This is a genomic window from uncultured Mailhella sp. (genome assembly GCF_947631555.1).
Classification (GTDB): Bacteria; Desulfobacterota; Desulfovibrionia; order Desulfovibrionales; family Desulfovibrionaceae; genus Mailhella.
In genome coordinates this window covers 1-44,286 of record NZ_CANRLT010000013.1, presented here as the reverse complement: position 1 = coordinate 44,286, position 44,286 = coordinate 1, and the positions used below count along the sequence as shown (strand labels likewise).

Annotated in this window: 33 protein-coding genes and 3 pseudogenes; 13 read left to right on the top strand and 23 right to left on the bottom strand. The window is 54.0% G+C overall.

What is annotated here, in order from left to right; genetic code table 11:
• Positions 1-297 precede the first annotated feature (297 nt).
• The 9 genes and pseudogenes from Q0Z94_RS03285 to Q0Z94_RS03245 all read right to left on the bottom strand — a co-directional run bounded on the left by Q0Z94_RS03285 (position 298) and on the right by Q0Z94_RS03245 (position 5,695).
• The gene (locus tag Q0Z94_RS03285) at positions 298-588 is read right to left on the bottom strand and encodes a hypothetical protein (RefSeq protein ID WP_298067591.1); all 291 of its coding nucleotides are present in this window, start codon (positions 586-588) and stop codon (positions 298-300) included.
• 18 nt (positions 589-606) lie between these two features.
• Positions 607-1,056: an SsrA-binding protein SmpB gene (smpB, locus tag Q0Z94_RS03280; RefSeq protein ID WP_298067590.1), complete on the bottom strand. Its 450-nt coding sequence runs from the start codon at positions 1,054-1,056 to the stop codon at positions 607-609.
• A gap of 12 nt (positions 1,057-1,068) precedes the next feature.
• Positions 1,069-1,947: a 16S rRNA (cytidine(1402)-2'-O)-methyltransferase gene (gene rsmI / locus Q0Z94_RS03275; RefSeq protein WP_298067593.1), complete on the bottom strand. Its 879-nt coding sequence runs from the start codon at positions 1,945-1,947 to the stop codon at positions 1,069-1,071.
• Positions 1,948-2,005: 58 nt separating this feature from the next.
• Positions 2,006-2,335, bottom strand: a pseudogene (locus Q0Z94_RS03270) (YraN family protein); the annotation flags it as partial.
• Positions 2,329-3,003, bottom strand: a complete 675-nt coding sequence (locus tag Q0Z94_RS03265; protein WP_298067592.1) for a ribonuclease HII — start codon at positions 3,001-3,003, stop codon at positions 2,329-2,331. The pseudogene Q0Z94_RS03270 and the gene Q0Z94_RS03265, both read right to left, overlap by 7 nt.
• A gap of 168 nt (positions 3,004-3,171) precedes the next feature.
• Positions 3,172-3,519 (bottom strand): 50S ribosomal protein L19, encoded by a 348-nt coding sequence (gene rplS / locus Q0Z94_RS03260; RefSeq protein ID WP_298067589.1) that lies wholly within the window; start codon positions 3,517-3,519, stop codon positions 3,172-3,174.
• A gap of 28 nt (positions 3,520-3,547) precedes the next feature.
• Positions 3,548-4,864, bottom strand: a complete 1,317-nt coding sequence (gene trmD, locus Q0Z94_RS03255) for a tRNA (guanosine(37)-N1)-methyltransferase TrmD (protein WP_298067588.1) — start codon at positions 4,862-4,864, stop codon at positions 3,548-3,550.
• A gap of 4 nt (positions 4,865-4,868) precedes the next feature.
• Complete coding sequence (gene rimM / locus Q0Z94_RS03250) at positions 4,869-5,459, bottom strand: ribosome maturation factor RimM (protein ID WP_298067587.1); 591 nt, start codon at positions 5,457-5,459, stop codon at positions 4,869-4,871.
• The gene (locus Q0Z94_RS03245; protein WP_298067586.1) at positions 5,459-5,695 is read right to left on the bottom strand and encodes a KH domain-containing protein; all 237 of its coding nucleotides are present in this window, start codon (positions 5,693-5,695) and stop codon (positions 5,459-5,461) included. Before Q0Z94_RS03245 ends, rimM begins: the two co-directional genes overlap by 1 nt.
• A gap of 420 nt (positions 5,696-6,115) precedes the next feature.
• Between Q0Z94_RS03245 and Q0Z94_RS03240 the strand changes: the two genes are divergently transcribed.
• Positions 6,116-7,834 carry an FAD-dependent oxidoreductase gene (locus Q0Z94_RS03240; protein WP_298067585.1) on the top strand — a complete coding sequence of 573 codons (1,719 nt, stop codon included), beginning with the start codon at positions 6,116-6,118 and terminating at the stop codon, positions 7,832-7,834.
• 311 nt (positions 7,835-8,145) lie between these two features.
• Here Q0Z94_RS03240 and Q0Z94_RS03235 read toward each other — a convergent pair whose 3' ends face one another.
• From Q0Z94_RS03235 to Q0Z94_RS03200, 8 genes are all read right to left on the bottom strand, one after another.
• On the bottom strand, positions 8,146-9,558 hold the full coding sequence (locus Q0Z94_RS03235) for a DegQ family serine endoprotease (RefSeq protein ID WP_298067584.1): 1,413 nt from the start codon (positions 9,556-9,558) through the stop codon (positions 8,146-8,148).
• A gap of 95 nt (positions 9,559-9,653) precedes the next feature.
• On the bottom strand, positions 9,654-9,923 hold the full coding sequence (locus Q0Z94_RS03230; RefSeq protein ID WP_298067583.1) for a zinc ribbon domain-containing protein: 270 nt from the start codon (positions 9,921-9,923) through the stop codon (positions 9,654-9,656).
• Between the two features lie 314 nt (positions 9,924-10,237).
• The gene (locus Q0Z94_RS03225; RefSeq protein ID WP_298067582.1) at positions 10,238-10,993 is read right to left on the bottom strand and encodes a DUF169 domain-containing protein; all 756 of its coding nucleotides are present in this window, start codon (positions 10,991-10,993) and stop codon (positions 10,238-10,240) included.
• 55 nt (positions 10,994-11,048) lie between these two features.
• A complete protein-coding gene (locus Q0Z94_RS03220) occupies positions 11,049-11,513 on the bottom strand; it encodes an AsnC family transcriptional regulator (RefSeq protein WP_298067581.1) in 465 nt (154 codons plus the stop codon).
• An 11-nt stretch (positions 11,514-11,524) separates the two neighbouring features.
• On the bottom strand, positions 11,525-12,670 hold the full coding sequence (gene ahbD / locus Q0Z94_RS03215) for a heme b synthase (protein ID WP_298067580.1): 1,146 nt from the start codon (positions 12,668-12,670) through the stop codon (positions 11,525-11,527).
• A complete protein-coding gene (hemB, locus tag Q0Z94_RS03210) occupies positions 12,670-13,668 on the bottom strand; it encodes a porphobilinogen synthase (RefSeq protein WP_298067579.1) in 999 nt (332 codons plus the stop codon). The genes ahbD and hemB overlap by 1 nt, the downstream gene beginning before the upstream one ends.
• Positions 13,669-14,110: 442 nt before the next feature.
• Positions 14,111-15,295 (bottom strand): 12,18-didecarboxysiroheme deacetylase, encoded by a 1,185-nt coding sequence (gene ahbC / locus Q0Z94_RS03205; protein ID WP_298067578.1) that lies wholly within the window; start codon positions 15,293-15,295, stop codon positions 14,111-14,113.
• A 124-nt stretch (positions 15,296-15,419) separates the two neighbouring features.
• Entirely contained in the window at positions 15,420-16,460 is a 1,041-nt protein-coding gene (locus Q0Z94_RS03200) for a tRNA-specific 2-thiouridylase (protein ID WP_298067577.1), read from the bottom strand.
• A 119-nt stretch (positions 16,461-16,579) separates the two neighbouring features.
• Here Q0Z94_RS03200 and Q0Z94_RS03195 point away from each other — a divergent pair, with 119 nt between their 5' ends.
• A complete protein-coding gene (locus tag Q0Z94_RS03195) occupies positions 16,580-17,323 on the top strand; it encodes a DUF4851 domain-containing protein (RefSeq protein ID WP_298067576.1) in 744 nt (247 codons plus the stop codon).
• Positions 17,324-17,669: 346 nt separating this feature from the next.
• On the opposite strand, the gene Q0Z94_RS03190 is transcribed toward Q0Z94_RS03195, so the two are convergent.
• A complete protein-coding gene (locus tag Q0Z94_RS03190) occupies positions 17,670-18,008 on the bottom strand; it encodes a helix-turn-helix transcriptional regulator (RefSeq protein WP_298067575.1) in 339 nt (112 codons plus the stop codon).
• A 188-nt stretch (positions 18,009-18,196) separates the two neighbouring features.
• Between Q0Z94_RS03190 and tnpA the strand changes: the two genes are divergently transcribed.
• On the top strand, positions 18,197-18,655 hold the full coding sequence (gene tnpA, locus Q0Z94_RS03185; RefSeq protein ID WP_298067574.1) for an IS200/IS605 family transposase: 459 nt from the start codon (positions 18,197-18,199) through the stop codon (positions 18,653-18,655).
• A gap of 423 nt (positions 18,656-19,078) precedes the next feature.
• Here tnpA and Q0Z94_RS03180 read toward each other — a convergent pair.
• Positions 19,079-19,217 (bottom strand): annotated as a pseudogene (locus Q0Z94_RS03180) (transposase); the annotation flags it as partial.
• A gap of 489 nt (positions 19,218-19,706) precedes the next feature.
• Positions 19,707-20,459 (bottom strand): annotated as a pseudogene (locus Q0Z94_RS03175) (IS5 family transposase).
• 181 nt (positions 20,460-20,640) lie between these two features.
• Here Q0Z94_RS03175 and Q0Z94_RS03170 point away from each other — a divergent pair.
• The 10 genes from Q0Z94_RS03170 (at position 20,641) to Q0Z94_RS03125 (ending at position 41,450) form a co-directional block, all read left to right on the top strand.
• Positions 20,641-21,525, top strand: a complete 885-nt coding sequence (locus Q0Z94_RS03170; RefSeq protein WP_298067573.1) for a DUF4007 family protein — start codon at positions 20,641-20,643, stop codon at positions 21,523-21,525.
• A 2-nt stretch (positions 21,526-21,527) separates the two neighbouring features.
• Positions 21,528-24,893, top strand: coding sequence for a hypothetical protein (locus Q0Z94_RS03165; protein ID WP_298067572.1), 3,366 nt, complete (start codon positions 21,528-21,530; stop codon positions 24,891-24,893).
• On the top strand, positions 24,890-25,717 hold the full coding sequence (locus Q0Z94_RS03160) for a phosphoadenosine phosphosulfate reductase family protein (protein WP_298067571.1): 828 nt from the start codon (positions 24,890-24,892) through the stop codon (positions 25,715-25,717). Before Q0Z94_RS03165 ends, Q0Z94_RS03160 begins: the two co-directional genes overlap by 4 nt.
• Before the next feature lie 14 nt (positions 25,718-25,731).
• Entirely contained in the window at positions 25,732-26,853 is a 1,122-nt protein-coding gene (locus tag Q0Z94_RS03155) for a cysteine desulfurase family protein (RefSeq protein ID WP_298067570.1), read from the top strand.
• A gap of 1 nt (position 26,854) precedes the next feature.
• Positions 26,855-29,125: a hypothetical protein gene (locus Q0Z94_RS03150; protein WP_298067569.1), complete on the top strand. Its 2,271-nt coding sequence runs from the start codon at positions 26,855-26,857 to the stop codon at positions 29,123-29,125.
• Entirely contained in the window at positions 29,112-30,770 is a 1,659-nt protein-coding gene (locus Q0Z94_RS03145; protein WP_298067568.1) for a hypothetical protein, read from the top strand. The genes Q0Z94_RS03150 and Q0Z94_RS03145 overlap by 14 nt, the downstream gene beginning before the upstream one ends.
• On the top strand, positions 30,771-36,230 hold the full coding sequence (locus Q0Z94_RS03140) for a DUF87 domain-containing protein (protein WP_298067567.1): 5,460 nt from the start codon (positions 30,771-30,773) through the stop codon (positions 36,228-36,230).
• Positions 36,220-37,059 (top strand): DUF4007 family protein, encoded by an 840-nt coding sequence (locus tag Q0Z94_RS03135; RefSeq protein WP_298067566.1) that lies wholly within the window; start codon positions 36,220-36,222, stop codon positions 37,057-37,059. The genes Q0Z94_RS03140 and Q0Z94_RS03135 overlap by 11 nt, the downstream gene beginning before the upstream one ends.
• Before the next feature lie 132 nt (positions 37,060-37,191).
• Complete coding sequence (locus tag Q0Z94_RS03130; protein ID WP_298067565.1) at positions 37,192-38,151, top strand: hypothetical protein; 960 nt, start codon at positions 37,192-37,194, stop codon at positions 38,149-38,151.
• Between the two features lie 98 nt (positions 38,152-38,249).
• Positions 38,250-41,450 carry a hypothetical protein gene (locus Q0Z94_RS03125; RefSeq protein ID WP_298067564.1) on the top strand — a complete coding sequence of 1,067 codons (3,201 nt, stop codon included), beginning with the start codon at positions 38,250-38,252 and terminating at the stop codon, positions 41,448-41,450.
• Between the two features lie 478 nt (positions 41,451-41,928).
• On the opposite strand, the gene Q0Z94_RS03120 is transcribed toward Q0Z94_RS03125, so the two are convergent.
• From Q0Z94_RS03120 to Q0Z94_RS03110, 3 genes are all read right to left on the bottom strand, one after another.
• Entirely contained in the window at positions 41,929-42,198 is a 270-nt protein-coding gene (locus Q0Z94_RS03120) for a hypothetical protein (protein ID WP_298067563.1), read from the bottom strand.
• Between the two features lie 45 nt (positions 42,199-42,243).
• On the bottom strand, positions 42,244-42,744 hold the full coding sequence (locus Q0Z94_RS03115) for a hypothetical protein (protein ID WP_298067562.1): 501 nt from the start codon (positions 42,742-42,744) through the stop codon (positions 42,244-42,246).
• A 253-nt stretch (positions 42,745-42,997) separates the two neighbouring features.
• The coding region (locus Q0Z94_RS03110) for an ATP-binding protein (protein WP_298067561.1) at positions 42,998-44,286 on the bottom strand (1,289 nt) is incomplete at its 5' end.

Below are 44,286 nucleotides of genomic sequence, written 5' to 3'. Positions count from 1 at the left end.
GTTTCCCGCGTAAACTGGAATCCACATTCCTTACATTTATAACGTTGAACTCCAGCGACAAACCCATTTTTAACAAACGCCTCAGAACCACATTTCCGGCAATGCATCTCGGTACCCTCCGTTTTTTTTGAAGGATAGCATAATTTCAAACATTTGTCATTATAAAAGTCAGTGTCTCTTTTTTTGAAGGGGATGCCTTAGGTTTGACTTTTTTCTGTAATTCCATGAAATTCCAGATGTTTTCCTAGAAAATTCATTTCAGAAAACCGCTCTGTTTTTCTTGATGCTGTTCGTCTTTCAACGTGAGAGCAGAGACCTGTTGTCGGCAGTACCGCGCTGAAGAGGGCTTCCCGTGCGCAGGACGTTGCGTTTTGCACTTTTTTTAGAAGGGAAGAGGTCTTCAAAAAAAATCTGGGAAAATTTTGTTCGACACGAGATGAATCCGCAAAAAGGAGTCTTTTTCTCAAAAGTTGCTTTTTGCAGGGAGGTGCAATCCGTGTTGGTCGTTAGATATAACGCACTTTCCCGAGCAGAGGGAAAGGTATGCGTGGAAAGCTGAAAAACGAGTGGCTCAGGTCTTGCTTTCATGGGAGTGCGAGACTTCCCTCAGCCGCGCGCAAGTTCGCGCTCCGTGTCCCGAGCTTCGGCACGGCGTTTCAGCTCCTCACGCTGGTCGTGGAGCTTTCGGCCGCGAGCAAGTGCAATTTCGAGTTTCACCTTGCCGTGTTTGAAATACAGCTTGACTGGAACGACCGTGAGCCCCTTCTGTTCGATGCGGGTTTCCAGAAGATGGATTTCCCTCCGGTGCAGGAGCAGTTTTCTGCTGCGATCCGGCTCCTGAATGACATAGCCGCCGCGGGCATAGGGTGCAATGCGCATTCCCACAACCCAGGCCTCGCTTCCACGGCACTCCACAAAGCTGTCGCCGAAGCTCACCTGGCCTTCGCGCAGGCTTTTCACTTCCGGCCCGGTGAGAGCTATCCCGGCCTCGAAAAATTCGAGAAATTCGTAATATTGCCGGGCCTTACGATTTTCGATGCGCGGCGTGTCCGCCATAGTCTCTCTCCCTTACCTGTCCCCGGCATCTGTCCCAAAGGAACGAGTGCGCTTATCCGCTTTTTCCACTTGTATCCTTGGCAGGATAGAATAAATCTCGCCCGTCGTCCATCCATATACCCGCGTCTGAACCCGTCGGGCCACGGCGCGCGGCGTGCCGCCCAAAGGCTGTTCTTCGGCAATGACGGAAAGCACTTCTTCACGGCTGGAGCGCACTGTCCTTTCCAGAGGCCCGATGATGACAGTGACTTCTCCCAGAATTTCGCTCAGGTCGGGCACGGACTCCAGACGGAAACGGAGGTATTCCTCATGCGTCTTGGTCAGCTCGCGAGCCACGCAGACTTCGCGTGGGCCAAGCAGGGACAATGCGTGGGTCAGCGTGTCCTGGAGTCTGTCCTTGCGTTCGAAAAAAACCAGCGTGACCGGAACGTTTGCAAAGGGGGCGAGGGTGGCTTCCTGATCGGAGCGGCTGCGCGGCAGAAAGCCGAAAAACACGAAGGGCTGCGGGGGAATGCCGCTGCCCGCAAGTGCTGTCACCGGAGCGCATGGGCCAGGCACGACAGAGACCGGAAGCCCGGCTTCACGGCAGGCACGGATAAGCGTGTAGCCCGGATCTGCCAGCACGGGCATACCGGCATCGGAAATGAGAGCGAGATCCTGCCCCTGACGCAGCAGTGTCAGTACTGTGGAAAGTTTCTCCTTCTCATTGTGGTCGTGAAAGCTGACAAAGCGCTTCACCTGCACACCCCAGCGAGCACAGGCCAGCGCTTCCCGTCTTGTGTCCTCAGCCAGAACCACATTGGCCGTTTCCAGGCACTGCCTGGCGCGGGGTGAAAGATCACCAGGGTTGCCAAGCGGCGTTCCCACGACCCACAGTGTGCCCGGGTGCATCTCCGAATCGGATAACGTCACGAATCAACTCCGTCTGATAAGTATCCCTCTGCGCTACAACGCAGACCAGGTCGAAACGGCAGGGACTCTCCCATGCGTCATGTGCCTCGAGCCAGCACTCAGCCGCGCGTACCAGCCGTTCTTTTTTCAAGAGAGTGAGTGCTTCCGCTGGAGACTGCATCCCGCCTAAAGTCCGTGTCTTGACTTCCACAAAGACAACGGTGCTGCCCTCCTGGCAGACCAGATCCAGTTCCAGGCGGCCACTGCGCCAGTTGCGATCCAGAATTGTCCAGCCCAGCCGCCGAAGCAGTGCTGCAGCGGTTTCCTCTCCGCGTTTTCCCGTACAAGCGGAAGCCGCCCTGCGTTTGTCTCTGCCGAAGTTCAGCATAGCCAGCCCTGCGCATCGTCCCGCCGGGGCGAGACGCCCCGAAAGTCCATTCGGTGCAGGGGGCAGGGACCGAATTTTTTCAGCGCTTCCCGGTGCTCTGAGGTTCCGTAGCCTTTATGCTGGGCAAAGCCGTATTCCGGCCAGCGTGCGTCGAGGCGGATCATCAGCGCATCGCGGAAGGTCTTGGCCAGTATGGAAGCCGCAGAAATGCACGGAATGAGTGCATCACCGTTTACCACGGCTTCCTGTTCAGGAAGCGGAATGGAAAAGTGACGGAAGTACAGCGGGGGGACAGTCTGCGTTCCGTCGATGAGCAGCCGGGCCGGAAGAAATTTGTCCCCGGCCTTCATACGCACACGCATGGCAGCCACAGCCCGGGTCATGGCCATGAGTGAGGCCTGAAGGATATTAAGACGCGAGATTTCGTCCATCCAGGAAAGTCCGATTCCCCAGCCCAGGGCCAGCGAACGGATCTCAGTGGCCAGATGTTCGCGTTCTTCCGGCTTCAGCACCTTAGAGTCGTCCAGTCCTATGAGGTCAAAGCCTTCAGCAAAGATGACAGCTCCGGCTACCACTGGTCCGGCAAGACAGCCGCGCCCGGCTTCATCGGTTCCGGCAACGAGCGCTTCTCCAGGATTTTTCGGCTTGAACAGCAGCCCTTGTTCCACAGGGCGCACACGGCGGCTTCTTGCCACAACGCCTCCCATACGATTCCGGCTGCTTCCCCTTCCTAAGACAAAATCCCCTTGCCGGATCTCGCCGGAAGGGGATCGTCGGCAGCTTGAACGGCATACGCCGCAAGGATGCGAACATCCTTCAAGCGCGAACAGCCAGGCTTAATAGCGGTTGCGGGGCTTGATGCGGGCAGCCTTGCCGCGGAGGTCGCGCAGATAGTAGAGGCGGGAGCGGCGCACACGGCCTTCGGAGACCACTTCAATATGGTCGATGAAGGGGGAGTGCAGGGGCAGGATGCGTTCGACACCCACGCCATCGGAAATCTTGCGGACGGTGAAGGTTGCACCGGTGGTTCCGCGCTGGATACGGATGACGTTGCCCTGGAACATCTGGATACGTTCCTTTTCGCCTTCGATGATACGCAGGTAGACTTTGACCGTATCGCCGGGCTTGAAGGACGGGATGTCCATGCGCATGTGTTCGCGTTCGATCTGCTTGATGATATCCATAGGGATCTCTCCTTGAGGAAAATGGTGTTCAGCCCCTGTCGCCCAGCAGTCTGTCCAGCAGAATGGCCGCTGCCGCGCGCACGGGGAGATGGTTGTATTCGTCCATCCAGCGCAGGGGAGGAAGGACGGCGTCGCATCGCTCCAACACCTCAGGAGCGATGCCATGCCCGGTTCCCAGGAGGAGAAGCACGGACCTGTCCGCAAGCCGGCTGCGCACCTCATCGAAGGTGGTCGCCGGCCGGCGTTCCCGGTGTTTTTTATCTAGGACAGGGCGGGCGCTCGTGCCGATCACGAGGGGCGGCAGTCCGCAGATGGTTGTCAACGTCGCAACTGCGTTTTCCAGAGAATCCTCGGCCCTGACCAGTCGAAGGGCCTCGGCTCTGTCGGGGTTGAACGACAGACCCGGCCCTTCCGTCCAATGGGAGAGCAGCGTTGCCAAGAGTCTGAGCTGATCCTTCAGCGGCGTGACCACGAAGAATCCACTGATCCCATAGGTGCGGGAAATTCGTGCTATATCGTGAATATCGAAGTTTGTCAAAGAGGTTGTGCCCACCTTTCGATCTTTTAATCGAACGGGGTGGTGCAGCAGGGCGACATACAAATTTTTTCCGGGCCGGAAACGGCCGCGGGCGCGCAGAAATTCCCGGTCGCGCTGGGTGAGCACAGCGCCGGCAAGCATATCCGGACGGTATCTGTCCGTGGCCAGCAGAGACTGTTCCCGCCGCCAGGCGGCAATCTCGGCGTGGTTGCCGCCCTGAAGCACGGATGGAACCTCCAGACCCTCGAAATTTTCCGGTCGTGTGTACTGGGGATATTCCAAAAGACCGTGGCTGAAGCTCTCTTCATCGCCAGATTCGTCCTTACCCATAAAACCTGGCTGAAGGCGTGCCGTGGCTTCGATGACGGCCAGCGCCGCCGCCTCGCCGCCGTTGAGTACCGCCTCGCCCACGCATACCGGCTCCACGGGCAGAAGTTCGAAAAGCCGTGCGTCGAAGCCTTCGTAGCGGCCGCAGATGAGCGTAAGCTCTTCTTCCTGTGCAAGCTCTCGGGCAAGATCCTGCGTGAACGGCCGGCCGGCCGGGGCGAGTGCAATAAGGCGGCCCTTCCCGCTCTGTACGGAAGGAGTCTCGCGCAGCGCCTGCATTAGGGGAGCGAGCATGAGCACCATGCCAGGCCCGCCGCCATAGGGACGGTCGTCCACGGAGCGGTGGCGATCCGTAGCTTTATCTCTGGGGTTGGCGAAGGAAAAGCTCACAATTCCCGCATCCCGTGCCCGTGCCATGAGGCCGCTGGACAGAGGGGATTCAAACCACTCAGGGAACAGTGTGACCAGCGTGTAGTGCATGGCGTCAGGCCTTGCTGTCCTCTTCGTCCTGCCCGTCGTCCGGTCGGTTCGAAGCGGCACCGCCGCAGTACAGCTCAACCAGGCCGGCAGGCGGAGCGATGGTCACGATACCGGCGGAGAGGTCAATATTGCGGACAAAATCCGGGACGGCTGGAAACAGAATCTCGTGCCCGCCTTCGGCTTCCGGGGTGCGGATATGCCAGAGTTCCTGACTGGAAGGAAACGATACGTCCTCGAGCTTCCCCAGCTCGGTGCCGTTTTCCAGCCGGACGGACAAGCCTGCAAGGTCGCGCAGGTAGGGGGCATCGTCTTCAGATTCTGGAAGAAAGGAGGCGTCAATGAGCAGCTCCTGCCCGCGCAGGCATTCGGCCTGGGAACGGTCGTCGCAGCCCTCCAGACGGAGGATGAGCTGATTCTTCCACAGGTTCCATTCAACTACGCGCACAGGACGCGGTGCAAAGTGCCCGGCGCGCAGCATGAGCGGCTTCTCGAGCAGTTCGGGCGATTCGGCGTAGTATTCCACACGGATTTCGCCCTTTACGCCGTGAGGCTTCATGAGGCGGCCGAGGACCACCAGAGAATGCGCTGCAGCCATTATTCAATGATTTCCAGCATCACGCGCTTCTTTGTCTTGGCGGAGACCGCCCCCAGAAGCGTGCGTATGGCGCGGGCCGTGCGTCCCTGTTTGCCGATGATCTTGCCCAGATCCTCTTGAGCGACTTCCAGCTCAAGAACCGTCCCCTGTTCCCCTTCTGCCTCGCGGATGACTACCTGATCGGGGTCGTCCACAAGAGTCTTTGCAATATATTCCAACAAGTCTTTCTGCTGCATAGTTACCTCCGAAGGGATCCGGGCAGAGCCGGACAGGGCGTTTCGTCTTGAAATAGCATTGCCTTCCGGCCGGCGTCAATCGCAGTCCAGCCATCGTCTTTGCAGGAATCTCTGATATGGTTGCTCTTTTGTGCAAAAAAGTTCACATAAACTGGCTCGTTCCGTCCGCATGAGCTGACTTCCGGCAGCCGACTGCCCGCGTTTTGCCCGGCGATTCTTCAAATTTTTGGTGAACAGGTGTAACATTTTTGTTTTATTCATTATTATTAAACTTTTCTGGAGCGTTGGCTTGTGAGAAAATTGAATAAAGGCGAACGGTGTACATTTTGCCTTGCCAGTGTCCTCAAATTCAGGCTAAAGTAGGGAACAACAGAGTTTTTGCCCTATCCCACAAGTATTCACTCTTCAGGAGGGTTTTCTATGTCTCTCAATATCCTCGTCATAGGCGGCGTGGCACTTGGTCCGAAGGCCGCGGCCCGTGCTAAGCGTCTTCTTCCCGACAGCACCATCACCATGATTGACCAGGGAGAATACATCTCCTACGGCGGCTGTGGCATCCCGTACTTTGTCGGCGGAGATGTGCCCCAGATGAACGGCCTGCGTACGACCAACGCCGGTGTGGTCCGCGATGAAGCGTTCTTCAGAGAACTCAAGGGCGTCAACGCCATTTGCCATACCCGCGCCCTTTCCATCGACCGCCGCGGTAAAACCGTGACCGTCGAGGACACCAAAACGGGCGAACAGCGGCAGCTCGCCTACGATAAACTGGTCATCGCTACCGGCAGCAGCCCGCGCATTCCTCCCATCCCCGGCCATGACCTCAAAAACGTCACTTCCGTGACCTGCCTTGAAGCTGCTCAGGCGGTACAGCAGCAGTGCGCAGCCAGCAAGGTCAGCCACGCCGTTATTATCGGCGCCGGCTTCATCGGACTGGAAATGGCAGTGGCCCTTGCCGACATGTGGGGCATCAAAGTCACCGTCATCGAGATGCTCGACCATATTCTGCCCGCCCAGCTCTGCAAGAATTTCAGCAAGATGGCCCAATACGATCTCGAAAAGCTTGGTGTCACCGTACTCACCGGCGAGACCGTCAAGGAACTCAAGGGCAAGGATGGCGCCGTTTGTCAGGTGATCACGGACAAACGCGTCCTTGATGCCGAAGAAGTCATTTTCTCCATCGGCGTGACCCCCAATTCCAAAATTGCTTCCGATGCCGGCATCGCCTGCCATCCCCGCGGCGGAATTCTGGTCAACAGCCATATGCAGACCTCCGACCCCGACATCTATGCCGGCGGCGACGTTGTTGTGGTGCGCAACCTTATTTCCGGAGATCTCTCCTACCTGCCCCTTGGTTCTATGGCTAACAGGCAGGGGCGCGTCATCGGCACCAACGTTGCGGGTGGCGACGCCACTTTTGAGGGCGTGGTCGGTTCCTGGTGCGTCAAGCTGAACAAGATGCACGCCTCGGGTGCCGGTCTCACCCTGCATCAGGCCCGCATGGCTGGTTTTGATGCCATTGAAGTGTGCATGGAGGGAACGGACAAGGCCCATTTCTATCCCGGACATACCAACGTCAGTCTGGCCGTCATCGTGGACAGGAAAAGTCAGCGGGTTCTCGGCATTCAGGGAATCAGCGACAATGGGGAGGCCGTCAAAGCCCGTACCGACGCCGTGGCCGCCATGCTCCAGATCGGCAAGCCCACGCTGAACGATCTATCCAATCTGGAAGTCTGCTACGCTCCGCCCTTTGCCTCCGCCATGGATGTGATTAACGCCGCAGGCAACGTGGCCGAAAACGTGGTCAGCGGCCGCCATCACTATATTTCCCCGGATGACTTCGTGGAACTCTGGGAAAAGCGCGATGAAAACCACTATTTCTTTGTGGACGCTCGTCCGCCCAAGGCCGGAAAGCCCATCGAAGCCCGTCATCCCGGACAGTACCTGTCCCTGCCTATGGAAGAGTTCAACGAACGTGCGGCCAGGGAAATTCCCACCGACCGCCCCGTGGCACTCATCTGCAACACGGGTACCCGAGCCTATGAGATGCAGCTCAAGCTGCGTGAAATGGGCATTGAGACCGTGAACTCCGCAGGTGGTCACACCGCCCTGCGCAAGCGCGGCGATGAAGAAAAGTTCTAGTCACTGTGAACTGGGCCGCTTCCTTTGGGGAGCGGTCTTTTCTGTCAACAATGCCGGCCGGTGGACACCGACCGGCATTGTCCGTTAAACGCGTTCCGCTGCCACCTGGAAGCATCCGAAAAGTTATTCAGGCGGAAAAGTTTTGATGTACGCACCGGTTTACACGCTGACTTCTTCTTTTTCGCGCAGGGCGGCTCAGCGTATGAGAAAGAAAAGGTACACAGAAAAAAGCGGACAGTCTGACTGCCCGCTTTTTCTGGAGGAAGGGAGTGCCTGGACGTGCGTCCGGGCACTCCGGAGTGGGGTGGGGATTATTTCTTTTCCTTGTCCAGTGATACGGTGATGAAGAAGACATTGCCGCGACGGTTGATCTGGAACATGACGGCTCCGCGTTCCTTGCCCTCCTTTTTGAGGACGGAGGCCAGTTCGTCCGTGGAGGTCACGGGCGTGAGGTTGGCGGAGAGAATGACGTCACCACTGCGCAGGCCGGCGTCGGCGGCTGGGCTGCCACTTGCCACGTTCACGATGAGCAGGCCTTTTGTATCCGTTGGGATCTGAAGGGCACGGGCGTCTTCAGGTGTCAGGGGGCGGATGCCTATGCCGATATTGGTCGGGGAATCCGAGCCGTTTTCTGCCACGCCGGTATGGGAAGCGCGCTCGCCCAGGGTGACGGTGCGGGTCAGTTCCTTGCCGTTGCGATTGACCGTGATTTCGGTCTTGGTGTTGGGCTTGAGTTCGGCCACACTGCGGGTGAGTTCTGATGCGTTGTGGATGGGCGTCTTGCCCACGCGAATGATGATGTCGCCGTCTTTAAGCCCTGCCTTGTCCGCGGGTTCATCGGGTATGACGGAACCGATGAGAGCGCCGGTGCTTTCCTTGAGACCGAGAGCCTTGGCCATGTCGGGTTTCACATCCTGAATGGTTACGCCCATCCAGCCGCGGCTGATCTTTTTGCCTTCGCGCAGTTCATTGATGATTCTGGAAGCCAGGCTGCTGGGGATGGCGAAGCCAATGCCCTGTCCACTGGCGGAAATGGCGGTATTGATGCCGATGACTTCACCGTTCATGTTGATGAGCGGGCCGCCGCTGTTGCCGGGGTTGATGGAGGCATCGGTCTGAAGGAAGTTGTCGAAGGGCCCGGCGTGGATGTTGCGCCCCTTGGCGCTCACGATGCCGGCAGTCACCGTGTTGTTCAGGCCGAAGGGGTTGCCGATGGCCACTACCCATTCCCCGACTTCCATGGCGTCGGAATCACCGAATTTCAGCACAGGCAGGGTCTTGGAGGTCTCCACCTTGAGCAGAGCAAGATCCGTTTCGGCATCGGTGCCGATGATTTTGGCAGGGAGGGATTCGGAATTGTCGCCGTTCATGTTCACGGTGACTTTGTCCGCACCTTCCACGACATGGTTGTTCGTCACGATATAGCCGTCCGCCGAGATGATGAAGCCTGAGCCGAGCGCCGTGCTCTTTTGTTTGGGAGCCGGACCCTGACGCATACCGAAGGGGCCGCCGAACTGTTCAAAGAACTGCTCCATGCCCGGGAAGTTGAACATGTTCATCACGGGGCTGACCACTTCACGCTCCGTACTGATGTTGACTACCGCGGGCCCTGCGGATTTGGCGAGAGGGACGAAGTCCGGCAGTGCCGGGGCCGCAACTGCGACAGAAGTCATGAGAAAAATGCCTGTGACGGCAAACGCCGTTTTCCTGAAAAAGTTATGCATGGTAAAACTCCTTGAGTATCAAATCCGAGTAAACAACAGCTCTTCCCATCGTCATAAACGGGAACGGCCGGAGGCTCATGGTAAAAGTGCCATACCTATTCGCTGTTCGTGCCGGAACCGCCTCCACAACCGGCGCAGTTCCCGTGGCAGGGCGCGCTGCGGTTGAGGTTCTTGTTGTCCATCCAGGCCGGGCGGGGGCCTATTTTGAAGGGGAAGGCTCCTGTCTTCAGCGGACTGGGAGCGGAGACCAGACGGCTGGTGTGAGAAGAGCCGCATTTTGGACAGAGAGGCAGCTCGTCCTCGGTGAAGGCAAGTTCTTCAAAGGTGTGACGGCAGTCACGGCATTCGAAGTCATACAGAGGCATGGCAAAATCTCCTTGCGAACCGGAAGGGCGTGTTTTTTTCCCTTTGCAGATAAGCACCTTATAACATCTGGCAAGATTAAGGCAAAAGGCTCTGAGGAGGAAAAAACACCGCATGAAAGATTATGTAAGGGAGAAAAATAAATAAAAAAAGAGAGATACACGATGTTTTCTCGTGCGCTCACGGCGTTTTGCGGGCAAAAGAGGAGATTCTTGCATAATGTTACAGTCTGCGGAGCAAAGGAGCAGACTTGCGACACAAGGCAAAACTGCCCGTGACCGGCCTTCGGAAAACGTACGGAAAAAACGAGAGACTGTCAGCTGCCCCAGGTTTGAGCGCTTTTTTCCGCCTTCTTGCGCACACCGGCCCAGGTCTTTCCCATGAGGAAGGACTGAGGGTAGACGTCGAGCATAGCTTCAAGGATGTTCGCCGTGACGGTGAAGGTCAATTCGTCCGTCTTCAGATAGGGCCGGCAGGAGGGATCGGCTCCGCCGAGGACGGCCTTTTTCTCGCCTTTGCGCTGGTAGTGCAAAGGCCAGGCGAAGACATTGGCACAGCCCGAACCAAAGGGAGAGACTACGGCGTGATGATCGTCCAGAGCGAAGCAGGCTAGCGTCATCAGACCGGAGAGTGTTTCGCCGCGGGCATGGAAGCAGTAAAGGTCTGGCCTGTCCCCGGCTTTGAGCGTACCTGCCGGACGCACGATGCAGCAGGGCGCGGGTGCAGGCTGAATGTTCAGATCTTTGAAGAAGCGGTGCATGGAGGCCGGATCGGGCAGGTAGCGTTCTCCCGGTCCATCCTGATAGCCGGTGGTCACGAAGTGCGCGATGCGGTCCGGTGGGGGCAGGAGATAGCCCAGATAGACCTTGCCGCCCATGCAGGCGGTCGTTTCCGGAGTGAAGGCGGCGGCCATCCTGCGCGAGCGGGCGAGGCGCATGTAGTTGAGGATACAGCTGTGCCCGGCCGTTGCCGGGGTCAGGGCGGCTTCGGGCGGCGCTGCGGCGTACTGGATAGCCAGGGGATCGTCGCAGCCGAGAAGAGCAGTCAGTTTCTGCAGACGGGGATCGGACATGGTGGCCTCCGGCACAGGGCTGAGGTGGACGGGAAGTCCGCTGGGCGGCTTGCGCTCATTCCATCGGAAAATCCACGCGGATTTTGAACAGTTTTGTCGCGGGCAGATTCATGACGGGCACGCCCGTGCTTTTTGTGATGCCGTCGATGGTGGCGCACACGTCTTCCCAGGAGGGGCCGATGACGGTGAACCAGACATTGAACTTGTGTTTTCTCAGGTAGTTATGGGTTACGCCGGGCAGGGCGTTCACACAGGCGATGAAATTGTCCAGTTTGCCTTCGGGCACATGCGCCCCGCAGAGCGTGGAGCGGAAGCCCAGTGCCGAACTTTGGAAGTTGGCCCCCAGCCGGCGGATGATTCTGCGGGATTTCAGGTTCTTCACCCGCGCCAGAGCTTCTTCTTCACCAATGCCGAGCCGTTCTCCCAGTACGGCGTATGGGCGAGGTTCTATGGGAAAATCGGTCTGAATGATGTCCAGCAGCTTTTTATCGAGAGTGTCCAGAGTTTCGGGTTGCGGCATGGCGTCCTCCGTCATTTTTTCTGCGGCTGGTAGAGGCAGAGCGGTTCCTGAGACATGGGATCGCCGGTCATGCTGTAGGCGCGGGCACGGCAGCCGCCGCAGACCTTGTGGAATTCGCACACGCCGCACTTGCCCTCATAGGCGCTCTGGTCGCGGAATTTCAGAAACCACGGCGTCTCTTTCCAGAGTTTGGGGAAGGGGGTGGAGCGCACGTTGCCGCAGTCCAGAGTGAGGTAGCCGCAGGGCTGGAGCTGGCCGGTATGACTGATAAAACAGAAGCCCGTTCCACCCAGGCAGCCGCGGGTCATGGCGTCCATGCCGAAGTTGTCCATGTTCACGGCAAGGCCGTCTTCGCTGGCCCGCTGACGCATGATGCGGTAATAGTGCGGCGCGCAGGTGGCTTTAAGGTGCATGGAGGTCGTTTTCCTGAAGTCGTAGAACCAGTGCAGCACATCCTCATATTCCCTGGCGGTGATGACTTCTTCCTGAAGATCCGCGGCGCGTCCCATGGGTACAAGCAGGAAGATGTGCCAGGCCGCAGCGCCCACGCGCTCGCAGAGGCGGAAAATGTCGCGGAAGGAATGCAGGTTGCTCTTGGTCACCGTGGTATTGATCTGGAACTCCACGCCTTCGGCCTTGAGACACTCGATGCCGCGCATGGATGCAGCGAAGGCGCCGGGCACGCCTCGGAAGTTGTCATGGCTTGCCGCATTCGCGCCGTCAATGGAGATGGAGCAGCGCTGAAAGCCGGCTTCGCGTATGCGGCGGGCGTTTTCTGGGGTGATGAGCGTACCGTTGGGCGACATGACGCAACGCAGTCCCTTATCTCGTGCGTAGGCGGCCAGTTCGTAAACGTCGGGGCGCATCATGGGATCGCCGCCGGTGAAGATGACGATGGGGCTGCCCACTTCGGGGAAGGTATCGATGAGGGCCTTGGCTTCATCGGTGGAAAGTTCGCCGGGGTAGGGTTCGGGATGAGCTTCGGCCCGGCAGTGTTTGCAGGCCAGGTTGCAGGAACGGGTTACTTCCCAGGCAATGAGGCGGCATTTCGGGGAACCATCGGGCAGAAAGCGGGAAGCGTGGCCGCTGGAAGTGCGCAGAGGATGCCCGCCGGGGTGGCAGGAGCCGAGGCCGGAAGCGGATTCGGGGCACGTCATCAGTGTATCCAGCCTTCGCGCAGGGCTTCCACGGAGAAGTAGGAAATAATCATCCTGGCTCCGGCGCGCTTGATGCCCGTGAGGGATTCCATGATGACGGCTTTGCGGTCGATCCAGCCGTTTTGGGCGGCGGCGCAGATGAGGGAATATTCTCCGCTCACCTGATAGGCCGCCAGCGGCACGTCGAAGCGATCGCGCACGAGGCGGATAATGTCCTGATACGGCCCGGCGGGTTTGATAATGAACATGTCAGCCCCTTCCGTAATGTCGGCTTCCATTTCGCGCAGGGCTTCCAGTGCGTTGCCGGGATCCATCTGATACGTGCGGCGGTCGCCGAAGTGGGGGGGGGATTCCGCAGCGTCGCGGAACGGCCCGTAGTAGGCGGAGGCGTACTTGACAGCATAGGACATGATGGGCGTTTCCTCATATCCGGCCTTGTCCAGAGCCGTGCGCAGCGCCAGTACGCGCCCGTCCATCATGTCGGAAGGAGCGATGATGTCCGCTCCGGCCTCGGCCTGAGAGACCGCGGTTCTGGCCAGCAGGTCGAGCGTGGCATCGTTGAGCACATGCCCCGTTTTGTCGCCATCGGCGATGAGTCCGCAGTGTCCGTGCGAGGTGTACTCGCACAAACACAGGTCGGTGATGACCAGAAGTTCGGGCCAGCGCTGCTTGATCATGCGCGTGGCGCGCTGTACGATGCCGTCGCGGGCGTAGGCCCCGGAGCCGGCGGGGTCCTTGCTTGCGGGAATCCCGAAGAGGAGTACGGCGCGCAGACCGAGAGCCACGGCCCGACTGATTTCCTTTTCCAGCTCCTTCAGCGAGAGCTGAAACTGTCCGGGCATGGAGGCAATGGGCTGGCGGAAGGAAGCGTCTGGAGTGTCCACCACGAAATAGGGCATAATGAGATCGGCGGCGGAAAGCGAAGTCTCGCAAATCATTTCGCGCAGAATGGGTGTGCGGCGCAGACGGCGGCCGCGGTGGAAGGAACATTCGGTCATGGAAATATCCTCAGGTGCGTGGGGCGCGTTGCAGTTCATGAATATGGATGCAGTCTAGCACGGGCGGGGTATGTTGAAAAGGGACGGTCTGAGTCCTGAAGCCGGGAGGACGCCTCACTGCAAAGCGCCCTACCCGGGCACGGGACAGAGCTGCAGTGCAAAGAGTACCCCGCAGCGGCATGGGGCGGGCTGCCGAAGCAGTCTCCTTCGTTGAAAGAAGCGTGAGCTGTTTTTTGGCGGTGTGCAGCTCCTGGTCAACGGCTCTGGCGGGATATGTTTAGCATTCCGTCAGGGAGTGCGAAACGTGCCGCTTCAGGCGAGGTCTTCGCTTTGCCCGTGTTCTGTTTCTGTCCATAGCACACGCGCCGCGTCAGTTTCTCGAGGACGCGGCGCGGTGGAAGCAGTGTACGAAAGTTGTGATATGGGAAGTGGTTACAGGATGCTATTTGATGCCGATTTCCTCATCGGTGAGGTAACAGGCCGGATCCTGTGCCCATTCATCGCCGTAAAAGGCTTCGGCGCGGGAACGGAAGTTGCCGCCGCAGATGTTCAGGAAGCGGCACTTGGCGCAGCGCCCTTTCACATGGGCCTTTTTGTCCTTAAGCTTGTGCAACAGTTCGATGGAGGGATCATCCCAGATTTTGGAGAAGGGGCGTTCCAGCACGTTGCCGAAGACATGCTGCCGCCAGAACTGGTCGGCGCTGACATCGCCGTTCCAGGAGATGCAGCCTATGCCACGGCCGGAGCTGTTGCCCTCGTTGAACTGGAGCAACTCGAAGACTTCTTCGGCACGCTTTGGATCTTCCCGGAGCAGGCGCATCCAGACGTACGGGCCGTCGGCATGGTTGTCCACCGTGAGAACTTCCTTGGGCTTTCCGGCGTCGAAGGATTCACGGGTCTTGTCCATGATGAGATCCACAACGGCACGGGTTTCCGCATGGCTGAGGTCTTCTTTGATAAGCTCGGTACCGCGCCCGGAGTACACCAGATGATAGAAGCACACGCGGGGAATGTCCCGTTCGCGGAGGATGTCGAAAATCGTGGAGACGTCCGCGGCGTTGCGCTTGTTGATGGTGAAGCGCAGGCCCACCTTGATGCCTTCTTCCCGGCAGTAGTCCAGCCCTTCCAGTGCCCGGCGGAACGCGCCGCTGACGCCGCGGAAGCGGTCATGGATTTCTTCGCCTCCGTCCAGAGAAACGCCTACATACGAAAGCCCAACTTGCTTGAGCTGCCGTGCCATGTTTCGGTCGATGAGCGTCCCGTTGGTGGAGATGACGGCACGCATGCCCTTTTTCGTGGCATAGCTGGCAAGTTCCGGCAAGTCCTGACGGATGGTGGGCTCGCCTCCGGAGAAGAGCATGACCGGTGCACCGTAGGCGGCGAGGTCGTCGATCATGACTTTGGCTTGTGCTGTAGAGATGGGATCCGCGCCCTTTTCCGTCTCGGCCTGGGCATAGCAGTGGACGCATTTCAGGTTGCAGCGGCGGGTCATATTCCAGACGACCACCGGCTTTTTATCGGCGGAGAACTGGAGCAGGTGTGAGGGAAGTTTCCCGGAATGGCGTCCGTAACGCAGAGCGTCGGAAGGTTCCACCTGTCCGCAGTAAAGTTTGGAGATTCCAATCATGAGGGATCCTTGGCTAGAGTGTGACCGGAGCGTACCGGCGGGAAAGGGATGATAGCCGTACCTTGTTCCGGAATCAAGCGGGGGGGAACGGCTCTTTGCGGGGAGAAGTCCGCAGCGGGGGACGTCAGTCCAGAACCCCTCCCGCGAGCAGAAAGCCATCGCGGTCATACACGGCGGCGATCTGTCCCGGAGCGTGCGGGGACTGGGGACTGGCGAAGGTTATCTTCAGCACATCCCCGCAAATGTCCACATGGGCCGCAGTGGGCCGCTGATGGTAACGAGTGCGCACGAAGACTTCTTCCGGCCACAGTGCGCAGGGAACCATGAGATTCACCTCGCGGGCACAGCAGGAATCCGTGACCAGTCTGTCCCGTGTACCCACCACAAGGGTATTGCTTTCGGGAAGCCGGCGCAGGACGTACAGCGCTTCCTTGCAGGCGATGCCCAGTCCGCGCCGCTGACCTTCGGTATAGTTCCAGAGTCCGCGGTGAGCGGCAATGACTCTGCCTTCCCCTTCCAGGACCATCGGCCCCGCACCGGGAAGCGGCGTGCCTGTTCCTTGGCTCCAGGCTTTGAGCCAGGCGTAGTGGTCGTTTTCGGGCACGAAGCAGATTTCCTGACTTTCCGTGGGCGCGGGCGGTGTCAGACCGCGTTTGGCGAGCCATGCCCGCACATCCGTCTTCTTTTTTTCAGCAAGGGGGAAAACACAGAGACGCAGACGTTCCACGGGGACCAGAGCGAGAAAGTAGCTCTGATCCTTTTTCCCGTCCGAACCCGAGCGCAGGGTGAGACCGTAGACGGGATGCTCGACCATGGCTGCGTAATGTCCGGTGGCGTAGCGTTCTCCGTGCTTCAGGGCGGCGTCCATGAGCAGACCGAATTTCATGGTTCGGTTGCAGAGTGCACAGGGATTGGGGGTGCGCGCCCGGATATGGATCAGCGCAAAGGGCGTCATGACCTGTTCGGCAAATGAGGCCGTCAGGTCGGCGAGGACGAGGGGAATGCCGAACCTGTTGCACAGCTTCCGCATGGCCGGGACAGGATCGTTCTTGAGCGTGGGGAGAAAACGGGCGTGAACTGCCGTCACTTCGTGGCCCTGCTCACGCAGTGAGAGGAGGGCGAACAGACTGTCGGTCCCGCCGCTGATGGCGATGCTGATCTTCATGGGAGCATTGTGCCATCGGAGCGAAGCAAGAGCAAGGCTGTTTTGCGTCCCGTGGACGTTGCCAAGCACGCACAAAGCTCGTATGATGAAGACACGTTTAGAAGAAGAGGAGAGTGTTCATGAAAAAATTTTTGCTTTGTGCGCTGCTGTCTGCCATGACGCTGCTTTCCGGGTGCGCCGGCATGGAACTCTATCGCGGGGTAGACCCTTCCACGAACGCTTTCGTCTCCACGGGTTATCCTCAGGCGCAGATCCAGCCTGCGGAAGGCTTCAAGAACGTTTCCTTTGGCGCGGCCTATGTGCGGGTGGCTGAGGAAGACGGTATGTTCACGGTTGTTCCCGTAGACGCCTCATATGCGCTCTATTATTCGGATCGCTCGCAGCTGGCCGTGGTGGTGGCGGAATGCGGCCCGTATTGGCTTTGGGACATCAGTTCCGTTGCGGCAGAGTTTCGCTATCTGCCCATACTGCGCGAGTTTTCCGGAGACAGAGTCCAGGATGCCACGGTTCGCGTCTATGTGCGCAGCGGTGCCCGCGACCCCTGGATGCCCGTCTTCGCTGAGGCTGGAAGCTCCTGGGAAGGGGATGTCCTGGTGGCGCGCTATGAGTGGTGCAGCTCTTACGATACGAGCAAGCTCCTTGTGGAATACCGCGAGCCTCTGCCCGCCCCAAGGGAAGAACTCACGGGGCGTCAGGCTCTCGTGACAGAATTTCTGGAACGCTCGCGGGCGGCGTTCACACTCGGCCCAGCTCCGGAAACAGTAGTCAAGGGCGGCGTAAGGCGCAATCTGAATATCCCCGACAGGCTTCTCGCTCCGGTCATCGGGGCCGTGACTCGTCCCACGATCCTCGAGGATTTTTAAGGCGAGGCTGACTCTCTCATTTTTGGCAAAAGAAGGACGTTGAAGAGAAAAGGCCAGGCTCCGCTTAGTATTGTCTTTTGGTGAAGTCCGCTTACGATGGCATTGTGAGGCTTCCTTCCAGAATACGGCAATTGGGAGATACCCTTGTGCAATAGCGCGAGGGTATTTCTTTCACATTCGCAGGAGACGCTCAATGCTGAAGGCAAGACTTTTTTGTGCAGCAGGGGCACATAAAGGAGGGGAGCCATAGGTCATAAAAAAGACTTTTGCGAGGGAATTGGTGTCTCCGGGCACGGAAGAGATCTGCGCAGACAGCCGGCAGGTGTATTCTCATAACAGGATAGCGTTACTTCCCTGCCCGCGCTAGCTGAATAATTTTTTCCGCCATGAAAATGATTTCGTTTTTGGCAGTTTCCGGATCGCTGAACATCTCTGCAAACGAGAGCAGGGAACTCTCGGTTCCCGTCAAAAACAGTTCTGCCACCTGACATTCCAGTATCAGAGCCATTTTCTCCAGCGTCTGGAATCGAGGGGCAGTGAGTCCGCGCTCGATGCGCGAAAGCGAATCCGCCCCAATGCCGATCCGCTCGGCGAACTGGGCTTGATTCAGGCCGAGCCGCTTTCTTTTTGCGGTAATATTGGCTCCTACGATCACAGTGAGCGGGCGCTTGCTTTTTTTCGGCACAATGACAGCTCCTCTTTACCTGAAAACTGATATGCACCCCATCAGGTGGACAAAGTAAGAAAGCCCAGCTAGGCTGGGGGTTCAAAAAAACTTAAAGTTATAAGTATGTTATAAAAACTCCTTTTGATTTGCTAAGAAAGAGGTGCGGTCTGACAACTGCATCAGAAGCAAATCAAAAGGAGGTCACGATGAGTGACACGAAGAAGTTATCGCATACGAAGTGGAACTGCAAGTATCACATCGTATTTGCGCCGAAGTATCGCAGACAAGTTTTCTATGGCGAGAAGAAAAGAGCTATAGGAGAAATACTGCGAAAATTGTGTGAATGGAAAGGCGTACAGATTATTGAAGCAGAATGTTGTCCTGATCATATCCATATGCTTGTCGAGATCCCCCCAAAGCTAAGCGTATCAAGTTTCGTTGGATATTTGAAAGGAAAAAGCAGTCTGATGATCTATGAACAGTTTGGAGAACTGAAATTCAAATATCGCAATCGTGAATTCTGGTGTCGGGGGTATTATGTAGACACGGTTGGTAAGAATAAGACCCGAATAGCTGAATACATCCGACACCAGTTGGACGATGATAAACTGGGAGAGCAGTTGAGTATCCCGTACTCAGGAAGCCCGTTTACGGGCCGCAAGTAACGAAGATGCAAATGTCAGATCGCACATGCGCCTGTTAGGGCGCGGCTGGTAAGAAAGCCTTACAGGCGCATAGGGGGAACCACCGGCTATGCCGGTGGGGCCCCATTTTCGTTTTCTAACCTATTTCTAACCAGAGACAATTTTTTTGGCTGGCGTTTGCCCTTGGCAGAAGCTGTTTGAACGCGATTGATGGCTTTTGTCGTGGTAAGAATTCGGGACTGTGGCATATGGGACAAAATCTGGAAGCCTGCGGAAATTGAAAATGCATGGACAGCTTGTCTTCCTGTCGAGTAATTCTTAACCTTTTTTCTGACCAATTTCTAACCGTTTGCGAATCGAAAAAATATTGGCCGATACGTCAGAATTTTTCGCAAATTCAGTGGCTCTAATCGGCTTCTTGGGCCACTTTTATTTTCAGAATATACTAAATTTTCTTACGCTACCCTTACACTACCCGTGCTTTCCAGAGGGCTTCGGTTATATCCTCTACCCTTCGTACCGAAACGCCAACTATACACATCTCTACTAAGGCTTCTTCCACCGAGCTTTCTCACCGGTGGTACGTTCGTACATCGTGACTTTGCATAGCGCATCTACTTCTAGTATGGCGTTCAATGGCTCTTCCACGGTTGTCCTACCAACTGACAAACATAACTTTTCAGCTCATCCTCGTTGACCACTATTACTCCCCACGACTTTCCTTTTCTCTTCCGGCCTATTGTCCATCTATAGCCTCGCTTCCTAGGGGGGCGCTACTCATTTCCTAACCAGATGCCGAGGTTATGTCCATTTGCGCAATGTGCGAAAGATTCTGTACGTTATCGCTCGCCCAAAAAGTACGAAAATTGGACACTACCCGTTTATTTCCTGCTTTCGCCAGCCTCAGCATATTCAACAAATCTTCGTCAATTCGGTATCCTGTGTGACCCTAGCTTTACGTTGAAAGGTCTTCACCTCCTCAACGGTTCATCAACCATAAGCACCATCCACCGCCCCAGGGTCATAACCTAGGTCGGTCAGAAGTTACTGTTCCTTTCTGGTGTATTGGGAACTAGATAGTGTCGTCTTTAATTTTAGCCCAAATGGCTATGTACCGTATATGCACAGCAGCCAGAAAAGAGGCCGTGTTTTTCGCATACCGTGTGGCGATACCTCGCCAACGCTTCAATTCCAGGAAGGCATTTTCAATAAGGTGTCGAAGCCGATAAAGATATTTATCGTAATAGCGCGTATTTTTGCGACCGTTACGAGGAGGGATGACGGAATCAACAAGCACATCGCTGTCATATTCCTTGTCTGCCTAAAGATAGTCCGCATCTATTCCCTCAATAAGTTTGCAAGCTTGCGAACAATCTGCAACGGAACCTGCTGTAATAACCATTCTAACCGGCATACCATGCGCATCCACGGCCAGATGTATCTTTGAGTTGAGTCCCCTTTTGTGCGGCCCCTGTCCTGATTGCCGCCGTGTACCCCTGCCGCGTGCTGGTGGGCTTCGATATGACTTGCATCTCAATCATAAGCCATTCAAAATCTGGTTCAAATATGAGGATTTCGAGTAATCTTTCCCACGCTCCACTATCTCTCCATCGACAAAAACGGCGATGGATATTTTTCCAATCCCCATAGTCAGGGGGCAAATCTCGCCACGGAGCACCTGTTCGGCAAATCCCAAAAACCGCATTGAGAAAATTTCGATTATCACGGGCAGTCACACCTCTGGTTCCTTCCCGGCCTGGAAGGTGCGGTTCCAAAATCTCCCAAACCTTGTCAGATAATCGTGACGACGATGCGCAGCTTCCATATCTACTTCCTTTTGAAAAAGGATAGCGGAAAGCTACAAAAATTAAAAGAAAAATGACGACACTATCTAGCGTACAACTTTTGTCTTGCCACTTTGACCTCCGCGCTCTATAAAGAAGTAGTTCCAGCGCAGGGAGCAGGATGTTCTGCCGCTGGAAAGTCAGAGCAAGGAGCAGGTTTCCATGACGTCACGCCGTCCCCGATTTTCCGGGCATCAGACCTTTTCATTTCGTTATGGCTGGCTGGAAAAAGGCTACCAGCACATCAGGGGCGGCAGACAATTTTCTGATCCCGATGCTCTTACGTATCTTGGTGTGGGAAAAAATATGGTCGAAAGCATCAAGTATTGGTGTGATGCTTTTGGGCTGGTGGAAGAACATGGCGTCACATCCTTTGGGGAAGAGTTGCTTGAGCCTCAAAATGGTTGGGATCCCTGTCTTGAAGATGATGCGTCTCTTTGGTTGCTACACTGGAAAATGTGCAGTCAGCAGCAATTTATGACTGCGGCAACGCTTCTGTTTGGTGAGATGCACAAGCCGGAATTTAACTGCGATGACTGGCTGGAGCTTTTGCGCCAGCATGACAGTCAAAGTCAAGGCAAGGCGACATCTATACCAACGCTGGAGCGGGATATAGAGTGCTGTATCAAGATGTACGCCCCGTTAAAAAATGCCGGGAAAAAACGGGTGCTGGAAATGTCTTATGCCTGCCCGTTTCAGGAGCTGGGATTGCTTTCCCTGCTGGAAGGAAGCTCCATGCTGCGTTTTTCCATTGGGCCCAAGAGCGGGCTGCCTCCGGAAATCATCGGGTATGCCATCTGGGACTATTTGCGGAGCAACGACCGTCACGGCCTGCGCCTGAGCGAATTGATGTATGCGGATTATGCACCGGGACAAATTTTTATGCTGGATGAAAACAGCCTTGTAGAAGCGGTTATGCAGCTGCATCAGTCCCCCCGTTGGGGAGACTGTTTTAATCTGACAGCTTCCGAAGGCATTGAGACGATCCTTTGCACCTTGCCCTGTGGTGAGGATTTGCTGCGCGCTTATTATACAGACATGGAGTAGCCATGCCAGTCCTTTCTGATCTTGTTTCCGTACGCACCCGCTACCGCCGTGCCGTCAATCTTTCTGCGGACAGGCACGATATTCACGCTCTGGACGACATACTTGTTACGCCTCTTGTCGCGCATGCTTTGAACCGTCTGCTGGATAACCTGGAAAATGATCAGGGCGAGCGCAGCTTCATGATTTTCGGACCATACGGCGCGGGGAAGTCAACTTTTGCCCTGTTTGTGAACGCCCTGTTCAGTGAAGGCGCGCACAAAAAAAATCGGGCTTACACCGAACTTTGTCAAAATTCTCCCGAACTTGCCCAACGCTTTGCTGAACTGTGCGAAGCGGTTCGCCCCTGGCTTTGCGTACCGCTGACGGCGCGCCGCAGTCCCATCGGACAAATTATTCTTGAGGGATTGCAAACGGCATTGAAAACATTGCCGGAAGATGATGAACGCCAAAGCCTGGAGCAACATCTGGAAAGGCTGCTGCAACAGGCGGGATGGCGTGACAGCGCCGCTGTGCTGGAGCAGGTGGATGCGGTGCGGCGTTTGGCAGAGAAGCGCAAACGCGGCGGGATGCTGCTGATTGTGGACGAGGCAGGAAAAAGTCTGGAATACGCACTGCAGGATAAAGTTGGCGGTGATGTCTATCTGTTTCAGATGCTGGCCGAATATGCCAAGCGGGCTACAAACACTCCTATGCTGTTCCTGACGGTACAGCATCAGCACTTTGATGGTTATACGGAACTGAGCAACACCACTCTGCGCCATGAGTGGGCCAAGGTGCAGGAGCGTTTTGAGTCGCTGCCCTTCAATGAACAGCTTGCCTCCGACCTGAATACGCTGGGGCAGGTGCTGTGCTATTCCTGCCCATTACCATGTTCTCTGCTGGACGTAATCATGGGGGAAGCACAAAATTTGCTTGACGCAGGCGCGGAATTGCCCCCGGGCATGACTTCGGCCGAATTTATCCATATTTGTCAGCATGCCTGGCCGCTGCATCCTTCGGTGGTGCTGGTGCTGCCGCTGCTGTTTCGGCGTCTTGCCCAGAATGAGCGCTCACTATTTTCGTACCTTGCCAGTCAGGAGCCGCACGGTTTTCAGGAGCATTGCCGCCGCGATTCAGCTGTGGATAACGGATTTGTGCGCTTGCACAATATTGCCGACTATCTGCTGACCAACATGACGGCTACCCTCATGCAACGCCCTGTTGCCCGGGTTTTGCTGGAAACGCTGGAGGATGGCGGCAAGACACTGGTGCCTTTACAGGCTCGAATCCTTCGAGCGGTGGGGGTTCTCAATGTTCTTGGTCCTGGCACACCCCTGAAAGCCACAAAACGTATCCTCTCCGCGGTACTGGCTCAAAGCCGGGATGTGCCGGAAACCCTTCAGGATTTGCGACGGCAGGAGTTGCTGACCTTCCGGCAGCTGGATCAGAGTTTTCGTTTATGGGAAGGCGGTTCCATAGATATGGAATCCCTGCTGCAAAAAGCCCGAAAACAGTTGCGCTATGAGGGGTCGGCCTTTGTAGAGCTGGTACGGGAACATGTTTCCACACGGCCGCTGGTGGCCCGCAGGCATTGCCTGCAAAGCGGCGCATATCGTTTTTTTGATTTGGAATATACCGCCTCTGTCACAGGCCTTGCTCCCCGCAAGGACGCACGGGCATCCTGCGAAGCCGGACACGTGGTTGTTCTCCTGCCCATGAGTGATCAGGCCCGGCTTGAAGCGGATGCCCTGCAAGCGACCCGGAAAGACCCATCTCTGGTCATAGCCTTTCCACAACAGCTCGACATGCTGCGTCAACCGGCTATTGAGCTTGCTTGTCTGCGCTGGGTGGCGAAGCACACCCCGGAGCTGCGCGGCGACCGGCGCGCGTTGAGGGAATACGGCACGTTGCTGGTCGACTGCGAGCGCCGTATCCGCCAAAATGTCGATCTGTTGCTGGATCCGCGCCCGGCGCCCCGGGGCAATGCCTGCCGCTGGTTCTGGAACGGTTGTCAGCAGGTCGTGACGCGCCCCGTTGATGTAACCCGTCTGCTGAGCTTGGTGTGCGATACCTTGTATCCTCATGCTCCTCGCATCAAAAATGAACTGGTCGCCCGGCCTGCTCTCTCTTCGGCGGCTACGGCGGCCCGCAATATGCTGCTTAAGCGCATGCTGACACATGCCGGGCAACGTACTCTAGGTATTGAGGGCTTTCCGCCGGAACGCAGTATGTATGAATCCGTTTTGCGCGGAACCGACCTGCATCAGCAGGCAGATAACGAGCATTGGCGCTTGTGCGAGCCTGACCCAAATTCAGACCTGTTTGCGGTCTGGCAGGCGCTGGAGCGGGAAATTTATACTGCCGCCGGAGAATGCGTCCCCTTGCCGGGGCTTTTCCGCAAGCTAATAGCCCCCCCTTACGGTGTTCCGGAAGGAATCTTGCCCATTCTGCTGCTGGCCTTTTACCTTTGCCGCCGTTCCGAGTTGTTTTTGTACCGTGAAGGCTCCTTTTTGCCCCAGCTGGACGAGGCCAGCGTGGAATTAATGCAGCGCCGGCCAGATTTGTTCGGTATTTCCGGCGTACGGCTGAAAGGGGAACGCCTGGCCATTGTTGAACGCTATGCCGCGGGTTTGCGGGTGGAAGCAACCGTACCCGCGGTGGTGGCCCGCCTGTATGCGGCCATTCGGCAGCTTCCCTCCATCACGCAGCACACGGCAAAGCTCGCATCTACGCGCGGCAAGGCTCTGCGGGACTGCTTTCGTTCCGCCCGCTCTCCCGAACGCCTGTTGTTTGAGGAATTGCCCGAAGCCTTCGGTCTGCCGTCTCTGTTGGTGGGCACAACGGAGGGCGAGGCGGAAAAATTCGCCGCTGCCATGCGCGAAAGCATGGGGGAATTGATGGACTTTGCCCCTCGGACGCGTGCCCGATGCCGTGATGAGCTTTTGTGCGCTTGCGGCCTGCCTGGCGGAGATTTCGGTTGGCATGGCTTTGTGGAACGCGCGGCCTTTCTGGCCAGGAGGGTGCGCCGGGGGGGGCTTGCTCCTGTCCTGGAACGTGCCTGCCGCACGGAAAGCAATGAAGACAGCCGTCTGGAAGGCATTCTGGGCATCGTCTATGGCCGGGCTTTTGAGCGATGGAACGATGCTGACGTTGTCGCTTTCAACGATGCGGCCCTGGGTACAGGAGAGCAATTTCGGCGCGCCTGGGAAGACTTTGGAAGCGCTTTTCTCAACAGCGAAGAACAAAAAAGCAAGGAACATATTCGCACGCTGCTGGCCACGAAGCTGCAAGAGGTACAAAAACAAGCCCCGCCCCGTGTCCTTGCGGAAGCATTACGTGAACTGCTCCGGGAAGTAGAAGGCGGTGTTGATAAGGGGAATAATCAATGAATTGGCGAGAATGGGCGAAAAAGACAGACAGACGGCATATTCTTGCCCTTTCTGGCGGCAAGGACAGTTCCGCCATGGCTGTGTATCTTCGGGATAAAGTTCCAAATCTTGAATATGTGTTTTGTGATACAGGAGTAGAGCTGGAAGAAACTTATGATTATTTAAAAAAATTAGAATCATTTCTTGATATGAAAATACATACCATATCAGCAGCAGAGGGATTCGATTTTTATTTGAAGATGTTTTCCGGTGTGCTGCCTGATGCCAACACTCGTTGGTGTACGCGAATGCTCAAGCTCAAGCCCTATGAAAAATTTATCGGAGATGATCCTGTTGTCAGCTATGTGGGGATACGTGCTGATGAACCTCACCGGCAGGGCTATATTTCAGGCAAGCCCGGCGTGACAACGGTGTTTCCCTTTGCGGAAGACGGGCTTATCAAAAGCGACATCTATCGCATTCTGGAAGATTGCGGTTTGGGATTGCCTAGCTATTATCAATGGCGCTCACGATCCGGCTGCTATTTTTGCTTCTTCCAGCAAAAGCGCGAATGGGTGGGCTTGCTGGAGAACCATAAAGATCTGTTCGAGCTGGCCCAATCTTATGAAAAAATAGATCCGGATACCGGCGAACGCTTTACCTGGATGCAGGACGAAAGTCTGGAGGAGCTGTGCAGGCCCGAACGCGTGGCAGCCATTAAAAAAGAATACGAAAAGCGCATGCGGCGCGAAGCGCAGAAATTTGCGAGCAATCAACGCCTGTGCGACATGTGGGACGGAGACGCGGAGGGGCAGGAACTGGCCTGCCTTGTCTGCCATATCTGAACAGGAGGAAGGGCATGCTGTATTTTGACGCCAATGCAACAACCCCCTGTGCACCAGAAGTGCAGGAGGCCATGCGCCCTTATTGGAGTGATGCTTTCGCCAATGCGTCCAGCCCGCACTGCGCCGGGCGTGTGGCCGCACAGGCTGTAGCCGCGGCACGACGTTCTGTGGCCGAATGTCTGGATGCCCGTCCGCAGGAAATAATCTTTACCTCTGGCGCAACAGAAAGCACCAATCTTGTTTTTTGGGGGTTGCTGCTGGCCCCCCGTACACGGCGCCACGTTGTTGTCAGCGCCATAGAACACAAGTCTGTGCTGGAAAGCGCCGCCCTGCTGGAGGAGCAGGGTTTCGAGGTTACCCGTTTGCCGGTTACGCCGGATGGCGTTGTTGACCTAGATGCCGCAGCTCGAGCCATAACGCCGGAAACCGCACTGGTTTCCGTTCAGGCCGCCAACAACGAAATCGGTACTATTCAGCCTGTTCTTCAAATTTCCCGGCTTGCACATGAGGTTGGGGCGTTCTTTCATGTGGATGCGGTGCAGGCATTGGGGAAAATGCCTGTTTCCATGCTGGACTGGGAATGTGACTTCGCTTCATTCAGCGCCCATAAAATTTATGGCCCCAAGGGCATCGGTGCGCTTTTTGTCAAGGGCGGCCCGCTGCGCTGGCCCTGGCCGCGCCCACTGCGCGGCGGAGGGCAGGAGGGCGGCCTGCGCCCCGGCACGCTGAATGTGCCGGGCATTGTTGGTTTTGGTGCTGCCTGCGACAGGCTGCAGCAACGCCCAGCAAATGTCTTGGAAAATGTTGCTACTTTACGGGATTTGTTAGAAGATTCTCTTGGAAGAAAATTTAATAATTCTATTAGTGTGTTGGGAAAAAACGTAGATAGGCTCCCTAATACCTCTGGCCTTCTTATTGAAGGTATTGATGCAGATATGCTCTTTTTGCGGTGTAAGGATGTACTGTTTTCAGATGGCTCTGCCTGTAAATCTGGTGTCATAGGTCTATCGCATGTTGTTGATAGTGTGTTGATAGAAAAAAAATTAAAAAACAAATTTTTACGATTTACTCTTCTTGAGAATGTTACAAAGCATGATATAGAGTTATTGATAAGCTCAATAGAAGAGGTCGTTTAGGATGAATAGCAAATTAGATTTGATTCTTGATAAAAATATGATGAATGAGGTGAAGTCTATTCATCCTCATAAATATATACTACTTCTTTCCGTAACTCATCTTTATAATGTAAATCCAAATCGAGATAATAGAATAAATATTGATGAAGTAATAGACATATTCAACTATATAGCTGAGAGATTTTTTGGAGAAACTTTTCTCCCTAAAAACGCTATTGAATATCCATTCTTTTATCTTGTAAATAATAAATTTTGGTTTTTAAAAATAAAAAAAGATAAAGATGAAATATATAATGACATTATAAAAAATAAAAATTCACGTTTTACACTTAAAAGAATCCGTGAGGTGATTGAATACGCATATCTTTCTGAAGGTATGCATCATAACTTCCAGAATAAAAATTTTCGTAAAAAACTTGCTGAGAAAATAAAACATGTATGTATGAGTATTATGGAAAAAAGTAAAGAAGTAACTTCATCAGTGCCATCTCCATTATCTAAACAATGTGCTAATTTTATAAGCTATTTGACAACGTTGCAACGTATTCATGGTGGAAATGAAAATGCGCTGGCAGAATTTCAGGCACAGAATCCTCTCTTTGCCCGAGTTGTCGCGCCGCATCCTCTGGAAGATGAGCTCGTCAGAGATTTAAAAGCTGGCACGCACAGCATCATTCTTACAGGGCACGCCGGGGATGGCAAGACAACGCTGGCTTTTGCCGTCTATCGTAAATTATGCGGCATTCCCTTTGAGCAGCCTCTCCCGGAACTAGGGAACAGCCGTGTGCATTTTACCATAGATGGTCATAAGGCTCTGCTGATCAAAGACCTTAGTGAGCAGGAGCATCATCGGCACGAAGAGCTGCTTAAGGATCTGCTCGATGGTCAGACGCGGAGTTTGCTTGTTTCCAATACCGGCGCATTACGTGAATTTTTTCTGTCGCAGGAAAAGGATGCTTCCCGGCATGTGGAGCTGGAGAGTTCACTGCTTGGCAGTCTGAGCAGAGAGCAGGATGACAGTTTTTCCTTTCGGGGGCGACCGTTCAAAATCTATAATCTGGCTTTGCGTGATAATCTCCCTCTTGCGCAGACCGTCCTTTCCAACATGCTGAAGCCGGAGCTATGGACACAATGCTCTGCCTGTCGCCATCAAAGTGCCTGCCCCGTTCATTTTAATCGGATGTTACTCGCGGATACGAACAGCCCGGCCCGCCAGCGTCTGTTTCTCGCCTACAAACGTTTGCAGGCCTATGGAATTCGCCTGACCATGCGGCAGCTGAGCGAACATCTGGCCTATTGCCTGACAGGCGGCTTGGATGAGCAAAGCTTGTGCCGGGCAGAAATTCTTGAACCCCATATTGGCTCAAGGCAGCATGTGTACAATCTCTTTTTTGGTGGGCCGCACGCCAGACCTGACAGCCTGGTGGGAGATATGGCCGCCATTCGGGCCGTACACGAACAGCGGTTGGGCGCATACCCTTTACCGTGTGTGGACAAGAAGCTCTGGCATGCGTTGCCTACTGATGCAAAGATGCTGGGGCTTCCTTCGCAAGTCGTTCCGTTTTTGCAGCGCCTGTTGCGGCGGGGCAGCACGCAGGCAGACCCATCTGCCGGTGCGGAAGCCCGCCTGCAAGCCAGACGTCTTCTTTATTTTTGCGCTCGTCCTAGCGGGAAGGATTTGCAGAATCGGCTGCAGCAGGAATTTCTCCGGTCGCCCGGTGTAGTCCTGTATGCCGGGTTACACGGGCAGACCCAATTGGAGACTGGCGTCAAACGCCACCTGCTGACCTGCCTGTTTCATGTTCTGCAGGAACACTTTACCGGCATACATCTGCCAACCAGTACCCGGCAGCACAGTTTGTATATTACCTTGAATCGTCCTACGCCTCTTTTACGGCAGAGCGTACAAATCGTGCTTTGTTCGGTTTCATGGCAGGAAAATTTTGATTTGCGGCTCCAGAACCGCCCGGACGGCAGCCCATCCCTGCTACTGGAAGGGCGGCGCAATCTGCAGGGCATAACCCCGCTAGAGCTGACGGTTCCCTTTCTAGATTATGTGCTGCGCCGCTATGAGGGCGCGATAGGCGATTTGCCCCGAGCTACCTTTGCCCAACAACTTGATACCTTAAAGGCCCAGATTCTCCGCTGCATGAAGGAAGATGAGGGAGCGCAGCCCATACGTCTGCTGCGTTACTGTTCCGATTATAAATTGATTCAGGATGACTACATATTAAACGATACTATGCTGGAGGTGATTCGTGGAACACACTGAACCCCATCTCTACCCGGCCGCCTCTCTTTTTTCTTCTGTTAGTGTTAATGATTGGAAAGAGAATCCCGCGTTCCGTTTTTTCGGTAAACGTCTTTTTACAGATCAGAGTTTGCCGGAATTTCTCAACGAATTGCTGCTTATTCTGTTTTCTCCCAAGCGGCTTGCGCAACAGCCATATTCTCCCATTGAGGGATGTTTTCCCTCTCGTGAGGTATTGAATGTGTCTGGCGGTCTCCGTTTAGAGTATGCGCCTTCGGCACGTTTGAATTTGAAATTATTTGCTTTTTTAGGTGCGTCTCGTCTAGATGCCCGCCACAAAACCCACCGTGACCATTTTGATGAGCTGCAAAAAAGGCTCCGTGAGCGCTTGCGTACCGACTCCGACGCCGACAAGAGCGCCATTCTGCGCGATTTGGAAAACTTGTTTCTTGGTTTACGTTCCACAGGGGAAGGCCGTACCTGGTGCGCACAGCAATTCCTGCCGCTTTGTCCGCATCTTTTGACAGCAGAAACTATTTGGGAAGAAACAAAGGGAAAAGCTGCATCTACTTGGGATGAGGCGCTCCCGTTTTTTAGCAATAATAAGTATGCGTTTATGTCTCATGGTGGAGACGTCCTTTACTACCAACTCTGCCTTGCCCTGAGCAGAAAGCAGGACGAAATCGTCCGCTGGAATAAAGATGCGGCGCTGGGTCTTGGTCCGGAGGAACTTGACCCCGAAGGTCTGCGTCTGGCTCTGGAACAAGCGCTGGCCGCTATGCAGCTTTCCTATTCCGGGCTGGACGATCTGGCCTCGCTCATTTGCGAGCTGGAAGAGGAAACCGCCCTCAGTACGGATGCGGATCGGGACGGGGAGCCGCGCTATCAAGCCATGGGTTGGTGCGCCGCCGACAGTTGGAAGGAAGGCTATCTGTTTGCCGTTGAATTATTGCACATTCTGCGGGCAGATGTTGACATTATGGAGCGGCTTGCGTTGCTTGAAACCGCCTGTGGCCTGCAAATTCTGCGTACATTACTGGCCAGAACAGCGTTTCTGACCAGGCAACCCCTGCCTTGGCCCGGCTACCTGATCCCCGTTACGGCTTTGGATGAGGCAAATTTTGCCTTGCGCAGTGTTTCGCAGCATGCCTGCAAATACCTGCGCACCATGCAGGAGCGGCTGATTCTGGCACAGCTGCCCAACTGCACGTATGAGCCCGCCGGTAAAAACAAGGGGGCTCACACAGATCTGGAAGCCGCAAAAAAGAAATTTCTGGGCGATGTGGTCAGCCGCAAATACGCGGCGGGTCTGTTCGCTTCGCTTGCCAAAAATTATCTGGGGCTGATGGTGCCCCGTACCGGCAGCGGCGAACGCTTTGTTTTGTCAGCGCGAATTCTGCGTTTGCTGGTTTTAACGCTTGTGCCCGCACAAAAACATCTGAGTCTGGATACGTTCAAGCGGCGCGTGCGGGCCTGGCATGGCTTTGTCTTTGACGCAGAGGGCTTTGAAGAGGCGCAGCGCTGGTTGAGCGGGCAGTCGGCGCTCTTTTCTGTCCGTTGTGATGCCTGGCTGCACAATATGCTGGAAGACGGAAATTTTCTGATACACCTTTCCGATGCCTGCTCCCTTGTCCATAATCCCATCGCTGAAAGTCTGGAGGCCTAGATGCTTTTGTTCAGCCACTCCATTTCCGTTGCCGTGGAAACGATGCTGCGGGCCAATGGGCAGGGTCGCACCCTCGTTACTTTGCCTAGTTACGATGCGCCCTTCATGCTGGCCATCGCCCGGCAATTGACGGAACTTGCCAGAAAACATCAGGCCAGGCTTGAACTGAAAATCGCCTCCAGAACCATGCAGCGATGGCAGGCAAAAGATGTGCAGCTTGCGCGCGACAATGGCTGGGAAGACAAGCGCGGCAACCTTACCTACTATCGTAACGTTCTTGGTACACAGGAAAAACGGCTTGTCGTACTCTGCGGCGTGGACAAGATTACCGATACGGCAGGGTTGGAAGATTTTACCTTCTGCGATGAAGCCTTTATATGGGCACGCTACGGCAATACGCTGTTTGCAGACTGGCTTCGCAGTCGCCTTGAGGCGGCGGATTTGGTTTTGCCAGCCGACAAAGCCATGAGCAAGGTAGATAACCTGCTCAACTCTTTACGTATGCTGCCAAATGGGGGGCTACTGCGAATCAGCGGCTGGCTGGACAGTATGGATATGAACGGCCTGTACAGCGGTTCCGAGCTGTTACAGCGAATGCTGGCCAACCTGCGATATTTTGATCTGCCCAACTGCCAGGGGTTTGCCCGTAAGTGTCGCGGCAAGACATTCATGCAGTATGCCAGGGCCGCCCAGCCGTTTTTTGATTACAGCTCGTTCATCAAATTCAAGGATCGCACCGCCGCCCACAAGGCGGTAGAAACCGCCCTTGAACAGCTGGAGCAGGGGGCTCCGGCCATGCGCCTTCTGAATGAGAGGCCCGATGAGGTTTGCCCTTCATATCCCTCTGGCAGAGAATTTCTTCAAGGGGTTCTGTGCTATATCGACACGGAAAGCAGCGATGACAGGGAAAAGTTATACGACTGTGATTTTGTGACATTACATGATGTCGTGTTGCACTGCCGTCCCCCGCGCGTCAAAAAAAGCAGGGAAACCCCGCGTAAGCTCTACGGTTCGCTGGTGGAAACGCTGCTGACAGCCTTGTGGATAACGCTGGAAGCGTGCCGCAAAAACGTGGAGCACGAATTCCCCTCTGCGTGCTGTCTGCGCCTGTACGGAGAAAGTTACAAGTTTGCCAATGATGGTGAAAGCGGCGGGCAGGTGCTTGCCGGAGAACTCTGCGAACATGCCAGAGAGCAGCTACTCCACTTGCTGGATGGAGTAGACATGCTGCTGGAAACCTATTTGCAGGATGAAAACGGCTTGCGCGTCTGTAGCCGCTTGCTACCGGATGACGCACCCAAAGCTACCAGCAAGACACCTTCTTTTCGCTTCAGGGTAGAAATTGCGGAAGGCCCCGATGAACCTGAGTTGTTTCAGGCTAGCTACGAATGGATTCTTCCTGAAAAGCATGGAGATCGGTTGGATGCGGAACTGATTCGTCGCGCGGCTGCGCTGTTTACAGACGGTGCGTCACTTCTGCCGGTTTATCATCTGCCGTATTATGAGGAATTATTGAATGCCCCCGATGGTAATGATACATGCGAAATTTTGCGTCATGGTCTGCGTGATAGTACGGAGATGAGCTTTGCCGACAATTTATTGAACAAGGAACAGACCTCAACGGAAGATCCGCTTGTATGGCGGCTGTCTCATCTGTCCAGAGCCTATGCCGAATTTATGCGGCATGCCGCGAGCCACAGTCTGTTCCATGCCCTTTTTTCGCAAGATGGCAGCGGCAACGGCCCCTGGCGGCAGCTCAAAAACGCCTATGAAAGTGCTCTGCGGGGAGGCAAAGATCTTGTCTGTAAGGGCGCGACCCGTCTTGGACCTGCGCTTATGCGCGCCTTTCTTTTTACGCAGCAGCCTCTCCCGGAACAGGGCATCAACTGGTGGCTTTCTGACTATGAAGATTCGGCTGTCGTTACGGTACTGCACCCCGCGCTGCTGGAACAGATTCACGCGCAGATTATCTTCTTATGTGCCGGGTTCCGACATGTTTACCACCAGGCTTGCCATACATCGAAGGGCTTCACTCCCAGAGTGTTGCAGCGCTATCTCAGCATGGCGCGCACGCACGCTCCCCTGTGTACCCTGTTGCGCACCCGGGATCAGATTCTGAGCAGCGAAGTTCGTGGGGAGGGCCATATACACAAAATAGGCCATCTGGAACATCCCGGAACAGATACGCTTTCCACGCGATTGCACAGCGATGGTGATCGCTTTCAGGAGAAGCTGAGCGATATTGATTTGTATGCAGAAAGCGATGAATCCGCCTTGCTGGAAGATTTGCTTGGGCAATACCATACCTTGCGCCCTCACGCCGGAGATGGCATCAGCCTTGCCATTTTTCGTAATACTTCCATTCAGCCTGTTATTGCCGGCCTGCACAGTTTTTTGCAAGGTCTGACCAAGAGCGAGACGTACAACCTTGCTAGTCGTGATACGCTCTATGACGTGCGTTTGTTTTTCTTCAGCAATAGCAATGATGCGGCCGACCTGCGTATCTGGCTCAACCACTGGCAGGAGCGCTGGAGTACCGCACGGGAAGAGGACAGTCTGACGACTAATTCCTGTTATCGTTTTTGTCGCATCTCAGTTGCGCATCAAATTGTATGCAGCAGCAAGGAAATGGAAAATTTTCTGCGCCAAGGCAAAATAGATGTGGACATAGCCCTACTTTATGATTTGTTTGATGTCAGTATGACATCATGTATTTTTAAAGATATTGCTCAATTTGACATTACAAGTACAGAATTAAAATTCCCCATTCTTGAAAAAAAATATTGTGTCTCGCGCAGAGAGAGCCAAAACCTCTCCCGGTCGCGTGTTGTCAGCTTGCGTCAGTTTCCTGCAACATCGCTGCATAGCGAGCTGCTGGCTGCACTGAACCGAAGGCCTCCTTCGGCGTCATCGCTGGTTATCAGCCATGGCAGTTTTCATGAATGGAAAGACAGCCTGGCCCTTTTGCACAAGGCCGCTGAATGGGTTATTTGTATTGATCCAGCCATGGATGAGGCGCTCATTCGTGATTCCGCGCCCGCTGGAATAGTTCGGGACATTATCGCCTTCGGTTCCGGCGTAGGCAGCCACGGAGAAGCCAATTATACTGTTTCGTCCGAACAGTTGAGCTGTCAGGATTTGTGCGTTCACATTGGTCAGCGACTGGCCAGCCTCTATGGCGACAACGCTCCTGATACCGCTACCTGCCGCGCTATGGCGGAAAATTTGCTGCACGCGGAAAAACTGGCCGGCATGGGGCTTATTCGTGCGGCCAGCCTGCAAGATACCTACATTCATGATTTTCTGGCCTATTCTCTGAGCCGGCGCCTTTTGCAAGTGCCTGATACGCTTTGCGACACCATCATTTCTCTGGACGCTTATCATCATTGGCTTCCCTCGCGTGATGCCAGCCACCCCGATTTGCTTTGGCTTACGGGAGTAGAGCGGGATGGCCGCCTGCATTTGCATGCCCTGCTCATAGAATGCAAACTGGCGTGCTCAAACGATGCCTATGTGTGGCACGCCCATGAGCAGCTGCGCAGCGGTCTGAGCCAACTAGAGCCTCTGTTTCGCCCGCTCGGTGCGGACGAACTAGATGACGCTCGACCCGATCGCCGCTACTGGTGGCATCAGCTGCACCGCGTCATCACCAGCAACATGTATGTGGAACCGGAGCTGCATTCCAAAGATCCTGCAACTCTGCTGGAACAGCTGACCGAAGGGCAATTTTCCATTGAATGGGAAGCGTTGCTGCTGACCTACTGGACTGATGATGCCGGTACAGAACCTCGATGGACCGACAGGTGGAGCATTGATGGTATTCCCGCTCGCCAGTGTGTCATTGGCTATCCCTTGCAAATTCAGCTGGCCTTGCAGGAAGCATCTTCGAAAATCTGGGAAGAGGCCCGGCAGCAGGATTCGTGCCCAGAACAGGAAGATCGCTATCCTGACGCTTACCCTCTCCCGTCCACGGAACCTTCAGAAGACGATTTTTCTGAAGTGGTGGCTTCCCTGCTTGGGGACGAAACGGATGACAGCGTCGATGAAAGCGATGAGGAACAACCCGACTGGATGCGTACCTATCTCTCGCCGGAATTTCTGGAACCCGCCTCAGCCAGTTTATCAGACGACCCAATACAGGAAGATCGCGCAACTGACAGCGTTACGGATCCGAATTTCTGCGCGCATGGTTCGGGCGGTGCAGTAGCCCTTCAGGGGGAAGGTGCCAATGCGGCAGGAGAAACGTCCCCGACAGCCCCCGATGAAAGCTCCCGTTATGTATCCACATCAGAATCCGGCGCTCCCGAACCTGCGCCGACACCTTCAGACATTTCAGAGGCGAAAAGTATCCCAGAGCAAATTCTGCTCGGCGTTAACAGAAGCGGGAAGCCTGTTTACTGGCGTTTCAGAGATGCCGTTAATCGTCACCTCATCATCTTTGGCAGCTCCGGCAATGGCAAGACCTATGCTATCCAATGCCTGTTGGCAGAACTGGCCCGAAAGCAGCTCAATACCATGGTGCTGGATTACAGCCAGAGCTTTACGCCTACAGAAATTTTGCCTCCAGTCAAACCGTATTTTCCAGAAAGTGAACAACATGTTGTTGTGGCAAAGCCTCTCCCCATCAATCCTTTGACCAGGCAGAAGATACCGCAAATTCATGCGGACGAACCACCATATCTTGTTGCTGGCAGAATTACGGATATTTTCAGAAAGATTTTCAATCTCGGAACACAGCAGGTTAACATCCTGCAGGATGCTATTATTGAAAGCCTGGAAATGTATCCGGAAACAACGTTTCAGCACGTGGAAGATATACTGAAATCTTATCATGTCGATGAGCATCATAATAAAACTTCGTTGGAGACTCTGCAAAGTCATATTCGAAGTTTCCTCAGAACAAATCCGTTTACAGAACCTCGTGATGATGTAGGCTGGGAAAAGCTCTACAATATGTTGCCTGCCTGCAATCATGTTTTTCAACTTGCTTCTATCCCAGGAGTTTTTGCGGCGGGAATCATCGAGTTTGTTCTCTGGGATCTTTTCTTTCATGCCCAGCGTAGCGGTAGTCCTGAGCATCCAAGTATTGTTGTTTTGGATGAGATACAGAACCTTAGTCTGCAAAGCGGCTCGCCCGTTGATAAAATCTTGCGTGAAGGGCGCAAATTCGGCATGGGATTAATTGCGGCAACGCAGTCGTTCTCTGGTATCAAGCAGTCGCTGAGTACCTTGAATCAGGCCGCCTGCAAACTGTATTTTCGCCCGGCAGATAATGAAATGGCAGAGTGTGGCAAACAACTGCATGATGTGGATTCTTCTTTTTCCGCTTCGGAGTGGAAAGAACAACTCGCACGACTGAAGCGCGGAGAATGCTACCTGGTTGGCCCTGTATCGTCACAGGAACGGCCCGTGCGTTTCGTCAAAATCGCCAGCATGGAGGAACGCGGCTTTGGCAACTGAACAGCATACGCGCCTTGCACGTAACTTCCATCGAACATTCAAGCCTGAACGCAGCTACCTTTCTGCGCTGTTGCGGTATGCCGCCGCCGGAAAAAGTGGTTCGCTTGAGGAAATCAGCAAGCATACGGGTATTCCCACCGGTTCAAGCTCTGGTAAAATGCAGCCGACCATTGATTATTGCACGGGGATGGGGCTGTTGCGTCCGCAAAAAACAAATGCAGTCTATACTTTTTCGCTGACGCCTTTCGGGCGGGTTGTTCTGGTTGAAGATCCGTTCCTCTCTAGTCCTGTGACGCAATGGTTGGCGCATCTTCAGCTCTGCCACCCTCGTACCGGCGCGGATCTCTGGTATCAGGTCTTTGTGGAAGGCATGGAAACGTTGGGCATGGATTTCAGCCGTCAGACGCTTGAACACCATCTGCGCACCGTTTATGCTGCGGAAGGGCGCAATCCCATTGGGCCTGTCATTGGCGCATATACCGATGAGGCCGCCTTCAAGGGGGCCGGGGTACTGACGGAAAACGATGAGCAAATTCATCGTGCTGCCGCTCCTCTTGCTATGGAAAGCCGACGTGGCTATGCCGCATGGCTGGCCCAGTTGCTGGCAGACTTTTTCCCCGGGGCGCGTAATATTTCGGTTACCAACTGGGAACGCGCCTGCGGCTGGAAAAGGGCAACCGGCTGGCATCCTTCTACCGCTGCGGATATGCTTGCGGAAGCCGAACATCTGGGCGTGCTGACCGTAGACAGGCATATGCAGCCCTGGCTTGTTGACCTGCGCCGTTCTCCTGATGAGGCATGGCGCACCATTTTTGATGATATGCTTTAGTGTAGCGGCTTTTTACGGTCATGATGGCATCTGTTGCGGCCAAATTTTGTTCAGGAAGAATAGCGTACCCTGTTTTTTATTTGAAAAAACAATACGCACATATCTCTGATACGTCCTGTGTGAGGGCTTTTCATGAGTACTTGCCTTGGTGACATTATTCGATTTCGTGATGACAAACTTTTTCAGGGTGCTGTGGACATTTCCTGGTTTTACCGGGATCGTGATAAGGCTCGAGAAGCTGCGAGAACCTTTGTTTTTCATGGGCCACGTTATCACGCCGTCCGGCAGCAGGAAGGCTATCATGAACACAGATTGACCGATACGGCTACCTTTGCCTGCAGCATTGTCAGTCAGGCTTGCGGCAAGGGAGAGCAACCTTTCAAAATGGCCGTAGCTGGTTATGGAACGGGCAAATCTCATCTGGCGCTGGCTTTGGCGGAACTTCTGCACGCCCCGGAATCCGCCGCCGGACGGGCTGTTCTTGAAGGTATTGCTGCCGCAGATGCCGAACTAGGGCAGGAATGCCGTATTCTGCTCAATGAACAGAGCAAGTCCTCACTCGTCATTGCTCTTAACGGCATGAGCGAATTTTCCTTGCTGCCGGAGATTGTGCGGCGTGTCATCGATGCCCTGCGCACGGATGGTCTGGACACTACTCCAGTTGAAAATGTGCGGCCGCTCTTTGCCAGAGCCGCCAGTCTGGTTGAAAAGCTCAATCCGCAGGTTATCAATGACATTTGTCAGGAAGCGGGTAAAGCGACCCTTGAACATCTTGTTGCGGCCTTGCGGGAAGAACAGGACGAAGCCACCTATAAGGCTGTTGCGCAGTGTCTGGAGAGAGACGGCTTCCTTCTCGATGCCAGTCAAAATGGCTCGTTGCCGGAACTTTTTCAGATTTTGGCAGAAACGTATTGCGGTGACGGCAAGCCTTATAAAAATATTGTTATTCTGTTTGACGAGTTCGGCAAGTATTTGGAATTTGCTATCGGAAAACCGTACTTTGCTGGAACAAATGCCCTGCAGGAATTGTTTGAAGCTGTACAGGGGGCAGTAAATTTGTATGCTTTGTCGGCTTTATTCAGTTTGAGCTGAAAGCCTATCTGCAACGGCTTAATGCGGAATATCGCAACGAGGCGCAGCGTTACATTACACGCTATGAGAATGCGGAAAAAGTTTACCTTTCCACAAATTTGGAAACGCTCATCGCTAATCTCATTGAAAAGACAGATCACAAATTTATCGATCAATATCTTTCAAATAAAATAGAAGCGCTTATAAAGTCGGCGCACTATTTACGCCATTTTTTTCCGGCAAGCCAAAACGTTGCCTCATGGCAAGATCAGGAGTTGTTTGCCCGCGTCATTTGCTTGGGGTGCTGGCCTCTTTCGCCCTTTGCGCTCTGGTTTATTTATTCTTTGGCGGCCGAAAGTCGCTTTTTGCAGGGGCGTTCCGCGCTTTCCCTGCTTAAGGAGCTGTTCGCCAGCCTCGCTAGCAAACCGGTAGATACTCTGCCGCGCATCGGTATTCCCGCTATCTCGTTGTTGACATCTAGTTTGCGCGAAGAATTGATCAGTTCTGAAAAAAGCGGCAATCAGGGCGCTATTGCCAGCGCTCTCGAATCTGTTCTGAACCGCCACCGGGAGCGTCTCAATGAGACATCCATTGCGATTCTTCAGGCTATTGTCATTGCCTCCAAACTGATGATGAAGGCAGAAAGCCGGGATGATGCTATCCAGGGGCTTGGCTTGCTTTGTGGTCTTGTTCCTGATGTTGTTCAGAAAGAACTTCATGACTTACAGTTTGAACTCAATCTTATTGAATGGGACGAATCACTATGCTACTTTGATATTCTTGGAGATGCTGTCCCTAAAACGCAATTCATCAGCTTTTTGCGTCAACGCAGGCTGAATGAGTATGACGATCGTAGACAGGCCAGACTTTTTGCTAGCGGGATAGACAAACTTACCGATATGCTGGCAAAGGATATTGAAACAGATTTTGGCGAACAGCATTCTATAAAAACGCGGGAGTGGCGTTTATCTCCCCGAAAAACGAATATGGATTTTATAAGCCCTGTGATCAGCGATATTCTTGCCACTTGGTCACAGAAAACAGCGCATGATGAAGCCAAGGGTACTATTCTTTTCTGTTACGCTGGGCATGAAATTGTACTTGAAGATGCCATGAATCAGATACGCAAAGATCTGAAGATGGCAATTCAGCAGAAAAATTTACAAAATGTTACCGTCTTTATTGTTCTTTTGCATGATGAGGATAATCAGCTTGGAACTATTTTGGCTGAGTATGACATCTTGCAAAATTTGAGCAAAACAGAAAGAGAAAAATTTGCCAATCTTGTATCATCTCACGAAGAATCTCTCCGTAAACATGCGGAAAAAATCGTGCATCAGCTCATCAAGCAGCGCCATTGGATTACTCCGCTACAGGGGAACTTACCGCAGCGATTGTCATCTGTCGGCCTAGCCTTGTTTGAATCCGTCTATAAGGAAGCTCTGCCGTTCTCCATGGACGGTTTTGCCACGGCCCATGGTAACGGCCCTACAACGGCCTACTCCTTTGCGCGCAGGCTGTTCTACAACAGGCTGACATTTGAAGACATACAAGCCATGAATTCTGCGGAAAAGAATAGGGCCATTACATTGTTCAGAAAGGATTGGAATATCTTTTCTAAATCCGGCACGGTACAAAAATACCCGGCCCCCTTGCAGCGAATTTTCCGTCGTTGGGACAATACTTGCCGCGGAGGCCTAGCGGTCTCCGAGATGTACGCCATGTTGATGCGGCCGCCATTCGGCATGAATGACATATCCGCCTTATTGCTGGTTGGCGTTTATCTGGCGGCTCGTCATGCTACTCTGCATGTCAATAATGGTGAAAATATGCTTTCTGTCCGGGACTGGACAGAAAACGTTTTGCCGGAGAGCAGAAAAAAAATTACTCCGCAAATTTTTGGAGTTGCCAGGCTCTTCCTCGCTGAAGGCGGCGAAGATAAATGGTCAGAATTTCTTGATGATTGGAGATCTTGTATATCTTATGAGGAATTGTGTAACTTTCCGTCTCGTGCAATGGAGCTGAAAAAAGAGTGTCCTATCACAAAGGTTGGAGATCAGGAACAATACGATGCGCTTGAGCAGAAAAGTAAACAAGCCTGCCAAGCCGTACACGATTTTTCAAAACTGGAAGATAAAGCGGAAGGACAGTATGAAGAAGCTGAAAAAAAGAAAAAAGTAGAACTGTATCTTTACAGCACGGCAAACTTTGGGAAATTACTTTCCATAATTGAATCCTCGCCCGAATGCTGGCCACAGGAATATGGCCCCAAATTTGAGCAGCGTTTTGGGCAGATGCGTCAAAAATTTGCAGCGGTATTCCCTGAGTGGCTTGAAACACTCACTCCCAGGGCCGCAACGCTAGATGCCATTGCTACTTTCAAGGAGCAGATGAAAAAGTACAGGGAAAAACTTCTCGTGATTCATCTTGAAAGCGAAGCTGACAAACTACGGGAATATACGCAAAAAGCCTGTAAAAATATAGAAATTATTGGAAAATATCGGACAACGATGCATAATATTGAAGCATGGCTGCAAGAAAGTAAAACGGCATTTAACAATCAATCCATCGACAGCTTGCGTCAAACACGCGATATGGCGAAGGAACACGCAAAGAACCTGGCTGTTATTGCGCGTAATAAGGCAATTGAAGGTCTGCCAGAGTTGCGTGGACAATTAAGTGAGCATCAAAAGGCCGTTGAACAGCATCTCAAGAAACTGGAACGGCATGCGAGTGAATTACTCAATCCTTCCTTTGAGGACATGGAGAATATCCAGAATCATCAGATGGAACTTGCACGACTGGAGCAGATTTGCAGCCGTCAGGATGCCCGCGATGTCGCTGATCTGAAGTATGTGCTGGATTGGCTGCTCTCTGTCTGGAGGGACTTGCGTAACGACAACTCGCTAGATGACGCCATGCTAAGAAGACGTCTTGAGGACTTTAAAGCCGAGCTTGCTGCTCAGATAGAGGAAAAGGAACTGGGACTTGAAGCGGCTGCCTTGTATGACCTGGTCGTGGCAGACCTTGAGAAGACGCGCAAGGAGCGCAGTACTCTCTGGCTGGCAGAGGCCCGCAATAAATGTGAACGCACTTCTGAGCTGTCAACGGAACAGTCTGCGGTACTCTATGCACAGCTGCAGGAGGAACCTGCTTATCTGGCAGAACAGGATCGTGCCGTTCTGTCTCAGTTGCGCAGTCAGCTTCACGCACATCTTGTCCAGCAAAAAGAAGCCTGGTTGCTGCAAGAGTTTAGTAGGTTGCCTAGAGAACGGCAGATAAGCCTCTTTGAGCGTCTGCGTCACCTTATGAACATTTAAAGATGCCCTTATCCAAAAATATTCTGTTCCACATAAAATTTTGCTGAGAGGCACAGTATTGTAGCATATGCACTATTCTGATTAATGTGTATTAATTTAGACTTGAGAAGATTGTCATCGTCTTGAGCGGACTAGTATCAGTGAAACAACTCTTTGGAGAATATGATATGGCAGGCTTTAAAAATATGTCCAACTTGGTGGTAAGATTGAAAAAGGCCAGTTTAAGGGCGATCCACTGACGGCTTTCGTTCTGATCCACGCTGGATACACGAATGTAGCCATAAATTTTTGCCATGATGATTCCTCCTCTCAATGAATTGTCTGTTCACAGTTCATTATCCGGTCTATCGTGGGTAATGAAGCTGCCGCGGTGTTCGTGTCTCGGAGGCGGCGGGGGTGTGTCTTGCTTCCGTGCCTTTTGGCCATCCCTCTGCCGTCTGGCCTCGGTCAGATATTTAGTCAGGGTTTGGGGTTCACCTCAATTCCCTTTTTCGTGCAGTTTTTCGACGATCTCCTGAGTATCAAAACCGCGCTTCTTCATCCGTTCCAGTGTCGGGGCGAGGGTGAAAATGGCCTGCTTCACGGTCATGGCGCGGTTTCCGTCCAGTGTGACTGTGGCGGGCTTGATTCGGGCGAACGCCTGTCTGATTTCCTTCAGTTGGCTGGGTGTGATGCTCGTGCTATTTTCTCCTGTGATTGGCGGGGTGTCTTCCCTGTTTGTTTTCTGCCTTTGGCGGTCAAGCGGCACGCTTGCCTACGGGGTTTTCGCCAGAAAACTATAGTGGGCTATGACTCACATCTGAGTCGAGATTCCCGGCGGTCGGTCAGCGCATCCTTGAACGACGGCGCTGCGGCGAGGCTTCCGGCTCTTGCTGGATGTGCTGTTCACGCTCGGACTGCCGGCTGGCCTCAGCTTCCTGTCGTTCGCGCTGGTATAGTTGGCCGTCATCTCCTTGTATTTCTTCTTCAATCCCTCAATTTCCCTATTGAATTTTGCGGCATTACCGCTTGGGGTGGCAGTACTTCCACCGCCCCAGCGCATCTGATTTTCTTCCACTATTGTGGAAAGTTGTGCAGCGTCACAGCAATATTCGGGCGAACCGAGAGCGAAAAATTTATTGAAGCCAAAAAGCATGGGAGAAAGAAAGTTTGAGATTTCACGGCAATCCACGCCGAGTTTTCCTCCCTCCGGGATTGCTTTATGACTTTTGAACACCCGGATACGATAATGGCGAAGCGCTTCCAGATGTTCGTGGTTCGTGGAAGCATGCAGCATGAGCATGGCTTCACTCAAACGGACTGCGTGATCCACATGGTGTTTGCGCCATGCCCCCACAGAGAGCGCACAAAACGCGCAAAGACTCCAAACAGCGGCTCCCCCTGCCACAGCGCACCAGAGCAGTATCAGCGTCAATCCTGTAAGTGAAACGCCTTGCGTAAGTTTAATAACGGCAGACATGGCCGTCAGCCATGCCGCAAGAAAGGCAAGGCCGCATCCCAGAGCGCAATCAGCAGAAATTTGATAATCGAACCGTTGGGAACACCTTTTATGGGATAAGCTCCCATTGTCCGCCCTTATTGGGGCCGATGCGGCGCAAGAGGCCCTTTGTCTTGAGCGTGTTTATTCTGGTAAGAACCGTGCGCCGGCTCACCTTCAGGACATCGGCGAGTTCGGCAATGGTTATGCGCGGATTGGCGGCGAGGCGCTTAAGGAGCTCCAAAAGTTCCGGTGCAATTTCCGGTGCAATTTCTGGTGCAAACGCTTGTGCATTTGCACCAGAAGAGCTTGGTTTCTGGTGCAAATCTTGGGTTTCTGGTGCAGTTTCTGGTGCAAACACTTCGGTGCTTTCCGAGGATTGGTGCCTCCTGCGCACGATGGCTTTGAACAGTGTGCCTTCCCGATCATCTTCAAAATCAATATCCGGCCATGCTTCAAGGGCGCGCTGGATACCGGAACCGATGCCGTGGTAGGGCAAAAGTCCCTTGGCCGCATATGAAACCAGGATAGGATTGCGGATATTGGAATTGCCGTTTTTGATGTTGGCGATGGTCAGGTTGTTCGGCAACGTACCGGGGCTGACGATTTCCACCCGGTCATCAAAGATGAAAATGCGAATGGGCGCGCTGACAAGATAATCTCTGTGCACGAGGGCATTGACCAGCAGCTCCTCAAAAACCCGTTCCGGTATTTCCGGCGTGCCTGGAGCATTGACGCCATTATCGGCCTGCACCTTGTACAGATTTCGCATGACAAAAGCCAGAGCATCCTTGAAAAGTCTGCTCAGCGGGCCTTCAAAATCCTCGGTGTCGTCATAGCGGTCGGCATGGACGGCAATTCCCGGAAAACGGACGCCTTTTGCCACGAACTGTGGAAAAATCAGCTCCGGCTGTTCGGCAAAAAGCAGCACTCCGGCCAGGTTGAGAGTTCCATCGCCGGCGGCGAGATTCAGATTTTGCAACAGGCGCAGCTGCTCAGCATGGGTGTCCGGAAAATCACTGTCATAGCGCTTTTTCAAAAAATCCCGGAACAGCAGCTTGTCCAGTTTGTCAATACCCGCCTTTGTGGGCAATTCATCGGCATGGAATTGGCTGGTATATTGAAAAAAGCGGCGCAGTTCTTCCTTTGAATTGATACGTCGCTTGTCCGCACCGGCTTTCAGCCAGATGACGCCTTTTCTGTCAAAATAGGGTTTGTCCATTCCCGCAGGAACGGTCAGAGCGATAACCACATTTCCATTTTCCAGAAGAATGTTCTGCGTCTGCACCAAAAGCGGGCTGCGGACATGCTGACTGGCGGCGTTGCCGATCAGCTGGTTCGCAGCATGTACTTCCTGGG

Coding starts and splice junctions, on each gene's coding strand:
- Q0Z94_RS03130 (WP_298067565.1), top strand. CDS start 37,192: ATGAGTACTTGCCTTGGTGACATTATTCGATTTCGTGATGACAAACTT.
- Q0Z94_RS03230 (WP_298067583.1), bottom strand. CDS start 9,923: ATGCCTCTGTATGACTTCGAATGCCGTGACTGCCGTCACACCTTTGAA.
- Q0Z94_RS03225 (WP_298067582.1), bottom strand. CDS start 10,993: ATGTCCGATCCCCGTCTGCAGAAACTGACTGCTCTTCTCGGCTGCGAC.
- trmD (WP_298067588.1), bottom strand. CDS start 4,864: ATGCACTACACGCTGGTCACACTGTTCCCTGAGTGGTTTGAATCCCCT.
- Q0Z94_RS03195 (WP_298067576.1), top strand. CDS start 16,580: ATGAAAAAATTTTTGCTTTGTGCGCTGCTGTCTGCCATGACGCTGCTT.
- Q0Z94_RS03140 (WP_298067567.1), top strand. CDS start 30,771: ATGCTTTTGTTCAGCCACTCCATTTCCGTTGCCGTGGAAACGATGCTG.
- Q0Z94_RS03235 (WP_298067584.1), bottom strand. CDS start 9,558: ATGCATAACTTTTTCAGGAAAACGGCGTTTGCCGTCACAGGCATTTTT.
- hemB (WP_298067579.1), bottom strand. CDS start 13,668: ATGACCGAATGTTCCTTCCACCGCGGCCGCCGTCTGCGCCGCACACCC.
- Q0Z94_RS03245 (WP_298067586.1), bottom strand. CDS start 5,695: ATGCAGCAGAAAGACTTGTTGGAATATATTGCAAAGACTCTTGTGGAC.
- Q0Z94_RS03220 (WP_298067581.1), bottom strand. CDS start 11,513: ATGCCGCAACCCGAAACTCTGGACACTCTCGATAAAAAGCTGCTGGAC.
- smpB (WP_298067590.1), bottom strand. CDS start 1,056: ATGGCGGACACGCCGCGCATCGAAAATCGTAAGGCCCGGCAATATTAC.
- rimM (WP_298067587.1), bottom strand. CDS start 5,459: ATGGCTGCAGCGCATTCTCTGGTGGTCCTCGGCCGCCTCATGAAGCCT.
- ahbC (WP_298067578.1), bottom strand. CDS start 15,295: ATGATTGGAATCTCCAAACTTTACTGCGGACAGGTGGAACCTTCCGAC.
- Q0Z94_RS03170 (WP_298067573.1), top strand. CDS start 20,641: ATGACGTCACGCCGTCCCCGATTTTCCGGGCATCAGACCTTTTCATTT.
- Q0Z94_RS03155 (WP_298067570.1), top strand. CDS start 25,732: ATGCTGTATTTTGACGCCAATGCAACAACCCCCTGTGCACCAGAAGTG.
- ahbD (WP_298067580.1), bottom strand. CDS start 12,670: ATGACGTGCCCCGAATCCGCTTCCGGCCTCGGCTCCTGCCACCCCGGC.
- Q0Z94_RS03160 (WP_298067571.1), top strand. CDS start 24,890: ATGAATTGGCGAGAATGGGCGAAAAAGACAGACAGACGGCATATTCTT.
- tnpA (WP_298067574.1), top strand. CDS start 18,197: ATGAGTGACACGAAGAAGTTATCGCATACGAAGTGGAACTGCAAGTAT.
- Q0Z94_RS03240 (WP_298067585.1), top strand. CDS start 6,116: ATGTCTCTCAATATCCTCGTCATAGGCGGCGTGGCACTTGGTCCGAAG.
- Q0Z94_RS03165 (WP_298067572.1), top strand. CDS start 21,528: ATGCCAGTCCTTTCTGATCTTGTTTCCGTACGCACCCGCTACCGCCGT.
- rplS (WP_298067589.1), bottom strand. CDS start 3,519: ATGGATATCATCAAGCAGATCGAACGCGAACACATGCGCATGGACATC.
- Q0Z94_RS03285 (WP_298067591.1), bottom strand. CDS start 588: ATGAAAGCAAGACCTGAGCCACTCGTTTTTCAGCTTTCCACGCATACC.
- rsmI (WP_298067593.1), bottom strand. CDS start 1,947: ATGCACCCGGGCACACTGTGGGTCGTGGGAACGCCGCTTGGCAACCCT.
- Q0Z94_RS03200 (WP_298067577.1), bottom strand. CDS start 16,460: ATGAAGATCAGCATCGCCATCAGCGGCGGGACCGACAGTCTGTTCGCC.
- Q0Z94_RS03150 (WP_298067569.1), top strand. CDS start 26,855: ATGAATAGCAAATTAGATTTGATTCTTGATAAAAATATGATGAATGAG.